The sequence below is a fragment of the Pantoea sp. X-Soil-TKNS-1280 genome (genome assembly GCF_059730475.1).
In genome coordinates this window covers 171,685-229,355 of record NZ_AP035966.1, presented here as the reverse complement: position 1 = coordinate 229,355, position 57,671 = coordinate 171,685, and the positions used below count along the sequence as shown (strand labels likewise).

52 protein-coding genes and 2 pseudogenes (2 of these 54 only partly in view) are annotated in these 57,671 nt (G+C 48.3%); 42 read left to right on the top strand and 12 right to left on the bottom strand.

The features are described from left to right. Positions 1-1,048 carry the 5' portion of a maltoporin gene (locus AC6I8X_RS28290; RefSeq protein WP_299456379.1) on the bottom strand. 218 nt of this gene lie to the left of the window's left edge, so only the first 1,048 of its 1,266 coding nucleotides appear in the window; its start codon is at positions 1,046-1,048; its stop codon lies off the left edge, out of view. A gap of 267 nt (positions 1,049-1,315) precedes the next feature. On the opposite strand from AC6I8X_RS28290, the gene AC6I8X_RS28285 reads away from it, so the two are divergent. Then, positions 1,316-2,389, top strand: a complete 1,074-nt coding sequence (locus AC6I8X_RS28285; RefSeq protein WP_299456377.1) for a LacI family DNA-binding transcriptional regulator — start codon at positions 1,316-1,318, stop codon at positions 2,387-2,389. Between the two features lie 112 nt (positions 2,390-2,501). Here AC6I8X_RS28285 and AC6I8X_RS28280 read toward each other — a convergent pair whose 3' ends face one another. Further along, positions 2,502-3,413: an Rpn family recombination-promoting nuclease/putative transposase gene (locus tag AC6I8X_RS28280; RefSeq protein WP_497842008.1), complete on the bottom strand. Its 912-nt coding sequence runs from the start codon at positions 3,411-3,413 to the stop codon at positions 2,502-2,504. 110 nt (positions 3,414-3,523) lie between these two features. Beyond that, positions 3,524-4,294, bottom strand: a complete 771-nt coding sequence (locus tag AC6I8X_RS28275; protein ID WP_299456375.1) for a GntR family transcriptional regulator — start codon at positions 4,292-4,294, stop codon at positions 3,524-3,526. Positions 4,295-4,373: 79 nt separating this feature from the next. Here AC6I8X_RS28275 and AC6I8X_RS28270 point away from each other — a divergent pair, with 79 nt between their 5' ends. Genes AC6I8X_RS28270 through AC6I8X_RS28240 form a run of 7 tightly spaced genes read left to right on the top strand, consistent with a single transcriptional unit; the run spans position 4,374 to position 13,041 of the window. Beyond that, positions 4,374-5,657: a M20 family metallopeptidase gene (locus AC6I8X_RS28270; RefSeq protein WP_497842007.1), complete on the top strand. Its 1,284-nt coding sequence runs from the start codon at positions 4,374-4,376 to the stop codon at positions 5,655-5,657. Positions 5,658-5,675: 18 nt separating this feature from the next. Continuing rightward, the gene (locus AC6I8X_RS28265; RefSeq protein WP_497842006.1) at positions 5,676-7,274 is read left to right on the top strand and encodes an ABC transporter substrate-binding protein; all 1,599 of its coding nucleotides are present in this window, start codon (positions 5,676-5,678) and stop codon (positions 7,272-7,274) included. Positions 7,275-7,283: 9 nt separating this feature from the next. Next, positions 7,284-8,231 carry an ABC transporter permease gene (locus tag AC6I8X_RS28260; RefSeq protein ID WP_299456370.1) on the top strand — a complete coding sequence of 316 codons (948 nt, stop codon included), beginning with the start codon at positions 7,284-7,286 and terminating at the stop codon, positions 8,229-8,231. Beyond that, on the top strand, positions 8,224-9,051 hold the full coding sequence (locus AC6I8X_RS28255; RefSeq protein ID WP_084878719.1) for an ABC transporter permease: 828 nt from the start codon (positions 8,224-8,226) through the stop codon (positions 9,049-9,051). Before AC6I8X_RS28260 ends, AC6I8X_RS28255 begins: the two co-directional genes overlap by 8 nt. After that, complete coding sequence (locus AC6I8X_RS28250; protein ID WP_313681712.1) at positions 9,051-10,691, top strand: dipeptide ABC transporter ATP-binding protein; 1,641 nt, start codon at positions 9,051-9,053, stop codon at positions 10,689-10,691. The genes AC6I8X_RS28255 and AC6I8X_RS28250 overlap by 1 nt, the downstream gene beginning before the upstream one ends. Before the next feature lie 11 nt (positions 10,692-10,702). Continuing rightward, a complete protein-coding gene (locus tag AC6I8X_RS28245; protein ID WP_497842005.1) occupies positions 10,703-11,926 on the top strand; it encodes a M20 family metallopeptidase in 1,224 nt (407 codons plus the stop codon). Between the two features lie 2 nt (positions 11,927-11,928). After that, positions 11,929-13,041 (top strand): M24 family metallopeptidase, encoded by a 1,113-nt coding sequence (locus AC6I8X_RS28240; protein ID WP_497842004.1) that lies wholly within the window; start codon positions 11,929-11,931, stop codon positions 13,039-13,041. Positions 13,042-13,043: 2 nt separating this feature from the next. On the opposite strand, the gene AC6I8X_RS28235 is transcribed toward AC6I8X_RS28240, so the two are convergent. Further along, on the bottom strand, positions 13,044-14,453 hold the full coding sequence (locus tag AC6I8X_RS28235; protein ID WP_497842003.1) for a hypothetical protein: 1,410 nt from the start codon (positions 14,451-14,453) through the stop codon (positions 13,044-13,046). A 12-nt stretch (positions 14,454-14,465) separates the two neighbouring features. Then, positions 14,466-16,121, bottom strand: a complete 1,656-nt coding sequence (locus tag AC6I8X_RS28230) for a hypothetical protein (protein WP_497842002.1) — start codon at positions 16,119-16,121, stop codon at positions 14,466-14,468. A gap of 223 nt (positions 16,122-16,344) precedes the next feature. Here AC6I8X_RS28230 and AC6I8X_RS28225 point away from each other — a divergent pair, with 223 nt between their 5' ends. The 22 genes and pseudogenes from AC6I8X_RS28225 to AC6I8X_RS28120 all read left to right on the top strand — a co-directional run bounded on the left by AC6I8X_RS28225 (position 16,345) and on the right by AC6I8X_RS28120 (position 42,870). After that, positions 16,345-16,758 (top strand): DoxX family protein, encoded by a 414-nt coding sequence (locus AC6I8X_RS28225; RefSeq protein WP_299456361.1) that lies wholly within the window; start codon positions 16,345-16,347, stop codon positions 16,756-16,758. A gap of 678 nt (positions 16,759-17,436) precedes the next feature. Then, entirely contained in the window at positions 17,437-18,069 is a 633-nt protein-coding gene (locus tag AC6I8X_RS28220) for a YbhB/YbcL family Raf kinase inhibitor-like protein (RefSeq protein WP_497842001.1), read from the top strand. Positions 18,070-18,092: 23 nt separating this feature from the next. Further along, positions 18,093-18,950 (top strand): AraC family transcriptional regulator, encoded by an 858-nt coding sequence (locus tag AC6I8X_RS28215; RefSeq protein ID WP_299456357.1) that lies wholly within the window; start codon positions 18,093-18,095, stop codon positions 18,948-18,950. A 181-nt stretch (positions 18,951-19,131) separates the two neighbouring features. Beyond that, positions 19,132-20,141 (top strand): annotated as a pseudogene (locus AC6I8X_RS28210) (hypothetical protein). A 793-nt stretch (positions 20,142-20,934) separates the two neighbouring features. Next, entirely contained in the window at positions 20,935-21,942 is a 1,008-nt protein-coding gene (locus AC6I8X_RS28205) for an alpha/beta hydrolase (RefSeq protein WP_497842000.1), read from the top strand. 812 nt (positions 21,943-22,754) lie between these two features. Then, the gene (locus AC6I8X_RS28200; protein WP_299456353.1) at positions 22,755-23,453 is read left to right on the top strand and encodes an EAL domain-containing protein; all 699 of its coding nucleotides are present in this window, start codon (positions 22,755-22,757) and stop codon (positions 23,451-23,453) included. A gap of 238 nt (positions 23,454-23,691) precedes the next feature. Further along, positions 23,692-23,943 (top strand): exopolysaccharide production protein YjbE, encoded by a 252-nt coding sequence (yjbE, locus tag AC6I8X_RS28195; protein WP_497841999.1) that lies wholly within the window; start codon positions 23,692-23,694, stop codon positions 23,941-23,943. Between the two features lie 40 nt (positions 23,944-23,983). Continuing rightward, a complete protein-coding gene (locus tag AC6I8X_RS28190) occupies positions 23,984-24,478 on the top strand; it encodes a LuxR C-terminal-related transcriptional regulator (protein WP_208718180.1) in 495 nt (164 codons plus the stop codon). Between the two features lie 98 nt (positions 24,479-24,576). Next, positions 24,577-25,713, top strand: a complete 1,137-nt coding sequence (locus AC6I8X_RS28185) for a polysaccharide export protein (protein ID WP_497842026.1) — start codon at positions 24,577-24,579, stop codon at positions 25,711-25,713. A gap of 5 nt (positions 25,714-25,718) precedes the next feature. Continuing rightward, positions 25,719-26,150 carry an arsenate reductase/protein-tyrosine-phosphatase family protein gene (locus AC6I8X_RS28180; RefSeq protein ID WP_497842025.1) on the top strand — a complete coding sequence of 144 codons (432 nt, stop codon included), beginning with the start codon at positions 25,719-25,721 and terminating at the stop codon, positions 26,148-26,150. A 21-nt stretch (positions 26,151-26,171) separates the two neighbouring features. Beyond that, a complete protein-coding gene (locus AC6I8X_RS28175; RefSeq protein WP_497841998.1) occupies positions 26,172-28,352 on the top strand; it encodes a polysaccharide biosynthesis tyrosine autokinase in 2,181 nt (726 codons plus the stop codon). Positions 28,353-28,427: 75 nt separating this feature from the next. Further along, positions 28,428-29,585 (top strand): glycosyltransferase, encoded by a 1,158-nt coding sequence (locus tag AC6I8X_RS28170; protein ID WP_497841997.1) that lies wholly within the window; start codon positions 28,428-28,430, stop codon positions 29,583-29,585. Positions 29,586-29,613: 28 nt separating this feature from the next. Continuing rightward, positions 29,614-30,603, top strand: coding sequence for a glycosyltransferase family 4 protein (locus AC6I8X_RS28165; protein WP_497841996.1), 990 nt, complete (start codon positions 29,614-29,616; stop codon positions 30,601-30,603). 248 nt (positions 30,604-30,851) lie between these two features. Further along, positions 30,852-31,907, top strand: a complete 1,056-nt coding sequence (locus tag AC6I8X_RS28160; protein WP_497841995.1) for a hypothetical protein — start codon at positions 30,852-30,854, stop codon at positions 31,905-31,907. 14 nt (positions 31,908-31,921) lie between these two features. Beyond that, the gene (locus tag AC6I8X_RS28155; protein WP_497841994.1) at positions 31,922-33,619 is read left to right on the top strand and encodes a putative phage tail protein; all 1,698 of its coding nucleotides are present in this window, start codon (positions 31,922-31,924) and stop codon (positions 33,617-33,619) included. A 283-nt stretch (positions 33,620-33,902) separates the two neighbouring features. After that, positions 33,903-35,324, top strand: a complete 1,422-nt coding sequence (locus AC6I8X_RS28150; protein ID WP_497841993.1) for a mannose-1-phosphate guanylyltransferase/mannose-6-phosphate isomerase — start codon at positions 33,903-33,905, stop codon at positions 35,322-35,324. A gap of 13 nt (positions 35,325-35,337) precedes the next feature. Continuing rightward, the gene (gene cpsG / locus AC6I8X_RS28145; RefSeq protein ID WP_497841992.1) at positions 35,338-36,714 is read left to right on the top strand and encodes a phosphomannomutase CpsG; all 1,377 of its coding nucleotides are present in this window, start codon (positions 35,338-35,340) and stop codon (positions 36,712-36,714) included. Positions 36,715-37,007: 293 nt separating this feature from the next. Continuing rightward, complete coding sequence (locus AC6I8X_RS28140) at positions 37,008-38,165, top strand: glycosyltransferase family 4 protein (RefSeq protein ID WP_497841991.1); 1,158 nt, start codon at positions 37,008-37,010, stop codon at positions 38,163-38,165. A 98-nt stretch (positions 38,166-38,263) separates the two neighbouring features. Further along, the gene (locus tag AC6I8X_RS28135) at positions 38,264-38,980 is read left to right on the top strand and encodes a hypothetical protein (protein WP_497841990.1); all 717 of its coding nucleotides are present in this window, start codon (positions 38,264-38,266) and stop codon (positions 38,978-38,980) included. Between the two features lie 334 nt (positions 38,981-39,314). Continuing rightward, positions 39,315-40,760: a lipopolysaccharide biosynthesis protein gene (locus AC6I8X_RS28130; protein ID WP_497841989.1), complete on the top strand. Its 1,446-nt coding sequence runs from the start codon at positions 39,315-39,317 to the stop codon at positions 40,758-40,760. Positions 40,761-40,858: 98 nt separating this feature from the next. Then, entirely contained in the window at positions 40,859-42,316 is a 1,458-nt protein-coding gene (wbaP, locus tag AC6I8X_RS28125; RefSeq protein WP_497841988.1) for an undecaprenyl-phosphate galactose phosphotransferase WbaP, read from the top strand. Positions 42,317-42,345: 29 nt separating this feature from the next. Continuing rightward, positions 42,346-42,870 carry a hypothetical protein gene (locus AC6I8X_RS28120; RefSeq protein WP_497841987.1) on the top strand — a complete coding sequence of 175 codons (525 nt, stop codon included), beginning with the start codon at positions 42,346-42,348 and terminating at the stop codon, positions 42,868-42,870. A 491-nt stretch (positions 42,871-43,361) separates the two neighbouring features. On the opposite strand, the gene AC6I8X_RS28115 is transcribed toward AC6I8X_RS28120, so the two are convergent. Continuing rightward, on the bottom strand, positions 43,362-43,550 hold the full coding sequence (locus AC6I8X_RS28115; protein ID WP_497841986.1) for a YjfB family protein: 189 nt from the start codon (positions 43,548-43,550) through the stop codon (positions 43,362-43,364). Positions 43,551-43,668: 118 nt separating this feature from the next. Between AC6I8X_RS28115 and AC6I8X_RS28110 the strand changes: the two genes are divergently transcribed. From AC6I8X_RS28110 to AC6I8X_RS28100, 3 genes and pseudogenes are all read left to right on the top strand, one after another. Then, positions 43,669-43,797, top strand: a complete 129-nt coding sequence (locus AC6I8X_RS28110) for a hypothetical protein (protein WP_497842027.1) — start codon at positions 43,669-43,671, stop codon at positions 43,795-43,797. Next, a pseudogene (locus AC6I8X_RS28105) lies at positions 43,772-43,927 on the top strand (Lrp/AsnC ligand binding domain-containing protein); the annotation flags it as partial. The gene AC6I8X_RS28110 and the pseudogene AC6I8X_RS28105, both read left to right, overlap by 26 nt. Before the next feature lie 118 nt (positions 43,928-44,045). Next, a complete protein-coding gene (locus tag AC6I8X_RS28100; protein ID WP_416414091.1) occupies positions 44,046-44,534 on the top strand; it encodes a DinB family protein in 489 nt (162 codons plus the stop codon). A gap of 67 nt (positions 44,535-44,601) precedes the next feature. Here AC6I8X_RS28100 and AC6I8X_RS28095 read toward each other — a convergent pair whose 3' ends face one another. Continuing rightward, positions 44,602-45,396, bottom strand: coding sequence for an MBL fold metallo-hydrolase (locus AC6I8X_RS28095; protein ID WP_416414090.1), 795 nt, complete (start codon positions 45,394-45,396; stop codon positions 44,602-44,604). A gap of 342 nt (positions 45,397-45,738) precedes the next feature. Between AC6I8X_RS28095 and AC6I8X_RS28090 the strand changes: the two genes are divergently transcribed. Both AC6I8X_RS28090 and AC6I8X_RS28085 read left to right on the top strand, forming a co-directional pair. Further along, positions 45,739-46,653 (top strand): Rpn family recombination-promoting nuclease/putative transposase, encoded by a 915-nt coding sequence (locus AC6I8X_RS28090; RefSeq protein WP_416414158.1) that lies wholly within the window; start codon positions 45,739-45,741, stop codon positions 46,651-46,653. Positions 46,654-46,738: 85 nt separating this feature from the next. Beyond that, positions 46,739-46,888, top strand: a complete 150-nt coding sequence (locus AC6I8X_RS28085) for an Rpn/YhgA-type helix-turn-helix domain-containing protein (RefSeq protein ID WP_497841985.1) — start codon at positions 46,739-46,741, stop codon at positions 46,886-46,888. Positions 46,889-46,938: 50 nt separating this feature from the next. On the opposite strand, the gene fos is transcribed toward AC6I8X_RS28085, so the two are convergent. Then, positions 46,939-47,337 carry a fosfomycin resistance glutathione transferase gene (gene fos, locus AC6I8X_RS28080; protein ID WP_299456717.1) on the bottom strand — a complete coding sequence of 133 codons (399 nt, stop codon included), beginning with the start codon at positions 47,335-47,337 and terminating at the stop codon, positions 46,939-46,941. 171 nt (positions 47,338-47,508) lie between these two features. Here fos and AC6I8X_RS28075 point away from each other — a divergent pair, with 171 nt between their 5' ends. Further along, a complete protein-coding gene (locus tag AC6I8X_RS28075) occupies positions 47,509-48,600 on the top strand; it encodes an endonuclease domain-containing protein (RefSeq protein ID WP_497841984.1) in 1,092 nt (363 codons plus the stop codon). Between the two features lie 81 nt (positions 48,601-48,681). Here AC6I8X_RS28075 and AC6I8X_RS28070 read toward each other — a convergent pair whose 3' ends face one another. Both AC6I8X_RS28070 and AC6I8X_RS28065 read right to left on the bottom strand, forming a co-directional pair. Continuing rightward, positions 48,682-48,897: a YdgH/BhsA/McbA-like domain containing protein gene (locus AC6I8X_RS28070; protein WP_084872098.1), complete on the bottom strand. Its 216-nt coding sequence runs from the start codon at positions 48,895-48,897 to the stop codon at positions 48,682-48,684. 189 nt (positions 48,898-49,086) lie between these two features. Further along, a complete protein-coding gene (locus AC6I8X_RS28065) occupies positions 49,087-50,013 on the bottom strand; it encodes a LysR family transcriptional regulator (RefSeq protein WP_313683239.1) in 927 nt (308 codons plus the stop codon). A 182-nt stretch (positions 50,014-50,195) separates the two neighbouring features. Here AC6I8X_RS28065 and AC6I8X_RS28060 point away from each other — a divergent pair, with 182 nt between their 5' ends. The 6 genes from AC6I8X_RS28060 (at position 50,196) to AC6I8X_RS28035 (ending at position 55,923) form a co-directional block, all read left to right on the top strand. After that, on the top strand, positions 50,196-51,359 hold the full coding sequence (locus AC6I8X_RS28060; protein ID WP_497841983.1) for a mandelate racemase/muconate lactonizing enzyme family protein: 1,164 nt from the start codon (positions 50,196-50,198) through the stop codon (positions 51,357-51,359). Between the two features lie 169 nt (positions 51,360-51,528). Further along, positions 51,529-52,857: an MFS transporter gene (locus AC6I8X_RS28055; protein ID WP_416414085.1), complete on the top strand. Its 1,329-nt coding sequence runs from the start codon at positions 51,529-51,531 to the stop codon at positions 52,855-52,857. A 172-nt stretch (positions 52,858-53,029) separates the two neighbouring features. Then, positions 53,030-53,341 carry a cupin domain-containing protein gene (locus AC6I8X_RS28050; protein WP_299456708.1) on the top strand — a complete coding sequence of 104 codons (312 nt, stop codon included), beginning with the start codon at positions 53,030-53,032 and terminating at the stop codon, positions 53,339-53,341. A gap of 216 nt (positions 53,342-53,557) precedes the next feature. After that, positions 53,558-54,487, top strand: coding sequence for an alpha/beta fold hydrolase (locus AC6I8X_RS28045; protein ID WP_313683242.1), 930 nt, complete (start codon positions 53,558-53,560; stop codon positions 54,485-54,487). Between the two features lie 41 nt (positions 54,488-54,528). Beyond that, positions 54,529-55,383: an NAD(P)-dependent oxidoreductase gene (locus AC6I8X_RS28040; protein ID WP_299456704.1), complete on the top strand. Its 855-nt coding sequence runs from the start codon at positions 54,529-54,531 to the stop codon at positions 55,381-55,383. A gap of 111 nt (positions 55,384-55,494) precedes the next feature. Next, positions 55,495-55,923: a MarR family winged helix-turn-helix transcriptional regulator gene (locus tag AC6I8X_RS28035; RefSeq protein ID WP_313683244.1), complete on the top strand. Its 429-nt coding sequence runs from the start codon at positions 55,495-55,497 to the stop codon at positions 55,921-55,923. Here AC6I8X_RS28035 and AC6I8X_RS28030 read toward each other — a convergent pair. Continuing rightward, positions 55,920-56,342 (bottom strand): ester cyclase, encoded by a 423-nt coding sequence (locus tag AC6I8X_RS28030; protein WP_416414081.1) that lies wholly within the window; start codon positions 56,340-56,342, stop codon positions 55,920-55,922. The genes AC6I8X_RS28035 and AC6I8X_RS28030 overlap by 4 nt on opposite strands. Positions 56,343-56,410: 68 nt before the next feature. After that, positions 56,411-57,671, bottom strand: the 3' portion of a protein-coding gene (locus tag AC6I8X_RS28025) for an MFS transporter (RefSeq protein WP_497841982.1). Its footprint extends 5 nt past the window's final position; only the last 1,261 of its 1,266 coding nucleotides appear in the window; the start codon falls outside the window, past its right edge — the gene reads right to left on this strand; its stop codon occupies positions 56,411-56,413.

Here is a 57,671-nt window from a genome sequence, read left to right as displayed (position 1 = left end):
AGAAACCACCGACTTCGCCGATCAGGCGCACATAATTGGTGAGCTGATACTGCCCACGGCCCACCAGTGAAATCAGACGGGTTTTGTCGGTATATTCTGTAATGTCATTGGCAGAACCGTAGGTCAGCACATGGTTAATCGAGAACTTTTCGGTAATTGGAATCAACCCGGTGTTGATCACGCGGTACCCGCTGGCGTCGTTCACATAGTTCCACATGTCGTACCAGCCACCGCCCTGCGACACCATGTTCTGTGCCAGCCCTTTGTTAGCGTATTGCAACACCAGTTTGTTGTAGCCGCCAAACATGTCCTGGCTGATTTCGCTGGTCAGCATCACGCCGTTGTCTGCGTCGTATAATCCGCCGTACTCTTTCTGTTTATTGGTCGGATTTGGCATGGCGTAGTCAATGCCGAACTCGGTCCATGAACCTGACCACGGCTTCCAGCCCGCATAGCGAACGTCGATATAGTTGATGTTGACGTCATTGTCATTATCGACGCGGTAATCAACGTCATTGGCGTCACCACGGATCCAGGCCACCGAGACCGCGCCTGGCCCAAAAGTGTAGTTTTCAATCCCGGCGCCGGAACCTGAGATGTTCCAGTATTTCGTATCGATGATGTGCAGATCGTGGCGCTGGTAGTAACGTTTACCGCCCCAGATCACCGCATTGGGATCGTTGGGGATCAGCCCTTTGATTTGCAGGTTCAACTGGCGCAAACCGAACTGTGCGTCGTCACCAAGGGTGGTTTCATTGTCGTTAGAACCGTCGGAAACCATGCTGACCATGCTGTCGAGATAAAAACTCACCTCGTCTTTTTTATACACTTCTGAGCCCAGTTCCAGTTCACCGTAGGTATCGGATTCGTTACCCAGGCGCCCCAGCTTGTTTTTTTGCCACTCAACCTGACCACCATCGCCGGAGACACCTACACCACCGCGCAGGTAGCCGTGAAAGTCGATAGGTACAGAGGTTTCAGCCAGCAGTGAAGGTGAAGTCAGCGCAACGGCTAACGCAAGGGTTAGTGTGCGTAGCGTAGTGTTCATATTATTCCTCTTATTGTTTTGTATTACGTTCACATAAGCCATGTCATAAAATGCCTAAATGTAAAAACAGGCAAACTAACGATTGCGAATGTGTGATTAACTGCAAAGAAATCAGCAATATTTGTTACCACTGGCGAATTTCCTCACAATGTCAGGTATTGTGATCGTCATACTTATTCTGGGAGAATGAAGCGGAATAATGGGTGGTGAGCTTTTTTTCGGTAGCCCCTGTTACACTTGGCGCATAACAACATAAGGAACCGGACCATGAAGTCTAAAAGTGCAACGCTGGAAGACGTAGCCCGTCATGCGGGCGTCTCCTACCAGACCGTGTCCAGGGTACTCAACAAATCTGCCAATGTATCCGAAACCACGCGTTTAAAAGTGGAGAAATCCATAGAGTTATTGCGTTATGTGCCGAACCGGCTGGCGCAGCAGTTGGTGGGTAAGCAAAGCCAGACCATCGGTCTGGTGACGACATCTCTGGCGCTACATGCGCCTTCACAGGTGGCGGCGGCAGTGAAACGCTACGCCAGCCTTGAGGGTTACCAGGTGCTGATTTCCATGATTGATGAGAACGTCAATCAAGATATTCAATCCGCCATCAACGAACTGAAGTCGCAACTGGTGGAAAAAGTGATCATCAACGTGCCGCTGGAAACCGAAGAGGCGCAGCGTATCGCTTCTGACAACGATGGCATCGTCTGCTTGTTCCTTGATGTTGATCCCTACAGTTCCGTGTTTAACGTTTCGTTTAACCCGGCAGACGGGACCCGTGCCAGCGTCAAACATCTCTATGAACTGGGCCACCGGGAGATTGCGCTGCTGGCCGGGCCGGAATCGTCGGTGTCGGCAAATCTGCGGCTGAAAAGCTGGATCGACACGCTCAACAGTTATGGACTGAAACCGGTGACGGTCTTTCATGGCACCTGGGATGCGCAGAGCGGTTACGCTGGTGCGTTACAGATGTTACGTGAAACGCCGAATTTCTCCGCCGTTCTGGTGGGTAATGACCAGATGGCACTCGGCGTGTTGAGCGCATTCCATCAACACCAGATCGCTATTCCGGGCGAGAAATCGGTAGTGGGCTACGACGGCACCTATGAAAGTTCGTTCTTCCATCCGGCGCTGACCACCGTTTCGCTGGATCTTGATTTGCAGGGGAAAGAAGCAGTGCGCCGCCTGCTCGACAGCGGTCACGGCGATGCGGCGCGCAGTTCGTCAGTGTTACCGGCAAATCTTATCGTCCGTCACTCCACCGGAGGGGTGCAGGAACAGGGGATCAACCTGCAGGATATCGCCCAGCAATTGCAGGTCATTGCACATAAGTTGTGGAAATAAATGGCAGAGTTGTCTGCGGGACGGGGCCACTGAGGCGAGATGACACGCTTTAGTGGCTGAACTGGCGACTCATCACAAATGGCAGCGATTACTGCGGATGACACATCATGCGTTAGTTAGCTTGATGTTCGATTTCTTTGAGATCTTCTTCAGTTAATGTCGTCATTTTCATGACAGAGGCCCCGTCAAATCCCATTTCCAGCAGATTTCTGGCGACATCAAGACGAGCCAGGCGGTCACCCTCCGCAAGCCCTTCCTGACGACCAATCTTTTGCAGTTGTTGTGCGATTGTCATTAGTTCATCCTCATGTTGTGGCACTCGCCCGGCTAAGCTGTGAATAAATTTCCTGGCATCGGGTGTCTCACCAGCCTGCAAAATGTAGTTTACCAGTGCCCGTAATTGTTGTCTGGTCATAAATTCATCCATGATCAGGGTGCTCAGTTGGTCAATAAGGTCCGTTAAATCACGCTGGCGAATGTGTTTTTGCAGCAGGGTCAGCGCCGCCATGCTGCGATGCTGCATAATTTCCTCGTCGGGAATAACCGTAACATCCACCAACGGAAAATCAGCATTGTAAAGCTCCGCAGCCAGGTCAGACTCACTGAACAATCTCAGCCAGTTTAATGGATAAGGGTAGGGGCTGCGTTTTCCCTGGTAAAACAGGACGGGGATAACCAGCGGTAATTTTTTATGTCCGGCATCCAGATGTCGTTGCATGGCGGCGATGGCGTAACGCATAAGACGAAAAGCCATAAACTTATCGGGACTGCTTTGATGCTCAATCAATACGTGGATGTAGCCATCGCCACGACCAGTCCGGAGGGAATAAAGCACATCGCTATAGTAGGGCCTCAGATCATCCTCGACAAAGCTACCGGACTCAAGTTTAAGCGTGGTCAAATCACATATTTTCAACAGGGGTGGCGGCAAATGCAGCGACATAAAATCCCGTGCAGTTTGCGGATGTGAAAGGAAAGTCCTGAATACAGCATCATGAGGGGTTGAGGTGTTTTTTTTCTTCATTCGGTATCCTTCCGATAAAAGCGTTTGAGCAGAACGCCATGCTTTTATCGGAAATCACGCGACGATAAAACCAGCAACTTCCTTAAATCCCATGAGAGTCACAGGCATTCTCACCGGATTTCATTCACATACATAAAATGCTCGGTGTTAAAGCGATGATGTGCAAGGATCACCGGCACGGCGCTTTGGTCGTAAGACACCTCATCAATCACCATCACCGCATGGGGCATCGCGACCTCAAGCAGGTGGGCATCTTCCTCCGTTGCCAGGCTGGCGGTGATCTGTTCGCGCACCGCTGCCACGCGGATGTCATAGCGTTCAAATAAGTAGCGATACAGCAGGGCAGGGAACGCCTCCGGTCCGGGGAAATCAGGCAGGCGTGCGGCCGGCAAAATCAACGTCTCATGCATTGCAGCGCATCCATTAATCCGACGCAGGCGCTTCAGCCGGTAAACCTCATCTCCTGCGGCGATCTGTAACTTTCTGGCCTCGGTCTCATTTGCCACATCGCGCTGGTAATCCAGCAACGACGTCTGGGATTGCAACAATCCACCCTGTTTATCGTGCAGACGAAAATACTGGAAAAAGTGGCTCAGGTTATGGAGCGGCGCCCAGCCGGTCACTACCGTGCCGGTTTTACGTCGCCGCATCAGCATCCCTTCGCTGGTCAGTGCTGCCAGTGCCTTACGGATGGTACCGACCGAGACACCAAAGTCAGCTGCCAGGCTGTTTTCACTGGGTAAAACTGTACCCGGTATTAACTCGCCCTGCAGGATCGACTCACTGATATGGCGTTTCACCACTTCATACAGGGGAGCGCCTTCGCCATCACTCAGACGACCGAAACTGCGCACATCCTGTTCGTCATTCTTTTTTTGCATAGTTCGGATTTCCGGTTGACCGCCACGCGATATTTGCATTATCTATAAACTATATAGAAATACAAGATAAGCGGCAAAAATGACCAAACCGACACCACTACAGACGGCGTTAGCGGCCATCGCCAGTGACGATGCTTCCATGCTTGATGACCTGCAACGGATGCTGGCGGTAGATACCTGTTTCCCGCCAGGCAACGGCTATCCTGCGTTTGCCGACCTGATGACCCGGCTGCTGACGCCGCTAGACTTCCACTTTGAGCGTGTGACGGTACCGGAGTCGCTCTGGCAGGCCCCGGATGGTAGCGCGCAGGGTGAGCGGGTGAATCTGATCGCCTCCCTTGAGGCCGGGGCTGCGGAGAATTGCAATCTCTACTTCCACGTCGATACCGTTCCTGCCGGTGATGGCTGGCGCTTTCCGCCACTGGCCCTGACCGAAGCGGAGGGTAAATTGTTTGGCCGTGGTGCCGCTGATATGAAAGGTACCATTGTCGCGGCGCTGGCCGCGGTGCGGGCGGCACGCAGGGCCAATCTGCCGCTGCGCTTCAACCCGGTATTCCTGCTGTGCACCGACGAGGAAGGAGGGTTGTACCCTGGCATCCGCTATCTGGCGGAGCAGCAATGTTTTGCTGGTCACATGCTGAGTTTTAACGGCGGCGCGGTGCCGCGCATCTGGGCGGGATGTTTTGGCAGCGTTGATCTGAAAATCATCGTCACCGGCCGTTCTGCTCATTCAGGCGATCCGGTGGGTGGCATCAATGCGATTGAAACGGCGCTGCCGCTGATGAACGCGTTCAGCCAGCTGAAACAGCAGGTGGAAATTCGTGAATCTGCCATGCCATCCCCGCCGCATTTTGCCGGTAAACCGCTCACCTCACGCCTGACGCTGGCCGCTGCTCACGGTGGCAGCAAAGGCTCCACCATTCCGGAACGTTTTGAACTGCTGGTTAACCGTCGTTATGCCCCTGAAGAGGCGTTTGCTGACGTATGGCAGGAGCTGGTGGATTGCGTGGAACAGGCAATGGCGCAGTCTCCCGCACGCGACGTCAGCATCCAGCTGATTGGCCATCTGGCCCCGGTGTCTGACCCCGGTGGCCCGCACTGGCCGCGCTGGCAGGCGGCGCTGTGTCAGGGCTTTGGTTTTGAGGCAAATGATTTCGCCGCCTGGGGATCGTCAACCAGCTCCGATATGGGTTGGGTGCAGCAGGCCGGGATTCAGGAAATTTTGCTGGGTGGCCTGGCCCGCCCGGATAACCGCATTCACGCCGCCGATGAATACACAACGATGGCGGATTTAGTCGCACTTTCGCAGTCCATTCTGGCCTATCTGGCCGATGATTTTTTGCCACCCCAGGGTCCCCAATAAACCAGTGAGGAAGACAAGATGTGTGCAATGAAAGGGTTAAACCGCCGGCAGTTTCTCGCCAGTTCCACCGTCATGACCGGCGCGGCGCTGCTGCCCTGGTCCTTTTCCACGCAGGCGGCAGCGGTTGCCAGCAGCACGGCGAGCGGTACGCCGCGTAAGGGTGGGGTACTGCGTATCAGCGTCGATCAGGCCGTGACCATGCTGAATCCGCAGCAGGCGCGGGTTAATCCGGAATATCTGGTGGCCGAGCTGTTATACAGCGGCCTGACGCGTCTGACTCAGGACATGAAGGCCGAGGCCGATCTCGCCCAGTCCTGGCAGCCGAGTGCCGACCTGAAGCAATGGACCTTCACCCTGCGCCCAAACCTGCGTTTCAGCGATGGCACGCCCCTGACGTCCGCCGATGTGGTCGCCAGTTTACAGGCGATCCTCGACCCGAAAAATGCCTCGCCAGGGCAGCACAATATTGGTCCGATCAAAACCGTCAGCGCCAGCGATGCCAGCACGGTGGTGATTGAAACGGACGCACCCTATGCAGACTTGCCGGTGATGCTGGCTTACCCCGACGCCAAAATCATTCCGGCCAGCATTGCCAGTGGCGATCTGACCCGACTGAATAAAGAAGCCGTGGGTGCCGGTCCCTTTAAGCTGGTGTCGTACGATCCGGAACGAAAAATTGTGGTCGCCCGTAACCCGCATTATTACGACCCGCAGCGTCCTTACATCGATGGCGTTGAAGTTATGGTGTATCCGGATGGCATCGCCGAAAGTTCAGCGCTGATTGCCGGTGATACCGATCTGATGATGTCGGCCCAGGCGAGTGAATTTAGCCGCCTGTCAAAATCGGCGGGGATCCAGCCGCTGCGCGTGGCGTCCGGTCAGTTCCTTAATATCAACATGGGCTGCGATCAGAAACCTTTTAACGATCCGCGCGTACGTCAGGCGCTGGCATTGTGTGTGGATCGTCAGGCAACGGTGGATTTTGTCGCCAACAGCCTGGGGACCGCGGGCGAAGATAACCCGGTCAACAGCGCTTATCCTTACTATGCCCAGCTGGCGAAAAAGGCGGTGGATTACACTAAAGCCAAAGCGCTGCTGGCCGAGGCCGGTTACCCGAACGGGCTGGATTTGAAACTGATTGCCTCGGACAAGCCCTCCACCCGTACCCAGCTGGGGATCGCACTGCGCGAAATGGCGAAACCGGGCGGTTTCCGCATTGACGTGCAGACCATGGCGCACAGCACCTATCTCGACCAGGTGTGGAAGAAGGGCAATTTTTATGTCGGTTTCTACAATATGCAACCGACGCCGGATGCGGTGTTTTCTTTGCTCTACACCTCAACCGCTGCGTGGAACGAAACGCGCTGGAACAATGCCGACTTCGATGCGGCCGTCAGTGCCGCGCGCGAAACGGCGGATGCGGCGCAACGCACCAGTCTGTACGGCAAAGCGCAGCAGCTGATGTATGACGAAGTGCCGTCGCTGATCCCCACCTTCTTTGATCTGCTGGCTGCCAGCCGTGACTACGTCGGCGGTTACCATCTGCATCCGCGCGGCGCGGTGTTCCGGCTGGACCACGTCTGGCTGACGGACAAAGCACCGAAGCGTGCGGTGTAAGGAGCGCCCGTGACCGCAAGTTATCTGCTGAAACGCTTTCTCCTGATGATCTACACCCTGCTGGTGGTGTCGCTGCTGGTTTTTGGTATCACGCAGCTGCTCCCGGCTGATGCTGCCGTCACGTTGCTGGGGCAAAACGCGACGCCGGAGGCACTGGCGGCGGTCCGTGCCCGGCTCGGGCTGGATGCGCCGGCCTGGCTGCAATACTGGCACTGGCTGACTCACGCAGTGCACGGCGACTTTGGCGTCTCGATGCGCAACGGGCTGGCCGTCGGACCGACGTTGCTTACCGCGTTGTCGCGTTCCCTGCTGCTGGCGGTATGTGCGCTGGTGCTGATGTTAATCATCGCCATTCCGCTGGGTATCTGGGCGGCAGTGCGTCGCGGTAAAACCGCCGATGTGTTGGTCAGCGTGCTCTCCTATGTGGGCATCTCGTTCCCCGAGTTTGTCACCGCCACCCTGGTGTTGCTGCTGTTTGCCGATGTCTGGCAGGTGCTGCCCGCCACCGGTTATGTACCGCTCTCGGAGAATTTTATCAGTGGACTGCAGCATCTGATCCTGCCTTCGGTCACGGTGGCGTTAATCCTCGTGGCGCATGTGTCGCGGATGGTGCGTTCCGAAATGGTTGATGTGCTGCATACCGATTACATCCGCGCCGCCTGGCTGAAAGGGTTATCGCGTCGTCGCATTCTGTGGCGGCATGCATTGCGCAATGGCCTGCTGCCCACTATCACCATTGTGGCACTGGATGTGGGGTATCTGCTGGGGGGCATCGTGGTGGTGGAGGAGATCTTCGCCATTCCGGGGATTGGTCGTGAGCTGATTGTTGCGGTGCAGGCGCGTGATCTGCCAACCATTCAGGCCGGGGTGATGATCCTCGCCGCGACCTATTCGGTGGTGAACTTCCTCGCGGATGTTGCCTACGTCATGCTTGATAAACGGATTACCTATGCCTGATATCCTGAAACGCCTGATCCGTTCGCCACAGGGCGCGGCGGGATTACTGATTCTGCTGGTGGCATTGCTGATGGTGATTGGTGGGGCGCACGTCGCACCCTTTGATCCGGAAGCTATCTCCATCCTCAGCCGCTATAAACCACCGGGTGCAGAACATTGGTTCGGCACCGACCAGATGGGACGCGATATTTTCAGCCGTGTGCTGGTGGGGGCACGCGCCACCATTCTGCTTTCCTTGCTGGCGACCGCGCTGGCGATGGTGATCGGTGCCGTGCTGGGCACCGCCAGTGCCTACCTGGGCGGCAAAATTGATGAATTCACCATGCGTACCATGGACGCGGTGATGGCCATCCCCAGCCTGCTGTTTGCGCTGCTGATTGTCAGCACCCTCGGGCAAAGCAGCCTGAATGCGGTGCTGGCGATCACCATCGCCTTTGTGCCCGGCATGGTGCGTATCGCGCGCAGTGTGGCGCTGGCCGCACGTCAGCAGGACTATATCAATGCCGCTATCGCGCGTGGCGAAGCGGGGCACTACATCATTCTGCGCGAGATGCTGCCAAATATTCTTGCACCGATCATCGTCGAAGCCACCATCCGCGTGGCGTTCGCCATCATGCTATTCGCCACCCTGAGTTTTCTCGGTTTAGGCGCGCAACCCCCGGAGCCAGAGTGGGGGCTGATGGTGTCCGAAGCCCGTGATTACTTCTTTAATGCACCGTGGATGATGCTGATCCCGGGCCTGGCGATCGCGCTGGTCGCCATCGGTTTTAACCTGCTGGGCGATGGCCTGCGCGATGTACTCAATCCGAGGAACCATTAATGAACCCGCAGAACAACGCGCCGGTGCTGGCGGTGGATAATTACAGCCTCGATTATGCCCTGCAGGGGGGAGATACCCTGCCGGTACTGCGGGAGATCAGCTTCCAGGTGATGCCGGGTGAAGTGCTGGGGCTGGTGGGCGAGTCCGGTTCCGGTAAAACCACGCTGGGATGGGCGATTATGCGCTGGCTCGCCAGCAACGCGCTTGAACGTAACGGCGATATCCGTTTACAGGGGCAAAGCCTGCTCAGCCTGCCTGTGCCACAGCTGGCGGCGCTGCGCGGCGCAAAACTGGGCATGATTTTTCAGGATCCCAGCGCTTCGCTAAACCCGACGCTGACGCTGGGGGAACAGGTCACGGAAGTGCTGCGGCGTCATCGCGGTCTGTCGGCGCGTGAAGCGCAGGAGCTGGGGGAGTCGCTGCTCAGGGATGTGGAGCTGAAGCACCCGGTGCAGATGATGAAGCGTTACCCGCATCAGGTGTCTGGTGGTGAGAAACAGCGCATTCTGATCGCCACGGCGTTTGCCTGCCAGCCCGATTGCCTGATTTTTGATGAGCCAACCACGGCGCTGGATGTGATCAGCTCGGCGCAGATCCTCGATCTGTATGAACGCCTGCGCGAAGAGACCGGGGTGGCTTCTTTATATATCTCCCACGATCTGGCATTGGTGGCGAAAGTCGCCGACCGGGTTTGCGTGCTGGAGCGGGGCCGTATCATCGAAGAGGCTGACAGCCGCACCCTGTTCAGTGCGCCGCAACACGCGTACACCCGCAGGCTGATTGAGGCGGTTCCCAATCCGCAGCAGCGTCTGCTGCATGATGCGCCCGGCAGCCAGCCGCTGCTGTGCCTGAATGATCTCACCATCGATTATGGTCGTCATGGGCTGCTTGATCGTCTGCTGAAGCGGCAAGCCAATGTCACACGCGCCGCCAATGCAGTATCGCTGACCGTGCATCAGGGGGAGATCCTCGGCGTAGTCGGGGAATCGGGTTCGGGTAAGTCTTCACTGGCGCGCGCCATCAGTGGCCTGGTGCCGTTTCAGGGGGCAATCGACTTCTGCGGCTATGACATCTATGGTCGCGCACAGATGGATAAAGATTATCGCCGCCGGGTACAGATGATTTTTCAGCACCCGGATGCGTCGCTCAATCCACGCATGACGATTGGCGAGATCATTGCCCGCCCGCTGCGTTTATATGGACTACCGGAGGGGGAAACCGAGGCGCAGGCGGTGGCGCGCTTGCTGGAGGAAGTCCGCTTGCCAGCCGATTTTGCCTCGCGTTACCCGCACGCCTTATCCGGCGGCCAGAAGCAACGCGTTGCTATTGCGCGAGCCTTTGCCTGCCCGCCAGATCTGGTGATCTGCGATGAAATCACTGCGGCCCTCGATGTCTCGGTGCAGGCCACCATTATCGAACTGCTGCTGGAACTGCGCCGTCGCTATGGCACCGCTTACCTGTTTATTACCCACGATCTCAACCTGATCCGCCAGATAGCCCACCGCGTTGCGGTGATGTATCGCGGTGATGTGGTGGATGTGGTGCCGGGCGACGCCATGTTGCAGCAGGCACAGCATCCGTATACCCGTGCACTGCTTGAGGCGGTTCACGTTCCTGAATCCTCTAAATCTGTGGCCTGAAGAGACTCTGAATGAAACCTGAAGATTTGATCCATCATATTGATCGTGAATATTGCCTGAGTTTCCTGGCGAAAATGGTGCAGCACAAAAGTTATAGCGCTACAGACGGTGAACGTGAGTTAGCCCGTTATATGGCAGCGCAGATGAGCGAACTGGGGCTGGAGTCTGAACTGCAAAAAGTGCCAGGCGATCGCTTCAACGCTATTGGTCGTCTGCCCGGTAGCGGCGGGGGTCACAGCCTGCTGTTTAACGGTCACCTCGACACCAACCCGGTGACCGAAGGCTGGACCGTGGACCCCTGGGCAGGAAAAATTGACGAGCAGTTTATTTACGGCATCGGTGTTTCCAACATGAAAGCCGGGGATGCCGCCTATTTCTGCGCCCTGAAAACCCTGATTGATGCGGGTGTAAAGCTGAAAGGTGACGTGATCCTTACCTACGTGGTGGGCGAGTTGCAGGGCGGTATTGGTACCCTGGCAGCGATAGAGCAGGGAGTACGCGCCGATTACTTTATTAACGCTGAGCCGACCGATTTACAGGCGCTAACCATGCATGCCGGATCGCTGATGTTCACCATCGAACTGACCGGTGACACCCGTCATCTTTCCAAACGTGAAGAAGCGGTGGATGCCATTGCGGCGGCGGTGGATTTGATCCCTCAAATCAATAACATGACGTTCAGCGGTGCCAGAAGCGAAGAACATCTGAAGGTCAACCGGGGTCATATTGGCACGATGCATGGTGCACTGGGCCGCGAGCTGGAAGAGTGGCGACCGCCACAGGTGGCGGACTTTGTGCGGCTGAAAGGTTCTGCACGTTTTGCGCCGGGACAAACGGTGCAGGGGGTACTGGCCGACCTTCAGGCATTGCTGGATCAACTCTGCGCCCGCTATCCGGGACTGAAAGCTGAGCTGTATGACGATGGTGCGCGGGATAAACCGACCATGCTGCCGTTTGAAGTCTCGCCGGAATCCGCGATTGTCAAAGCCGTGAATCATGGCTGGCAGCGTGTGCGGGGTACACAGCAACCCACCGGCGTCATCACCCCACCGGCATTTTTTGGTACCGATGCCGCGCATTTTTATCAGCATGCCGGGATGGAAGGCATTGTCTGTGGCCCTGGCGGCAAGTACAACACCATGCCGGACGAACGCGTAGAGATCAGCGACTTCCTCGATATGGTGCGGATCTACCTGCTGGCGATCATCGAAATCTGCCAACCGGTTGAGGCCTGACCATGCGACAGAACGCATTGACCCGCCTGCGCGCCGCCATGCAGCAAGCTGACGCTGAAGTGATGCTGATTGACCACGGCGAAATGCTGGCGTGGCTGACCGGTTACACGGTATCGGAAACGCTGTATCGCGCCTGTCTGGTCCCGCTCTCCGGCGAACCCTGGATGGTGCTGCGGCAGCTGGATGAGGTGCCCTGTCGCACACAATCACCAGGGTTAGCAGTGGTCAGCTATCCTGACTGGGCCGACCCCTGGCAAACCGTGGCAGACAGCCTGACACAGCGCGGTTTTGCCACGGCCAAAGTCGGCGCTGATTTTTACTCCTATGGCATGACGGTGCACAGCTGGCAGCAGCTGTCCCGCCATTTGCCGGGTGTGGTGTGGCGGGATCTGACCGGTATCAGCGATCGGCTACGAAGTGTCAAAAGTGCCTCAGAGTTGAATACTCTGCGCCACGCCGCCGCCATTGCCGACTTTACTCTGCAGCAGATAGGCAGCGCAGTGACCGCTGGCTGGCGCGTGCGTGACGTTGCCGCGCTGGCGGCCCGTCATTTTCTTGAGCAGGGCGCGGATAGCGGGGAAACCGGACCGATTGTTATTGCCAGCGGTGACAGCGGTTTTCTGCATGCCAGCAGCCACGAGCAACGTCTGCAACGTGGCGATATTTTGCATGTGGAGCTGATCCCGAAAGTGAATCATTACAGCGCACGCGTGATGCGGCCGTTTGTGGTGGGGAAGGTCAGCGACGCACAGCAGGTGCTGGCGCAGCAATTACTGGCGATTCAGGACCGGCAAATCGCGGCGATGAAACCGGGGATGTTGGCAAATGAGGTGGATGCACTGGCGCGGGTGGCGTTGCTCAGCAGTGGATTACGCTCCGCCTTCACCAATGTCACCGGTTATACGCTGGGGCTGTACACCCGCACACCACGCCCGAGTGATTTCTCTGGCGCGTTTCATCCCGGGGCATGCTGGCAGCTGGAAGCCGATATGGTGTTCCATATGTACTTGTCTGCCCAGGGCATGGCGTTCAGTGAAACGGTGCGGGTGACGGCTGCGGGTGGAGAACGGCTGACCCGGGTGGCGCGTCAGCCCGGAGAACTGGCAGCCAGCTGATTTTATGGGGAGCCCGTGTTCGGATTGCCATAAGCGGCACTCAGGGCGTGGAAACTGATGTCCTCACCGATTTCCCACAGCAGCCGCAGCAGTCTGGCCGCCGTCATTCCCTTCGGACATCCCTGCTGGCGCAGCAATTGCAACTGCTGTTCCTGAGGCACATCCAGAATGGATAAGGGCGGCCAGACTCGCTGGATCCAGTTGAGTTCGTCTGTTAACAGGATTGATTTGTAGGCAGACAGGCACAATCCCCTTAACTCAGGATCTGCCGCAGGAAGACCCGCTATCTTCAGGGCGGACAACGCCTGGGCGGGTCTGATAGTGGAGTTTTTCAGGCTGAAAAGCAGCATGCCGAGTTGTTTCAGTTGTGTCATGTTGCCGACTGTGCAAACCATGCGCCAGTGAGTCTGCACCATCTCAACCAGATGAACGGAAAACTTCAGTGCATTGCGCACCAGAGATATGCTCATACTCGCTCCGGCATTAAACAGCAGACGCCAAAGTTCAGCCACGGCTATTTCTGGTGCGCACTCCTGGCATAGCAGACTTATCAACTTTTCCTGTTTTATCCCTTCGGTGACGTTGGCCCAGTTACGGTCAAACCATTGCTGTTGTTCCTGCGTCGGTTTTGCTTTAAAGGCCGACTGCGACAGCTTCACCAGTGGCAGGCTCACTCTCTCTCCCGCCAGCTCCAGCGCAACATAAAACTTCATTGCCGTCATCTCACGGTAATCGGGTTGACACTGTAGTGCTACCAGCAGGTCCATCTGGTTACTGTATTGCCAGCGGAGGTCTTCGAGGCTTTTCTTTAACCACTCCACCTCTTCTTCTTTGATATCAGTATGTAACGCGACGGAGGCCTGGCTCAATATGGTGACATCCGGGATATCATCTGTGCCAAGCAGAGCACGACGAAACTGTGCCGGGCGAAGTGCCAGATGACTCAATTCCCGTTGCAGACGCATGGCTAATGAATACTTGTCGATTTTATCGTTCTGACAATGCAGCTTTTCCCAGGTTGATTTGATCAGCGCCTGATGTTCTCTGGAAACATGAGACCTGAGGACCGTCAGCGCGCTTTCCACGGTGGGCAATCCCACGTTTATCTTACTTTGCAGAAACTGCCAGGCCCCCTTTGCGCTCAGCTGATGAACCTGTTTAGCGCTGAGCTTGAGTAACAGCTGCTCCACCTGATTAATATGACTGCCGGTGGCAGAAATCTCTTTCCAGTGTGTTTTATATTGCGTTTTCAGTGCGTGTAGCGCTGTGGTTCCTCGTTTCTGGCCGAAGTCATGATGACTTTGTTTAACGCTGGCGATGCTGGCTGTGAATTGACCCGGCCTGATGGTGGCCGGGTCTGCTGCTGGTGGGGTAGCGGTAAACGACGGTGATATTGTGGTTAAACTAAACATGAGAATTCCGTGTCAGAACCTCCTTTTCTTCAATGTCGCAAAGGGAGGCAGGGGGGCTTTGTTGTTCAGCACCGGTGCGATTTCCGGGGCCGGTAGCGCAGGAGGATTGGGGAGGAAGTAAGCGCCGGAAACGTCTTCATCAGTATCCATGGCGTCCGGCAACGCTTTGTTTCGGGCGGGCAATTGCCGGAAAAAGGCGCTATGTGTATCACCCCTGGACTGGAGTTTGATATTTTTCAACGCCGCCATGATCATACCGGGAGTGACATCCTCATCAATTTCCCACAGTAAGCGTAGCAGTTTTGACAGCGTTACATTCTCCGGGCATTGCTCATGTTTCAGTATGGCTTGAAGCTGCCTTAACTGCTCTCTTCGTTTGGCTTTCAGGTTGATTCCAGGCCGGAGACTCTTTATCCATGCCAGCTCGGCAGATGATATATCAGCATTGAGCGCCGCCTGGACGTACTCCAGCATGACATTGGTGATGGTATAGTGCGGATCGTTGAGAGCGTCCTGAATCAGCTGCGGAGAGAGCGTTGATCCTTCGGGGTCGCGTAAAAGTTTACCCAGCCGTTTTAACCGGCTCATTCTGGTTTGCGGGTCAATCTTATGCCACAGTTGCTTAACTGTCTGTTTTTGCTCTGATGTTGGCTGCACTCCGGTAGCAGCAATAAGCGATTTATAGGCGACAGAGTAACTGATACTCATCTTTGCATCATGGAAAAGACGCCACAACTGCGAGGTGGTTATCTCGGGGCGTCCTTGCCGTTTCAGCAGCATATCCACTTTCTTTCGCATGGATATTTTGCGAACAGCGAGAGCTGGCCAGTTTTTTTTGAACCATTCCTGCTGCTTAACGGTGTTCCGGGTCCTGAATAACGTTGTGGCTTGTGCCACTGTCTGGACCTTCACCGACAGGCCGGCAGTGACTAACGCACAATGCAATCTCCCCGAACCGCGTTCCTGATAATCTGGCTGTCGCTGGATATCAACCAGCCAGGCTATCACATTTTTCCCGGGAGGATTGTGCTTAAGCATTCTCCTGGCCCATGCCACTTCCTCAGGGCTGGCATTGGATTCTGAGGTCCAGATGGCCTGCTTCAGGGTGGTGATATCGACATTAATCGGGTTATCTGGCATTTCCAGCAAGGCGCGTCGAATCTGGTTCCGCGAAAGGTTCAGGCGCAACAACGGCCTCAGTCGTACAATCCTGTCAGGTTCATTTTTGTTCTGGTCCCAGAGCGTTTTAACCTTCAGGCGATCTTCGTGTGAAATAAAGGCATTGGCGGTCTTCAGCGCGTTCTCTACGGTGGTGGCGCTCACCGCTATTTTCTTATCCTTAAAAATATTATGTAAATCATTGGGTTTTATTCTCTTTATATCTTCGGGCTTAAACTGCCACAGCAGCATCTCAAGACGGCTGCCGAGACTGGCTTTGTCAGACACCTTTTGCCACCAGGTATCAAAATCGTTTCTGAGAGCGTTTAAGCAGGGATTTTCTGTGGGATCAGGTTTACTTTTTTTGTTACGCCGGGAAGAACTCAGATTCTGCGGATTTTGTTGCACGCTATGGATGTCTGAGGCCAGATGCCAGGTCCGGGCAGGGGCGGATGATGCTGTCTGGAGCAGGAGACGTAGCGGTGTTGAAGAAACGGAAGCTGTTTGCATAGGAATTCCCTTTCATGTTGTGGCGTTAAACAAAGATTACAGAGTGGTTATTGTCAACTAAACCGATAAACTTAAATGCAAAAATGTGAATTGTGCAATGGATTGGTTTACGAGTAATCTTGCTTTATCAAATGCAGCCCACGTTATAAAGCTTATTACCGGCGTCTGTTTTGTATCTAAACTAAAAACTGATTTTATTTTAATTTTTTCAAGGAAAACTGATATGCGTTACATTTCACTGGATAACTATCGTGACACCATCATTCTGATTGCGCGTGTTGCTCTGATGGTGCTGTTCATTATTTTTGGCTGGCAGAAACTGACCGCTTTCGGTTATACCGCTGGTTATATGCAAAGTCTGGGACTGCCGCTTCCTTCTGTCGCCGCAGCGGTAGCAGTGATTGCTGAGTTTGGTTTTGGTGTGCTGATTGCGCTGGGCTTTTTTACTCGTCCGCTGGCGCTGCTGATGGCCGTGTACACGCTGGTCACCTCCTTTATCGGTCACCCGTACTGGCACATGACGGGTATGGATCAGTATGCCAACATGATCAACTTCTATAAAAATATCAGCATTATTGGTGGTCTGCTGTTGCTGGCGCTGATCGGTCCGGGCCGCTTCTCACTCGATCGTCGATAAGCTACATTTATCCCGCATAAAAAGAACCATCACCCCAGGGTGATGGTTCTTTTGCTTTCTGTCAGGCGCAATCATTTGTTATCCGCGCGGAGGGTGGCAAAGGCAGGCAGCGGCTGGCTTGTACCTGCAGGGGGGAGGCCTCCATATCTAACACCATCTCCAGCAACGCATTATTACCGTCCCCGGCAGAATGAGAAGAGGCTCTGGCGATCCCGGATCGCCCGACTCAGAGTTGAGACCCTTCGTCCTGCTTCACATGCCACATAAAGCGCATAAAAGTGGAGGGACCTTTTATTCTGGGGCAATCGGGCTGGCGCAGCAGGCTTATCAGCCGCAGATTTTTAGCCGGATAAGAGGTATGCCGGACTCTTTCCCAGACCCGCTGTAACTGGCTGGAGAAGCAGACCCAGCCACATCATGGGCGATTTATTGTTCCTGACGGGGGCATTCGCCAGTATATGCTCCTACCGCAACAAAAAGCGCTGTATGGCGCGTAGCTGCGATAAATGTATCGTTCCGGTTGCCGTGGTTATGGCCCTCGTATGCGCAATCCGGTCAAAATGATGGTTATGGTAGTAAATCTGACTGGATAAGGACGTTCTCAATGGACGAAGCCGCCTATAATCAGGCTGGCGTTTTTTATTTATCGTTCAATCCGCACACAGATGAGAGAAGAGAATGAAATTATTCAGCCACAGCTTCAACGACGGAGAAGTCATTCCCGGTAAGAACAGCTTTGCGGTGTATGACGCAGCCAGCCATGTTCGGTTATCTGACAACCTGAACCCGCATTTCGGTTGGTCAGATTTGCCTGCGGGTACGCAGTCACTGGTTCTGATCTGCCATGACTACGATGTGCCAACCAGCGGGGAAAACGTGAACCAGGAAGGTAAAGTGGTCCCGGCTTCGCTGCCGCGTACGGATTTCTATCACTGGTCACTGTTTGATATTCCGGCGACACAGCAGGAAATTGCCGAAGGTTCACAATCGAACGGCATCACAGCCAAAGGGAAACCTGGCCCGGATGCGCCAGCAGGTCTGAAGCATGGCATCAATGATTACACCGCGTGGTTTGCCGGTGACGAGGCCATGGGCGGGACTTATTATGGCTACGATGGCCCTTGCCCGCCGTGGAATGACGAGATTGTTCACCATTATGTATTTACCTTATACGCCCTGTCCGAGCCGTCATTAGCAGTGGAAGGGGAACTGAGCGGTGCTAATATCCGTCGCGCAGTTGAGAACAGTAATGTTCTGGCGAAAGCGAGCCTGACCGGGCTGTATACCCTTAACCCCGACGTTAAAATTTGATCTGATCTGAGCGGCAGAAAACCATGACCAGAGAAAGTGCATTGTTGGCGGCAGAGGAGCATTTCTTCTGGTCTGGACTGTCCGGCCACAGCCTCAGCCGGGATAACCTGATTTCGGTTGCCTGGCCGAGGCTGAAGATTGAACAGAAGGCGAGTTCGTTTGTCTTTTTTGAACCCACCCTGCTGGTGGTTTTATCAGGCAGGATTGACATAACCTGTGCCGGAAGGCGTCATACGCTCCACTCGCCAGCAATGCTCGGATTTATCGACCAGGGTGTGGATATCGATTATATAAAGTATCCCGCTGACCGACATACGCCATTTCGCTCGCTGTTTATTAATATCAGCCCGGATGTGCTGGAAAACTTTTACCAGCATTTTCAGGAACCGCTTTCCGCAGTTAAAAAAAATCCCCAGCTCAGCACAGTTGAAATTAACGCGAGCCTCGATGATTCATTGCATCATCTGCTGGTGGCCCTTGAGGATCCCCGGGTCAGTGATGATCGCATACGGCTGAAAATCTTTGACCTGCTGCTGGTGTTAGCAGAACAGCAGCTGCGCTTTGCGCTACCACAGCGGCAGGGAATTTTTCCCCGCCTGAGCAACCTGTTACGTGACGCGCCGGAACGAAACTGGACCGCCCGCCTGGCAGGTGACGCACTGGCGATGAGTGAGTCCACACTACGCCGTCGGCTCCGGCAGGAAGGCGTCAGGTTCGAGCAGCTGCTGCTGGATATCCGTATGCACCATGCACTGATGCTGATCCAGACCACGCACTGGAATCTCACCCAGGTGGCCGATGCCTGCGGCTACCGATCTGTCTCCCGCTTTGCCGAGCGTTTCAAGCACCGGTTTGGATCATCTCCAGCGCAGTTGCGTTGATGGGGATGGTTCGGTGAGGAAGGGAGCAATGTTTAAGCTGCGTGTCTACGTGACGACTCGCGATGGACGACAACACTTTTTGCGAAACGCAGGAGAATTTTTTACTATTAATTAGAAATTTTGGAGCATGGGAGCAACTGCGGTACTGCCTTACAGACTACAACCGACGGAGAATGGATGCATGGCACGTAATATTGCCCCCGGATATTGTATAGTTGAGCGTCCTGGCGGACTTGATTATCAGGCAAGGGAACTGTTCAAAGATACCCGCACTCCAGCAGCTCAGACGTTTATGAAAATGAATGCTGACACACCTTGGCTGAAGCCTGGACAGATATTGATTGTCGCCGATCCTGATACGCCAGCACCAATGACTATGCAGGTACTGTCAGTACTACGGCAAGCTAAGATAAAAACAAACCTGGCCCTGAACGGAGTCAGCACAGAAGAAGCCGGTTTCATGCAGAAGTATTACGGGATGATAGCTGGCACAACAGGTGCAGGGGACAAGATTTTCGGTACTGTAGGAGATGCAGGCGAAAAATACTATTCCTCTATAGAACAGACCCTGAAGAAAATCGAGAGCAGTTACCAAAATCAATTCCGACACAAGGCACCCTTATAAGTCAGCAATTTTTTGTGGAGCGTAATCAGCTATTGAACCAACTGAAAGAACTGGTAAATAAACCCCTTCTCAAGTCTCTAAACCGTTATGCTCTTAAACTTCGGCCTTGCGAAGATATGCGTAGAGTACTAAACCTTTCAAGCCGCTCGATCGTTCATGAGTGGTCAACTGTTGGTATCGGTGGAATACCGGGATACTCGAATTTTGTTGGTAATGCTGCAAAAGCAGCACGTTTCCTGAAATACGGCGGATTCATTGGGATTGGCTTTTCTTTTGCTAACACAACAAATGAAGTGGTCAATAGCTGCACAACAGGCCGTGAGAATGAATGCGAAAGAGTGGCATTCAAAAAATACACTTCGTTTATTGCTTCAACAGCCGGTGGCGTTGGCGGTGGTGTCCTGGGTTCTATTGCTGGTATAGGAATATGTACCGGAATCGGTATTGCAACAGCCGGTGTCGGTGGTGTCGCCTGTGCCGCAGTTGGTTCTGTTGCGGGAGGTTTAGCTGGAGGTTCCGCAGCTGACTTGTTTATGGATTCAATATACAAATACCTGGACATCTGACAGCAAATGAAAATTTTTGTAATCGGCATTATCATTGTTGCCAGTCTGACTTTTATCGCCTCAATCATCTGGTATGCAATTAACAGACCCAGGTACTACGAATTGTTGAATCGCTTCCAAAGGAAATATACGTTTCCTGCTCCATACTCTTTTAGCAGTATGGTAGGTTTTTTTGGCGCACCACTTATGACTTACTTCTTCCTTCGACTAAAGAACAGGAAGAACATTCTGTTTGTTGAGAAAACCAGCGATGTATACACCTTCCCGGATAATGACACTATCAAATTAATGTCTTGGTTGCCGGTCTTCAAAGGTTTATTAATAATCTGTATGGTTTGCTATTCTTTCCTCATGATTTTTGCAGTTTTTCTTGAGGCAAAGGACAGATTTTTCCCATAGTTTGCTGTGTTATCGTCAGGACAAACAGCCCACTAAGTGGGGTGTGATATACTCATTCTAAAGCTGGTTGTCCATTTCCAGTCTTATATCAAGCATTGACAGACAGCCTTCCACAAAACCTTCTGCCTTCATGAGCGTTATCGCGCAACCTATCTGCGGTAACGCAAAATTTTCATCGGGCTGGTGTTGATTTTTAACAAAAAATGCGATTTCGTTACCACTAAATAGTTACTTATCAATTGGATAGGCGTTACGGTGTAAGCCCACCAAAACAAATAGATTGCTATTAGATAGTGCGCTATATACATTAAACCCCGAAGCAAACAGATGACAAATCATCGCAACCATTTAAATAGCGCACGATACAATAGCGAAAAACTTAAGGGAGTTCACCATGAAATTTAAACAGACATTTTTAGCCATCGCACTGGCCGCTGTATCCGCAGGAAGTGTAGCGGGAGAGCCGCAGCCGGAACGTCATGTACAAGCATTTCTGAACGCGCTGAACAGCAGTGGTGGAAAACCCATGGAACAACTTTCTCCGCAGGATGCCCGTCAGGTACTGATTGGCGCGCAGAAAGGTGCAGTGTTACCGCCCGCTGATGTAACGGAAAAAACCATTGAGGTAAATGGCCAGCCGCTGAAGCTGAACATCGTTAAACCAAAAGGTGCGCACGGTACGCTGCCGGTATTTATGTTCTTCCACGGTGGTGGCTGGATACTGGGAGACTTCCCGACTCATGAACGCCTGGTGCGTGACCTGGTAGTGGAATCCGGTGCGGCAGCGGTATTCGTCAACTATACACCCTCACCGGAAGCGCATTTCCCGGTAGCCATCAACCAGGCTTACGCGGCGACCCGCTGGGTGGCGGAGCATGGTCATGAAATCGGCGTTGACGGTAAACGTCTGGCGCTGGTGGGCAACAGCGTAGGGGGCAACATGGTTGCTGCCGTCGCCTTGCAGGCAAAACAGCAGCATACCCCGGAGATTCGTTATGACGTGATGCTGTGGCCAGTTACCGATGCACATTTTGATACTGCCTCATATAACCAGTTTGAAAATGGCTACTTCCTGACACGCAATATGATGAAGTGGTTCTGGGATGCTTACACCACCAGTGACAAGGATCGCAACAGCATCCTGGCTTCACCACTGCGTGCCACCCGTGAGCAGTTGCAGGGACTGCCGCCGACACTGATTCAGACGGCGGAACTGGATGTGCTGCGTGACGAGGGCGAAGCCTTTGGCCGCAAACTGGATGAAGCGGGAGTGGATGTCACGGTGACACGTTACAACGGCCTGATTCATGACTACGGTCTGCTGAATCCGCTGAGTAACGTCCCGGCAGTAAAAACCGCACTGCGCCAGGCAGCCGAAGAATTAAAAACTCATCTCAAATGATGAAGAAGGCCAGGTTAATCACCTGGCTTTTTTTTACCTGCCATTTTGTTACCCGAATCACAATCACAACGCCTGCCAGTCAATCCCTGAATAATTATGAGAGATGGAAAACGGTTCCGGGGCAGCAGATGGTATTGAATGGACAATGTGCGGAGTAGTCACAATTTGATGATGCTATTTATCCAATTGATGCTGTGACGTTCCGTGGAGAATGGCAGAGACCCCTCCGGCAACCGCCCGACTGGGTGAGTTTTTGTTGGTTAAGGTTTTCTTAATTATTAATTTTAAAAGCCATGTTGCAGAAATTTTCACCAGTATTTTTTTCCTTGTCCAACCCAGACTGGGCCTGGAACAGGGCCACTTACCGGTGTTTTTAACGAAGCGGCAAAAAGTTTAATGATTTCACAATGTTACTAATGTGTTTGTTTTCGACAGCTAATCAGTCATTTAGGCAGCAATTCAAGCCATGTTTGACCTGAAAAATAAACAATTCGTTAACATCTCACTCTTCCGGCGCCATCCAGGTTAAGGTATCGATATCGAACCATTAACATCCAGTTGTATTTCATAAAAAATTTCCCGTCACATAATTTATCCATCTGATACATAAGCAAATATCCAATCATTCATCTGATTTCTCCTAATAAGCTGGAGTAATCCTCTATTTATTCATTTTAAGAAAGGATTGATCGATCAACGGCTGTTTTTTGATAGGTAAAAACATAGATAAAACCGATCTTAAACTGTTTATTGATTGGTAATAGTGATCATAGAATGAGAATCATCTGATGTGTGTTAAGGAAAACATTCTCATGAATCTCAGCGAAGTCTTAACAGGTAAAGTTATCAGTGGTATTGAAGCGGAACCGATAGTAGACAGAGAAGGGAATGTTCTGGCAGTTAAGGTACGCACAGAGAGCGCCTCACCAGGGTGGCTTTCATGGCAGGGTGGGAAGGCGAGCAAAGCACAGAAAAAGAAACTGCTGAAGGAGCAGCTGACGCTCATCGATCAAAAAACAGCATATTTTCAAAATAATAATATTTTATGCTCCATCGACATTGATTTTGAAAAGGCAGCGATCCTCATACAGGATGAGGAAATCGCCGAGTTAGCCAGATCAAAACACTTTTTACGTTTAGAGATTTCAGAAGGCTTTCCTAATCTTTCAGATGGAAGAAGCAACCGGGTACTGCAGGAGTTAGCGGAGAATTACCGATTGTGGCTGGGCGATTTAGGATCAGGCGAGGCAAGCCTGAGAGCGTTACAGGAGAATCTCTATGACGCAGTTAAAATCGATAGTGACTTTCTAAAGCTATACAGTCATTCAAGAATATGGCCGGTCATTATCAAAAACATCATGCGTTACTGTCAGTTTATTATTGTCGAAGGCCTGGAAAGCTCAGAGCAATGCCAGACAATCGCAAAGGACATAAAAGCTATACAAGGTGGATGTTTTAAAAGCGTACTTCTTGAGAATATCGAAAGTCTAAATAAGAAATTCATATTATAACCCTACTTATTTTTTTATTTTCTTTTCACAGCAAAGCGGCGGGAGTTCTCTGCCCATATTATTTTTGTGCCAGATTCGCGCAGGCGAAGCTGCGCCCGTTGCGTTGATTATTTAATTTTCAGGACATTGGCGCCAGTAAGCTAAGGGCGGTAGCGTGTCTGAAAGCAAGCGAATGAGCTTGAATAGAAGTTGGATGAAAAGCCAATAATCTTCCCTCAACAATAAAGAAGGTATAAATATGAAAATCACAGCAATAAGTACATTGTTAATAGCCGGCATGCTGAGCCTTAGTGCGAATGCAGCCGATACGACAACGACACAAAACACCGGTGCTGCTGCTGGTGACACGGCGACAAGCTTTGCACAAGGCAACAGCGTGGTTATCGGTGTGTCCGCTGTTGGGCTGCTGGCGGGCATAGCTCTGGCATCAAGCAACAATGGAGGCAGCAACACCAGCACCACCACGACCACCACCACTACCGGAAGATAGTCATTTACATTGGGGGGCATCGCGTAGGTGTTAAAGAGATATGAGGATAATTTCCGATGATTACTACCTTAGGCTGGGGTTAAGAGAAGCTTTAAGAGTCCATGAAAAGGGACTGCAGGATATAACTATAGCGATAAGCTCAGACCTGAAAACCATCAGGCTGTATAAAGATATAAGCATCTATTCTAATGAGAAATTTTTTGTCGGAAATTGTCTGACAACATTTGTTTTGAGCTATCAGCTCAGTCATGGACTAACACCGCTGCATCACAATCTCTATAAGTTAATCGCCGAAAGAAAGACTATGTACTTAACCCCCCGGGAAATTGACGTACTCAGCGAATTATTGAAAGGAGAGAACATACTCGGCATATCCCGGATGTCCGGGCTTAGCCCGAAGACAATCAGTGCGCAAAAGAACTCAGCCCTGAGAAAACTTAAGGTTAATAATTTACATATGCTGCATAGAGACATTTCATCATTCAGAAATCTCTTTTATGGAAAAGAACGTAACCAATCAGGGATGGATTACTAAGGGCGAGTTAATGACATTCCCATTTTATATGCCTCTTTAGTCTCTTTATGAAGAGGCTTTATTTTCGTGTTTTTAATAGGATGATAGTTCAGCTCATGATGATGACAATGCCTTTCAGATTATCCGCTATCGCGGTATCTGTTTTTTTACTTTCCGCGTGCACCATTGTTCCCGGACAATATTTATCCACCAGTAACAAGGATGTGGTAGAGCAGACAGACTCTAATACGGATATCGACAAGTTCGTTACGGTGTACCCGCTAACACCGAAGCTGATTGAATCTCTGCAACCGAAGACAGTGATGTCCAGCGCAAACCCACAGCTGGAAGAACAAATTAAGAACTACCAATACCGCATCGGCATTGGTGATGTCCTGATGGTGACAGTGTGGGATCACCCTGAGTTGACCACCCCTGCGGGTCAGTACCGCAGCGCCAGTGATACCGGCAACTGGGTGAACACCGATGGCACCATCTTCTATCCCTATATTGGCAAGGTGAAGGTTGCCGGACGTACTATCGATGAAGTGCGCTCTGACATTACGGATCGACTGAAAACCTATATTGAGAGCCCACAGGTTGATATCAGCATCGCTGCGTTCCGCTCGCAAAAAGCCTATGTCACCGGAGAGGTGATGAGATCTGGTCAGCAGGCCATTAGCAATATCCCACTGACCATTATGGATGCTATCAACGCGGCGGGTGGTTTAGCCCCGGATGCAGACTGGCGCAACGTGGTATTAACCCACAATGGCAAAGATAGCCTGATCTCCCTGCAGGCATTAATGCAGCAGGGAGATTTACGACAGAACCGGTTACTTACTCCTGGCGATATTTTGTTTGTTCCGCGTAATGACGACCTGAAAGTGTTTGTCATGGGTGAAGTTAACAAGCAATCCACCCTCAAGATGGATCGCAGTGGTATGACGCTTGCTGAAGCACTGGGCAATGCAGAAGGGGTCTCGCAGGAAATGGCAGATGCATCCGGCATTTTTGTGATACGTCCGCTGAGCAGAAGCACTGGAAACGGCAAGCTTGCCAATATTTATCAGCTGAATGCAAAAGATGCAGCAGCAATGGTGATGAGTACCGCATTCCAGCTGCAACCTTATGACATCGTCTATGTCACAACGGCACCGGTAGTGCGCTGGAACCGTGTTATCTCCCAGCTCGTTCCAACCATTGGCGGCGTGCATGACATGATCGAGGCCACACGTTATATCAAAGATTGGTGATGATTATGTTTGATTCAATACTTGTGATTTGTACCGGGAATATTTGTCGTTCTCCCACTGCAGAAAGGCTGTTACGGAAGTTAATCCCAGGGAAGCAAATAGACTCTGCTGGTCTAGCCGCTTTAGTTGATCATGAAGCAGATGCTTCAGCAGTTGCTGTTGCAGAAGAACATGGGGTGTCTCTTGCCGGGCATAAAGGAACACAATTCAGGTCCGCATTAGGTAAGAAGTATGACCTTATTTTAGTGATGGAAAAATCTCATATTGAATCAATTAGTCAGGTATCTCCAGAGGCGAGAGGAAAGGTACTGCTTTTGGGGCATTGGTTGGGGCAAAAAGAAATACCTGACCCATACCAAAAGAGCCATGAAGCATTTGAATACGTGTACCAGCTAATTAATCAATGCTGCCAGCAGTGGGTTAAGAAATTAAATTGATAACTTTCAGGAAAACATTGCATGACCTCGGCACTCATAAATAAACCTTCAGTACCTGACTCAGATGAAATTGCACTGGGTCGAATTATAGGTGAGCTGTTAGATCACAAAAAGATGATAGCTATCATTACTGGCCTTTTTGTGGTGGTGGCTATTCTATATGTTCTTTTTTCAACTCCCATATATCAGGCCGATGCTCTTGTTCAAGTTGAGCAGAAGCAGGGGAATGCTATATTGGAAAACTTAAGTCAGGTTTTACCTGACGTGCAACCACAGTCAGAGCCTGAAATAGCATTAATTCAATCCAGAATGGTATTAGGTAAAACGGTTGATGACCTGAACCTGCAAGCTGGAGTTGAGCAAGACTATTTCCCGATTTTTGGAAAAGGATGGGCGCGATTGACAGGTGCTGAGCAAGGAAGCCTGAAAGTAAGTAATTTATATATCCCACAGATTGGAAGTAACAAACAGGAAGTAACACTGAAAGTTATTGATAAATCAACTTACCAAGTAAGTGGGAAATCTTTTGAATACACTGGTGTCGTTGGGGAACTGTTGCAGAAGCCAGAAGTCACTATCCTCGTCGATGCAATAAATGCGAGTCCGGGAATAAGTTTTACTATTAACTATCAAAGTCAATACTTGGCGATAAATGATTTACTAAAAAGACTGGTTGTAGCCGATGAAGGCAAAGATACTGGGATGCTAACACTAACTTTGACAGGAGAAGATCCTGTCAAAATCTCAGAAATACTAAATAGCATTATACAAAACTATCTTGACCAAAATATTGAAAGAGAAGCAGCACAGGACGCAAAAAGCCTGGATTTCTTACAAACACAACTTCCGAAAGTACGTTCCGATCTTGATGACGCGGAAGATAAATTGAATGCCTATCGTAAACAAAAGGATTCAATTGACCTGCCTCTGGAAGCTAAATCTGTACTTGACCAGATAGTTAACGTTGACAATCAGCTAAATCAGTTAACCTTTCGTGAGGCTGAGATATCAAAGCTTTATACACCAGACCATCCGACATACAAAGCTTTGTTGGAGAAGAGAGGAACTCTTGAAAAAGAGAGAGATGCTTTAAATAAAAAAGTATCATCAATGCCTTCAACACAACAGGAGGTTATTCGACTCAGCAGAAATGTTGATTCCGGGAAAGCTGTTTATATGCAGCTTCTAACCAGACAACAAGAATTAGAAATTGCCAAGTCGAGTGCGATAGGCAATGTCAGAATTATTGACCATTCAGTCACTGCACCAATACCAGTCAAGCCGAAAAAAATAATCGTCATAGCAGTGAGCTTAATACTTGGTGGTTTTGTTTCTATTGCCGTAGTATTGTTTAAATCATTCTTTCATAGAGGTGTCGAATCCCCGGAGCAACTTGAAAGTCTCGGGATTAGTGTGTACGCAAGTATCCCAATTTCAGATTGGCTGATGAAGACTAATAACACGAATTACGTTAGAAGGTCTAAAGGTAAAAGCGAAGGGAATCTAAGCTTTTTAGCTGTAGACAACCCAGCCGATATATCGATAGAAGCATTACGAAGTTTGAGAACTAGCATTTATTTCACATTGCAGGACTCATCAAACAACGTACTAATGATTTCAGGACCAAGTCCTAATGCAGGTAAGTCGTTCGTCAGTGGGAACTTATCTGCAGTCATAGCACAGGCTAACAAAAAAGTATTGCTCATTGATGGAGATATGCGTAAGGGCATCGCGCATAAAATGTTAAAGGTAAATAATGAACGTGGCCTTTCAGAACTTATTTCCTCAGACTCTAGTTTTGAAAGCAGCATTAAAAGAATTGCAAGCGCAAAATTCGACTTTATCCCTCGTGGGAAAGTCACTCCGAATCCGGCGGAGCTCTTAATGCATCCTAAATTTTCAGCGTTATTAAGTTGGGCATCTGAAAACTATGACTTGGTAATTATTGACACCCCACCTATTTTGGCAGTAACTGATGCTGCAATTATTGGACGACTTGCCGGTACATCACTTTTGGTTGCGAGATTTGAGCAAAATACAGTTAAAGAAATTGAGGTTAGCTTAAGACGTTTTCAGCAGAGTGGTGTGCTTGTTAATGGCTGTATTCTCAACGGAATAGTTAAAAAGGCAAGTAGTTATTATGGTTATGGATATAATCATTATGGCTACGATTACTCTGATAAAAAACAGTCAGAAGCATAATAAAATTCGTGGGTCTGTGCACGTTATTTTACATAGGTCAGGCCCACATATTTTAATGAGAGGTGGTGGTTGTTAATGAAGAAAATATTAATCGCGTGCAGAGCGTATTTTCCAGACATTGCCGGTGGAGGAGAGATATCCACCAAAACACTATCTGAAACTCTGGTTAAATTAGGTTTTGATGTGACCATCCTGGCTATAAGCAATGGGGAAAGGAAAGAAGAAATAGATGGTGTGGTGGTGCACAGAGTAAAGCATAAAAATGTCTATTGGTCATTCCAAAACAAAGAAGTAGGTTCGGTAAAAAAGATTGCATGGCACTTGGTTGATTCTAATAACATTTTTATAGAAGGTGAGCTAAAGAGAATTCTCTCGGAAGTTAATCCAGATATATTAATAACAAGCACAATAGAAGATGTTTCATCGATTATATGGAAAATTTCAAAGAAAATGAGAATTAGAAATATCCATATTTTGAGAAGTTATTCTTTGCTTTGTCCAAATGCTAATATGTTTAAGGAAGATAATTGTAAAACCAGATGTGCTCTTTGTAAGACAATAACGTTACCTAAGAGAGCTAATTCGAGTTACGTTGATGACGTTGTAGGAATTAGCCATTTTGTAGCTGATGAACACTTAAGGTATGGTTATTTTTCTAATGCTAAAAAGCATGTTATCTACAACATTTGCCTCGGTCCTGTTCTTGAGAAAAGGGTATATAATGGGTTCGAAAAAGATATCGTCAGGATTGGATATTTGGGGCGGATTCATAAAACTAAAGGTATTGATATCATTTTTAGTGCCTTGGGAAAAATAGATCGGAATATTAGGAGTAAGGTTGAAGTTGAAATTGCAGGTACAGGGGATGAAAAATATATAGATGAATTAAAGGCTATAGCGTTATCATTTGGTGTAAAGTGTAGTTTCCTCGGAAACACAAATGCCAATGATTTTCTAGATAGATTGGATATGTTGATTGTCCCATCGAAATGGAATGAGCCATTTGGTCGAGTTTTGATTGAAAGTATGGGTAGGAATGTACCTGTTGCAGGTAAGAAGGTTGGCGGTATACCAGAATTACTTTCCGATAATAATGACTTTTTATTTGATGATGAATTGGAACTTGTTGAAATAATAAATAAATATGTTAATGGAGAGATTAAGTTCAACTTTAATTTGAAAGAATTCAGAACTGAAAATATTATCAACCAATGGTCTGACTTGTTGATGTAACTTATACCAAAGGTACTTGGGAGGGTGAGTGAAGAAAATTATTTACGATTTGCGTTGGCAAGGTAATCACGGAATTGGGCGATTCTCTACGGAAATTACTAAAAGAATTAAATTTGATAGATATTTTAACGCAAAACTTAAGCCTACCAGTGTTTTTGATGTGTTTGTAACAGGTTGGACGCTTATGTTTACCAGACATATTTTTTTTACGCCTGGGTTTAATGCGCAATTTATTGCTGCAAATAGATCTATTATAACAATACATGATCTAAATCACATTGATACTCCAGGGAATTCAAGTTTACTAAAAAGGATGTATTATAATTTAATACTTAAACGAGGTTGCAAAAAAGCCTTAGTTATACTTACTGTTTCTGAGTTTTCGAAAAATAGGATTGTCGACTGGTCTGGAGTTGATAAGTCGAAGGTTATAGTAGTAGGAAATGGTGTTTCGAATGATTTTACACCAGAGGTGAAACCTTATGAACCTGGCTATGAATACCTCTTTTGTGTGAGCAATAGAAAGGCTCATAAGAATGAGTTTCGCCTGATTGAGGCCTTCGCAAGGGTCGATACGGATACGAATATTAAACTATTGCTATCGGGAAACTCTACTCCTGAATTGATTGATCATATCAATAAATTAAATCTGCAAGACCGTGTCATATTCTCAGGTTTTATCAAAGATAGTGAATTACCGTCTTATTATCGCGGCGCAGTTGGTTTGATTATGCCATCTCTTTATGAGGGGTTCGGGCTTCCAGTCATTGAAGCAATGGCTTGCGGAGTGCCAACAATAGCATCTAGTACAACTTCGTTGGGAGAGATTGCTGCTAATGCATCTTTATTAATTGACCCCATGAAAGTGGAGGATATTGCGTATTCTATAAATAAACTGTTTTCTGACTTAGAGTTGAGGCGAGAGCTTTCATTGAGAGGGCTAGATCATGTTAAGTTATATACGTGGGATAAAACTGTTGAAAAAATAGAAAGTGTGATTTCAAAAATCAATGTCTAATGTACTAAGTGGCTAGTGTGAAATTTGCTAATCTCTTTCTACCCTAAAATTCATCACTAGAGAAGATTATGATAAGGTTGGTGCTTTTCTATCTTTTGACTGCGTTTTATTATAATTCGTATAGATATATATTTAAAATAAACAATGCAAGGACTTCTCCGACTTACTCCGATACGCCAATTTGGTTATCAAGTGGGAAATATCTAATCATACTAGCAATTTTTGGGCTGATGGTGTTTTGGGTTACAATGCAGAAACACAAAATCAAACCAGCTGGGATTTCAGTTCAATACGGAGGAGGGGGCAATGCAGGATTCATTATATTGTCGTTGCTGTTTTGTTTATACGGAGTTGCAATAACAATTCTGTCTCATGACCCATATGCTTTCGAGTCAATATTCTTTTTCCCCATTTTTGTATTTATTATACTTGGTCGTTTTGATCGCAATGAGTTTTTTATTAAAGTTTTTAAGGTGATCAAGGTATCAACATGGATCTTTCTGATAGTAGATATCATTCAATATTTGCTGTTTTATATTTTTGATAGACTTCCAGCGCTTGCGTATGAAGGTTCTGTATCAGTCAGATTTGGTTCATTACAAGATGATCCTAATGGATATGCATTTTTATTGTCGGCATTATTCTTTATTGGAATGTCATATGCCGGGTATAAAAAAGTTGCTTTTTATGCATTGTATTTTATTAACTTGCTGTTGACGATTAGTTTTACAGGTATGGCTGCGGTTATTTTATCCATATTTGTTGTTATTATAATTAGTACCCCGATTAGTTTTTATAAGTTGATTGCAGCTTGGTTTTCTTTAGCTTTAGGTATGGCAGGTGTTATATTTATATCTCAGTTGCCAATAGTTCAGCGCGTAATTTCAACGAAGCAAGGTTCAATTGATCAGCATGCAAATTTATTTAGTGCATTAAGTAATATAGGTGTGTTGGATGTATTAGGATACAACCCTCCGGGATGGATAGCAGAAAGTGCTTATGTCAATATTTTACTTAATTTCGGTTTTTTTGTTGCGTTAGTCATATATTTTATGATTATCATTATTCTTTTTGGGTTTATTAAACACCTACTGAAAAATAAAAAATATTATAAATATCTTAAAAAAGAACCTGCTTATATATTGGGGCTTTGCTCATTTTCGTTCTGCTTATCGATCTTTTTTGGTGGGATAAACTTGCCTCTTGAGGTGGTGTTCCCTGTTAATTCTTTGTTCCCTTTCTTTCTGGCGATATTATGCTTGATATCCAGGCATGACTACTTTTCAACCAGGCGTAATTCTTGATGGAAGGATGTAATATGTTGGCGAAAATGAGTAGAAGGAGAATAATTAAATTAACTGCATGTTATCCGTTTTTGATAAAGGCTAGTCAGGTATTTGGTCAGGGAATTGAGAGTCATGTTGATTTAAGATGTTCGGATGTATCATCTTTACGCAATCTTAATTCTTTAAAGCATGGTCAAGTGATTTTGTTAGCAGAATATTATAAAGGAACAAGCAAGGGAGGAGGATTACTGAAAGTTGATCTTAACGATCAGACGTCTTCAGATGATGGAGGTTATTGTTTTATAAATAGCAGTGGTCAGCGCTTAAAAAGAGTGCTCTTGGATAATAAAATATTAGCCAGTGATTACGGCATGGTTGGAATATCAGACGATGACACCATTGCATTTAAAAAATTCGCTAACTGTCACCTTGATAAAGTTATTGATGTTGATATCTTCACAAAAGGTATGGCTCAACTAGCTGACAACACGAAATTGATTGGTTCAAGTAAGTTTATTATCTCAGCAATGGCTGATGTTAACACTGACCCAGAGCGTAGCAAGAATAACCAGGGTCAACTTTTAGAGATTGGAAATGGCTGTTATATTGAAGGTGTTGTGATAAATGGTGGAGGACATAAAAACAATGGTTTTCTTGTAGAGAAAAAGAATAACGTTACTATAAAAAATAGTAAGGTTTACAATGGAAGAGGTCAGGCAATATTAGATTATATGAGTCATGGGTGTGTTTATGATGGAAATAAATTATCTTCATCATATCATGGGGTGCAACTATGGCTTTCTAAAGATACGCTAGTCAAAAATAATATAATATCTAAAGTTGAAGGTGGGATTTGGAGTGCTTGTGCTCAAAATGTGCTTGCAACTGGAAACACAATAAGTGATTGCTCTGATGTAGGTCTTGATTGGGAAGGTGGGAATAATTGTGTGTCAGATGGAAATGTGATTAGGTTTTGTGCAAATGGAGAATTGGCAATTTTTGCCACCGGTGAACAGTTGAAGGCACTCAACATACCAATGGGTAATTTAATCCATAAAAATAATAAAGTTGAAAGATCTGGGGGGTATTTTAGTCGTACAGGCATTAAAATGTTTAATCGACTTAACGATGCTGGTGCTTGCATGATCTATGGCAACCTCGATAAGCATCTAATTGGACCGATTGTATTTGAAAATAATAGTGTTGTATTAGATGCATCGGAAGGTAAATCTATCAGATGCTTCTCTTCCCGAAAAAGTCTGAATAGTGATGCAATCATAATAGTAAGGAATAATAAATTTGAGTCCTTTTCTAATGATATGGGAAGGTTAAAAGGTTTAGCTAGTGTTCTATTTTCCGGGAATGAAATGCTATATCATTCTCAAGAATATTTGGAGAATAGCACTTCTTTTGATAATGTCGCTAATTTAATTTTAGTTTCAAATAAAATGGAGGTGCTAAATAATAAGAATGATATGTTGCAAGTCATTACAATAAATTCTTTTTCTGAGAGTTTTAATAATATAGATGTCCAGGGTAATACATTTAATGGATTTAAATCTTATGCGTTTGTTATTAATACATTGAATGAGAATCAAAAAGTATCCATAAAGGGTAACTTATTTAATCCTGATTTAAATGGTTTTGTTGCTAAAACTAAGTCTACATTGCGACAAGAACAATCTGGCAAGTTCTTTGTGGTTACTCATAAAAATTTATCATGGGGGTGAAAGTTAATCTTGAAAACCTAAAAATAAATATTATTTTCATTTTCAGCTTGGATGGTGAAATCTCACACAGTAAACCATGTTTCTTTCGATTAGGCCTTTAAAAATAATGATGCCAATTTATAGTTGCCATTCATGATTATTTTTTTAAGACTTCTGATTTAATAATTCAACTGCTCTAGTTGCATAAATAACTAATTTCTACAAGATATAAACCTCATACGCTGAATATTCGTATTCGGTTATTTTAATATAATCAATTCTGTTTAACGCTGAGACGAAAATTATGATCCTTCCAGTAATCATGGCTGGCGGCACTGGCAGCCGTCTATGGCCGATGTCTCGTGAGCTTTATCCAAAACAATTCCTTCGTCTCTATGGCGAAAATTCAATGTTGCAGGAGACTGTTATCCGCTTAAATGGTTTGGATGTTTCTGAACCATTAGTTATCTGTAACGAACAACATCGTTTTTTGGTCGCTGAACAACTGCGCCATATCGATCAACTTTCTAACAATATTATTCTTGAACCAGTAGGGCGTAATACTGCCCCTGCAATTACATTGGCTGCACTTAGTGCTGCGTCAAAGGGTGAGGATCCATTACTGCTGGTACTTGCTGCCGACCATGTTATTGGTGACCGCGCGGCATTTCACCAGGCAGTCAAGGATGCTATCCCATTTGCTGAGCAGGGTAAGCTGGTGACATTTGGTATTGTCGCGGCTGAGCCTGAAACTGGCTATGGCTACATTCAACGTGGCGGCATGATGGGCAGCCCCCAGGCTCCAGTGTTTCGTGTGCAGCGTTTTGTCGAAAAACCGGATCTGCCGACAGCAATTCAGTATCTGGAAAGCGGTGAGTATTACTGGAACAGCGGTATGTTCCTGTTCCGCGCCAGCCGTTTCCTTGAAGAGATTGCCCAGTTCCGTCCAGACATCCTTGAAGCTTGCCAGAAATCTATTGCTACCTCTGAGACTGACGCCCAACAAGATTTCATCCGCGTCGATAAGAAAGCGTTTATCGCCTGCCCGGATGAGTCAGTTGACTATGCAGTGATGGAGAAAACCAATGATGCGATTGTTGTTCCACTGGATGCAGGCTGGAATGACGTTGGTTCATGGTCAGCATTGTGGGATGTAAATAATAAAGATACACAGGGCAATGCACTGACGGGGGATGTATTCACTCATCATGCGAGCAATTGTTATATCAATACTGATGAGAAACTGGTTGCAGCGGTCGGCGTTGAGAATCTGGTTATCATCAATACCAAAGACGCGGTATTGGTCATCGATAAGTCTCAGGTACAAGACGTTAAGAAGGTTGTCGAGTTCCTGAAGAAAAGCGAGCGTGGTGAACATCGCGTCCATCGTGAGTCTTATCGTCCCTGGGGGAAAAACGACAAAGTCGTCAGTATGCCGCGTTATCACGTTAACCGCGTGACGGTAAAACCTGGCGGAATGTTCTCTCTGCAAATGCATCACCATCGTGCTGAGCACTGGGTGGTTCTTTCTGGCACGGCAAAAGTCACCATTGACGATAGCACTTATTTACTGACAGAAAATCAATCGACGTTTATCCCGATTGGTGCCCAGCATATGTTGGAAAACCCTGGGAAAATCCCTCTCGAATTATTGGAAATACAGTCCGGCTCCTATTTGGGAGAGGACGATATCATTCGAACAAAAGATCATTATGGCCGTTGCTAATTAGGGGTGAAATATGTCTGGTAAATTGTCTTGTTTTAAAGCTTATGACATTAGAGGGAAGTTAGGCGAAGAATTAAATGAAGATATCGCCTATCGCATCGGACGTGCCTATGGAGAATATTTAAAACCAAAAAAAATGGTCGTAGGCGGTGATGTACGATTGACCAGTGAAGGATTAAAACTCGCTTTAGCCAAAGGTCTTCAGGATGCGGGTACAGACGTCATTGACATTGGTTTGTCTGGCACTGAAGAGATCTATTTTGCGACATCCTATTTGAATGTTGATGGTGGTATTGAAGTCACCGCCAGCCATAACCCATTAGATTATAATGGCATGAAACTGGTGCGCGAAGGTTCAAGACCTATCAGTGGTGATACCGGGTTACGGGATATTCAACGCCTGGCGGAAGATAATGACTTCCCACCGGTAGATCTGGAAAAAACAGGTTCCTATACCACCATTTCGGTACTGGATGCCTATGTTGATAAGCTATTCAGCTACATTAATCTGGATAACTTTACTAAGCCGATGAAGTTAGTGGTCAACTCCGGCAACGGTGCTGCAGGGCATGTTGTAGATGCCATAGAGGCACGTTTCAAACACGCTGGTATCGCCATTGAGTTTATTAAAGTTCATCACCAGCCAGATGGTAATTTCCCCAATGGTATTCCCAACCCCCTGTTACCGGAGTGCCGTCAGGATACTACCGATGCTGTAGTCGCTTCTCAGGCTGATATGGGCATCGCGTTTGATGGTGATTTTGACCGCTGCTTCCTGTTTGATAGCGAAGGGAACTTCATTGAAGGGTACTACATTGTTGGCCTGTTGGCTGAAGCCTTCCTTGAAAAGGATCCTGGTGCCCGCATCATCCATGACCCGCGTCTGAGCTGGAACACCATTGATGTTGTCAGCCGTGCTGGCGGTGTCCCGGTTATGTCTAAAACGGGTCATGCTTTTATCAAAGAACGCATGCGTCAGGAAGATGCGGTGTACGGTGGTGAAATGAGTGCACACCATTATTTTCGAGATTTTGCCTACTGTGATAGCGGCATGATTCCATGGCTGTTGGTGGCTGAGTTGCTTCAGGTTAAAGGGCAATCGCTGCGTCAGCTGGTGAATGATCGCATGGAAGCTTACCCGGCATCTGGCGAAATCAACAGCGTACTGGAACAACCGCAGCAGGCAATCGAGCGTGTTCTGCAGCACTATGAAGAAGGTGCTTTAACTCTGGACCGTACTGATGGTATCAGCCTGGAATTTTCAGAGTGGCGTTTTAATTTGCGCAGTTCCAATACGGAACCAGTCGTTCGCTTGAATGTGGAATCGCGAGCTGATGTCGCATTGATGCAACAACATACAGAAAACATTCTTTCTATTCTCCGTAGCTAATAACAATAATATCGCTTTCTAATTTATAAAGTGAGTCAATATTCAAACCATAATCATGAGTGATGTTTTCTCACTTTTCTAATCCGTAGAAATCGGATGTTTCGCCAGCCCTTTCAAGCATGGCTGTATTATTAGCGGTGCCAGGGAGCTTTTTTGTTATTCAGTAGAGTGTCTGAATAAGATAACTTGGTTTTAATTCATTGTCCCTCATGCGGGGCAATAGAGTAATAACGACGGAGACGCCGCAGTTTTAGGGTTCTTTCGTCTCGTGCAGGGCTAGAGAGGGTTTAATAATGTCACGAAATTTAAGTGTAGGAATTGTTGCCGACTGGTTAGTGGGATTCGCCGGGGCAGAGAGAGTGATCGCTGAATTTATTGAACTGTTCCCTGCATCGGAAATTTATTCGGTAGTGGATTTTTTATCCGATGACTCCCGTCATCTTTTTCATGATAAGAAAGCCACAACCTCATTTATCCAGCGCCTGCCGGGAGCTAAAAAGAAATATCAAACCTATTTACCTTTAATGCCGCTTGCTATTGAGCAGCTGGATGTAACCAAGCACGATATTGTGTTATCCAGCAGCCATGCGGTGGCAAAAGGGGTGTTAACTGGCCCGGATCAGCTGCATATCAGCTATGTTCACTCTCCCATTCGTTATGCATGGGATTTCCAGCATCAATACTTGCGTGAGTCCGGGATGGATAAAGGCCTGAAGGGTAAGCTGGCACGCTGGATGTTGCATAACATTCGCATGTGGGATTATCGCACCGCTAATGGTGTTGATTACTTTATTGCTAACTCCCACTTTATTGCCCGTCGTATCAAAAAGGTGTACGGCAGAGAAGCTGATGTCATCTATCCACCCGTAGATGTTGACCGCTTCACCTTGCGTGAGCAGAAGGAAGATTTCTATTTCACTGCCTCACGTATGGTGCCGTACAAGCGCATCGATCTGATTGTGGAAGCCTTCAGCCGTATGCCAGATAAGAAACTGGTGGTGATCGGGGATGGTTCAGAAATGGCAAAAATCAAATCGAAGGCGACGCCGAATGTAGAAATCCTCGGCTATCAACCTAATGATGTGATGCAAGACCATATGCAACGTGCCAAAGCATTTGTCTTTGCGGCTGAAGAAGATTTTGGCATTACTCCTGTTGAGGCACAGGCATGCGGCACCCCGGTGATTGCCTTCGGCAAGGGAGGTGCGCTGGAAACCATTCGTCCTTATGGTGAAGAACGTCCGAGTGGCTTGTTTTTCTATGAGCAATCAGCTGAATCCATTGTCGATGCCGTAGAGAAATTTGATCTGGTGCGTGATGAGATACTCCCCGTCGACTGCCGTGCTAATGCTATGCGCTTCTCCGCAGAACGTTTCCACAGTGAGTTGGATTGCTATATCGAAAGCAAATGGAAGGCATTTAAGCTGAGTAAAGAAGTAAGCTACTCCTGATCGTAAAACTATAACTGCTCTGTACCAAACTTTGGAAGGGTAGAACATTTCCTGATTTTTTAATCTCAATGCTTAAAGGCTCACATATGTGCAAAACAATGTTAGTTGTGGTTTTGTATGATAAAACCTATAAAGACTCGCTAACACTAAACTGCCTGATGAACAAAGAATACACTGAGACGGATTTGCTGATTATTAATGTCGGTCCTAAGTCTTTGGCGTTCGACAAGGAATTTATTCATACGCTGGGTTTTTTTGTTAGTGATATTTATATCAAGGAAGTTTTAGATGGTGCTCCATTAGGTGGTGTTTACAATAGCATTGTTAAGGAAAGTAATGATTATGAACGTTTTATCATTCTGGACGATGATTGTAAGCTGAGTAAGGACTATCTGAAAAAATTGGATATGTATCATACTAATGATATTGATTTGCAAATACCGCATATCAGTGACAGAAATCATGGTGAAATTCACTACCCTGTGATAAATGAATCTGTTTCGATGAGTAATGACGGTCTGATAGTCAACCAATACGATCGGGTGAAATCTATTGGCGTTGGGCTGGTTATTTATCGTTCGTTAATAACCAAATTTCGGTCTCTTGAAATGGATGTATTTAGCAGTGATTTCAAACTTCACGATGTTGATTCTGATTTCTTCGATAGACTGAATTTTTTAAAAAATAAAAAAATCGTTGCTGGCATACAAATTGCGGGGACTATGGGTTGCCTTTCATCACAGAAAAACGACACATACAATAAACTATCTTCAGTAAAACGACTTTATAACAGAATGCTTGGGGTTAGAAATTAATTATCAATGAGGCAATGTTATGCTTGTTTCTGCCTTATTGTACTTCCCTGGGTTTTTAAAATAGACGTACACCGTCAATGCAGACTGATAGTTGTGCTGAGGGAGTTATACAGACCTGAGGGTTAAATAATGCTAGTATTAATTTCTTTTTCCTGTGCCGTATGGAGATAACGATTTTTTCTATTTATTAATGGTGTCTGTGTTACTGTGTTAGCAACACTGATACAGTGTTATAAGTTTTTAATGAGTCATGCTTATTTTATGAAAATAATAATATTTCATTATTTCACAAATCATCATCAATTAATGTGTCGCTAAACAGGGTGATATCTCGATGAGTCTGTTGTCTAATCTAAAGTGGAACGCCTTATCTCAATTTTTTAAAATATTCGTTCAGGCAGTAAATCTTATTTATCTTGCTAAGATAATCCCACCTGCACAGTATGGTTTAATGGCCATGGCTGTAGTAGTGATCAACCTTGGCATTTTACTGCGTGATTTGGGAACAGCGGCTGCAATTATTCAGAAGAAGAAGTTGAGCAACGATTTGATCAATTCCATTTTCTGGCTAAATGTTGCCATGGGGGTGTCCCTATGTTGCGTCATCGCAATCCTCGCAAAACCATTATCGTTACTATATGGGCACCCTGAACTTCAGTTAGTATTAATGTTACTTGGTTTGTCTTTCCCTCTATCAAGCTGCGCTGCCACACATTTGGCTTTACTTGAGCGTGAATCCAGATTTAAAACAACCTCAAAAATTGAAGTCACATCTGCAATAACATCAGTCATTGTCGCAGTAGTTATGGCACACCTTGGTTTTGGGGTATATAGCCTTGTTGCGCAAGCTATTACGTTAAACTTGATGTCTGCGATCCAGTTTTGGGTTGTATCTGACTGGAGACCATCTTTAAGTAAGTTTATTCGTTGGAGTGATATCAAAGAGATTTTTTCATTCAGCACTAATCTTTCATTATTCAACTTAATAAACTATTTTTCACGCAATGCAGATAGTTTTATTGTTGGGAAGTACATGTCGGCAACCATTTTAGGGCAATATAATCTAGCTTACCGTATTATGTTATTCCCTTTATTATGTCTGACATTTGTCGCAACACGTTCCCTTTATCCTATTTTAAGCCAACATCAGGATGATAACGAAAAAGTTGAGAAAACATATCTAAATACTGTGTTCATTATTCTGGTGATTACCGCTCCTATGATGACCATTATTGGATATTATAGTTTCCCGTTAATACGAGTCGTTTTTGGTGATCAGTGGTTAAAAACTGCCGAGATATTAAAATGGTTAGCACCAACTGCAATCTTGCAATCTGTTCTGAGTACATCTGGAGCAGTGTTTATGTCCAAAGGAAGGACTGATCTTCTACTCAGGTTAGGAATACTTGCAGCGATTTTGCAGGGGACTGCTTTTATACTTGGTGTTAGATATGATATTACTACTTTCGCTATGTTTTATCTAATTGCAAACATCATTAACTTCTTCCCTTTGATGTACTATATGTTGAAGATTATGGGTGGTAGTTTTGTAAACCTTTTTTTAAAGATATACCCCATATTTATTGCTGTTGGTGCGATGTTTATTTTCATGAGATTCATTAGTCATACTTACTCTGAATCTAGTATTAATGGGATTGTGAGTCTATCATGGGTGTTTATTTGTAACTTCTCATTTTATTTCTTATGCCTTATTGCAATGTCGAAAACTTCTCGCCGATTTATTTTTAGCAAGCTGAGGCTGAAGTCAGAAAAAGTGTGAATCACAAGCGCACCAGAATTGTTTTAGATTATTACTTTATTACAAAACTTATCATACTTAGTTAAACATTAACGGTTTTTCTGATCGGGTCTATTCATATGAATACACTACAGCAACGCATACACATCACCTCAGACTTTACCTATAAAAATCTTCTTACGAAGATTTCTCTGGCTTTTTCGGACTTGATTTTTTTCAATGCCGCACTATTTGTTGCGCTGGCGCTGATTGAATCACTTTCACACTCACCGCTTGCCGATATTTCTGCCAAAGATCTCAATTTGAAAATCATTACACATATTTGTCTTTCGGTAATTTGTGTCGGTTGGTTCTGGGTTCGCCTGCGTCATTTTACCTATCGCAAACCTTTCTGGTTCGAACTTAAGGAAATTATCCGAACTGTTCTTATTTTCTCTGTTATCGACCTGGCTATTACTGCGTTGTCACAGTGGCAGATGTCGCGTTTTGTCTGGGCTCTTACCTGGTTGCTGGCTTTAATCGTGATTCCTATTGGGCGAGCCATTGCACGTCGCTTGCTGAACCATTTTGGCATGTGGAAAAAACAGACTGTTATCATTGGCAGCAGTAAGAACGCCCAGGAAGCCTGGAAGGCTCTGCAAAGCGAAGAAGTGATGGGATATGATGTTGTTGCTTATTATGATGTTGACGGTAAATGCCCGCAAGCAAGCATCGCCGGTATTCCAGTATTACGTAATGAACAAGACCTTTGGTTACTGACCAATCCTGAAACTCAGTTTATTGTCGCAGTTGAGTCTGAACAAAGTCAGTATCGTGATAATTGGCTCAAAACCTTGGCACGACATAATTGCCGCTCGGTTTCTGTCATTCCTACATTGCGTGGTGTGCCACTCTATGGCACCGATATGGCCTATATTTTCAGCCATGAAGTGATGATTTTACGCGTTAACAACAATCTTGCGAAACGTACCTCGCGCTTCCTGAAGCGTGCGTTTGATATTGTTGGCGCGCTTAGCATTATCATCGCGCTGTCCCCAGCTCTATTGATTCTTGGCTATCTTGTCAGCCGTGATGGTGGCAACCCGATTTACGGCCATGAACGCGTTGGTCTCAATGGCCGTAAGTTTAAATGTCTCAAATTCCGCTCAATGGTGATTAACTCCAAAGAAGTACTGGAAGAGGTACTGCGTACTGATCCTGTGGCACGAGCTGAGTGGGACAAAGATTTCAAATTGAAAAACGACCCTCGCATTACCAAAGTTGGTCACTTTATCCGCAAAACCAGCCTGGATGAGTTGCCACAGTTGTGGAATGTGGTTCGTGGCGATATGAGCCTGGTTGGGCCGCGCCCTGTCATCGAAGATGAACTGAGTCGCTACGCTGGTGATGTCGATTATTACCTGATGGCGAAACCTGGCATGACGGGACTGTGGCAGGTTAGCGGTCGTAACGATGTTGATTATGAAACCCGTGTTTACTTCGATTCCTGGTATGTCAAAAACTGGTCTTTGTGGAATGACATTGCGATTTTATTCAAAACGGTTGGCGTAGTGCTGAAACGCGACGGCGCTTATTAATTTCCTCTAACTTATTCTATGGAGCTAATGTGATAAAAAGCGACAGACTTATCACGCAGTTGCAAAATAAATTCATCGAATATGCGATAGAGAATTTATCTCTTCAAATGCCGTACAATAAGATGAACTATTTTGTATATGATATTCATCATTTCTTATTGGCGTTGAGCCGAGGCGAAATTAACTCCCGATCGAGGAATATCGTATTGCTTTTTAACAATGAACTGGAGGTTTTTATTCTCCAGTCGATTTGCGATGTTTCCTTTGTTGCTCTTGATGTACGAAGTCTTGATGTTTTTGACTTCTTCAACGGGGAAAAGGTTTTTAAGAAAGTAAAGCCGTTCAAAGAAAAAGATGATAGTGCCAGAATGCGAGTTTTTCTGTTGATTCTTCGTGGGTGGGATGATGAGAAAATTTGTCACTCTCTATTCATTACCATGAAAAAGTTGAAAGAATATAAATCACAACTCACATATACATTTTTTGAAAAGAGAAGAAATCTCTTTTACTTGACGTTAAATGGCTTTTTACAAAGAGATGTCTTAGCTGCCTAAGTTTGGAGTGGGTAATTAATCAACCTGTCATCTTGAAAATGGGATGGCAGGTTAAATTATTTAAACTTTGAATATGTCATTTAAATGCACTCAAAATCACCACCAGACGCAGTAACTTTCATCACTGAAATCTCATCTTTACCATTACCTAATATGTCTGAATTAATTCTAAGGCAATCCTCAGCCTCACCAGACTGATCACCTGTCTCGATTCTTTTCTGTTATCCCTCCCGATTACCTCCCCAACGTCTTTTTGATACAAACGGTCATCTCTTTCAGGGCGAACAGACAACTTCTACACCTGAGAAAGCACTATAAGCGGAATGTGAAACTACGCGTTATCTCGTAAGCAGTTCTCTTCTCTTTGAAACCATAAAATTACCATCCACCATTCCATCACCGCAAAGCGGGGAGATTCTCACTCCCCGTTACAAGAGCCGGCTATGACATCCGCGAGTAAACCAGCATATCAATCCCGGTCAGGCAGCTGCTCAAGCGGTGGTATTGATATTCCGTCCGATTGCCGGGTTGGATGGCAGTTGTGGAATGGATGCGAGAATACTGGCTGCAGAGGACTGTTGGTTATCTAACGCTTTCTTCAGTACGAGGGTGTTCACCTGGCTTTTAAGATCCAGATTATCAAGACCGGAAGCCAGTGAAGTAATTTGCGAAACATCCATGGTGTGCTCCTGTTCGATACAAAGAAAAAGGAAACTCATCTCGGCCTGAAACCAAGCCGTGCAAGGTTATCGGCATTTCGGCGAAAAATGTTAGGGATTAATGGAGTCAGTATTAGACATGGCTCATCATCAGGCGTACAGCAAAGCCGATAAGAATGACGCTGAAAAAGAGTTGCTGAATGCGTTGAAAGCGGATGTTTCTAGCAAGAAAACGGCCATATTTTCTATTACATGTGGTAGTGCCTGATTTGAAAGCCTACGAGATTTTCCACACCACGGTGTTACTGCCGTTACCGGGTGTACGTGACATCCGAAGTACCTTTGCCATTCAGGTTATCAAAGAACCTTCGCCACTCCCTCCTGGGCATATAGTGTAAGTCAGATTTATCGTGCGGCACTCATACCACAAGGTATTTGTTAACGGAGTGTAATTCAACGTACCAATTCTGCATGCTATTGATATGATGACACAATGTAAAATGCCAGGGACAGACCATGAGCACGCCAACGATCGTTACATTGCTTAAATATAAGCGCTGGATTGACCTCGAAACTTTAAAGGCAATTAAAGAAGTAGACACCTCTGCGAAAGCAGAAAAACGACACCTGACGCTCCGGCTGATGAACCATATTTATGTCGTAGACATGATTTTCAGGGCCAACCTGACAGGGCAGCAACATGGGTACACTGCGCTGAATACGCCGGATACTCCTTCTGCTGATGAGCTGCTCGATAAAATGGCCGCATGCACGGATTGGTATATCGAGGCGGTTAACGCCATGACTGCCGAGGATCTCGCCACTACGATAAAATTCCAGTTCGTAGACGGCGGGGAGGGTGAAATGAAGGCTGAGGATATGCTTAATCATGTTTTGTTCCACGGGACATATCATCGCGGTGCGGTGGGCTGGTTACTATCAGAGTGTGGAGTAACGCCTCCCAAAGACGTTTTGACGGTTTTCCTCAGAGACCATAACCACTAATCCGCGAGCCTGATTTCCCGCGTAGTGATAAGCACTGGGTAGCTTTTAAGCTACCCAGATGTCCGCATTACATCCTCATACAGGCGATATATTTTTCACCTGAACGGCGTACGATCTCCCCCGCATTTTCCGTGATATTCCTTCCTTCAAACGCACCATATAGTTTCGCAAACTTCACGGTACTCAGGCGCTGCGTAATATCCCGGACCGTCGCTGCCGGTAACGGTAGCATGTTGGGATAGCTCCACAGAAAGGAGACGGCATTCGCGCCAGGTGTGACCTGAACAGTGTCCCCGCCAAGCAGTATCCCTTCATCCTGTTCCCAGTGCAGCACGCAGCTGCCTGCGAAGTGCCCACCAAGATGCATAACAGTAACGCCAGCAGTTAGTTTAATCGCCTCGCCTTCCCAAAGCCTGATATAGGGGCTGTCGCGCATGATCCACTGACGATCGCTGGCGTGCAGGTAAACCGGGGCATCAAATTCAGCTGCCCATTCCTGCATGGTGGTATAGAAATGCGGATGTGATATGGCGATGGCTTTGAGCCCACCCAGTGCGGAAATTAACGTTTTCGTGGCGTTGTCGAGAGTGGCGATGCAATCCCACAGAATATTCCCTTCCGCTGTTCTTAGCAGGAACGCGCGTTGACCAATCGCGAAATCAGGCACGGTGGTGATGCTAAAGAGACTGGCTTCATGTTGTTGCCACTTATTTGTATGTGAGGCAAGTAGGGTGGGTAAATCGACCCATTGCTGCCCGGTTGCAGGCACAAACTGCCGTGCATCTTCGCAGATTTTACACTGTCTCGGGGGAGTGCCGGTGAACGCATAGGATGTGCCGCAGGCTTTGCATAAGGTGATCATTACGTCGTCCTCTCTGTCTCATCAGTATCCAGTCAACATGGCATATCAACGCACCAGGGTGTGCCGGTTAGTGCTGATTTTTTGTCCGATGTTCGTTATCTACCTGACCAGAAAACCGACTTTATAAGGCAAACGAAACGCTGAGGTGGGCAATAGATGAGGGTATTGATATCGGATCTCGGGGCCGAAGTACCGAGATTGCGCACAGACTGCTGTATGGATAGCCAGTAATCTATCAAAATTCTGCGATTCAATGTCATTTATTGAAACTCCCATCAGATCAGATGTATAGCAGAGTTTTGTTAATAGCAGGTGAGCAGCATCCCAATCAAGGAGAAGGACATGTCGTACAGGAAAGCCAGGAGAGGGAAAAAAGCCACCCCAACCCCGCATGACCTTGTATTTAAGCAGTTTCTGACGCATCCCGAGACCGCCCGGGATTTTATGCAGCTTCACCTTCCGGCCGGGCTGCAGGCGGTTTGCGACTTCAAAACCCTTAAACTGGAGTCAGGAAGTTTTGTTGAGGAAAACCTGCGTCCCTACTTTAGTGACGTCGTTTACAGCCTGAAGACCACAACCGGTAATGATGGTTATGTGCATGTGCTTATCGAGCATCAGTCTTCCCCGGACAAACATATGGCCTTCAGGCTTCTTCGCTATGCTGTGGCAGCCATGCAACGCCACCTGGACGCCGGGCATAAAAAGCTTCCGCTGGTGATACCGGTATTGTTTTACACCGGTAAGCGCAGCCCTTATCCGTATTCAACCCGCTGGCTGGATGAATTTAGTGACCCGGTGCTTGCAGAGAACCTCTACAACAAGGGTTTCCCGCTGGTTGATGTCACCGTCATTCCTGATGCTGAAATCATGGGACACCGCAGTATGGCGGCCCTGACTTTGATACAGAAACACATTCACCGGCGCGATCTGGCCGAGCTGCTGGATAATCTGGCTACGCTTTTGCAGACGGAACCCATGACAGGACAGCAGTTTGTTTCGGTGATAAACTACATTGCGCAGGCAGGCGAAACTTCAAACGCAGAAGCCTTTGTACGTAAATTGGCACGGCGAGTGCCTAAACACGAGGACGAACTGATGACTATCGCGGAACAGCTTAAACAGAAGGGCATTCAGCTCGGTGAACAACGCGGAATCGAGAAAGTTGCCCGTAATATGTTGCTGGACGGTATGGACCGCAGCACCGTCATGAGAATGACTGGTCTGACCGAAGAACAGCTGTCGCAGATTAAGCACTAATCCATATCCTGCCTCACTATCGGAAGTATTCATGGAATATACAGGCGAACGGACACGGCCAGTGCCGAAACACAAGGACTAACTGATGACTATCGCGGAACAGCTTGAACAGAAGGGCATCGAGAAGGGCAAACTTGAAGTTGCCCGTAATTTATTGCTGAACGGTATGGACCGCAGCACCGTCAAGAGAATGACCGGTCTGACCGAAGAACAGCTGTCACAGCTTGACCACTGATCTTCCCCTGTTAGCCATTATGTTTTTGTTGTTACGCCCAGCCCGTCAGACTAGAAAAATTCCATTCCCTCATACGGATGAGCCGTGCAGGCGCTGAGTCGGCTATCCAAATCCCCGTCATGAACTTCCAGCTTGTGTCCATCCGGATCCAAAAAATAGATCGATTTCCCTTCGCTTTTATTTGTTTTCCACTCCCTGACACCCGATGATTTCAGATGCTGCGCAAACTCATCGAAATCTCCACTCCGGATACTGAATGCGTAGTGAGTGTAATCCTCTCTGAGCGCGACGGTATCAGCAGAAAGGCACAGCCACAGATCCCCCAGAGAAAGATAGGCTCCTCTGGCCCATTTCGCCTTCGGCGTAAAACCGAGGGTGTTGACGTAAAAATTAAAGCTTCTTGCAACATCACTCACGGCGATAGTTATGTGATTCAGTCCGGTAAGCACGTGTAACCTCGTAAGCAGGGTGGGGGATGTTATTGAGCCATAAAACTCTCCATGTTCAAACGGTTGTCTGTGATAATGCCAGCGGGAATATTATTGAAGTGTCAAAATGCCCATTGCAGAGGCATAAAAATCAGCAACGATAAATGTATTTACGACAACAGGGGTGTAGTTGTGCAGGATAATAAAAATAAGACCATCTGGCGTCGCATCGGGATTATTGCGGTGCTGTTGCCCGTCTGCTTCTTCTTTCCATTTATGCTGCTGGTCATTGGCTGGCTGATATGGACTATCTATCAAGATCTGCAGGCTCCCTCGATCATTAGCGTTCCCCCTGCGCCGACCTGGCGTGATGTGAAAGCGGGCGATGAGGACTGGCTCAGTAAATTCTGCGCAGGCTGTGAGTCACCCGCTGAAGAGCAGTTCCTTCGTGCGATGGTCACCGCGTTTAATCTCACACCGGATAACGGAAAATTAATATCCCCCACACTAACGCTGGAAATGCAGGTAAGCGTAGGGAACTACCGCTTTGATTTTGTGGCGAATGGTCGTCAGGTGATTGAGATTGATGGTGCTGCATGGCACTCGTCCCCGGAACAGAAGGGGCGTGACCGCATCCGGGATGCATTTTCCGTTGGCGAGGGCTACAGGGTGTTGCGCATTCCGGCAAAAGTGGTTTTCAACACTCCCGACCAGGCCATCAGCCAGGTCAAGGCTGTCATGGTGGAGACGCCACACTATACCCGACCAGCCAGACCGCAGTCAGCAGCACCCCGCAAAAGCCTCTCCCAGCACCTCAGTGCAATTGCCGACGGAGTGAACGCGCTGGACCGTTTCGTTGACGTTGCCAGTACGAAGCAGAAGGCACTGGCTGGCTTTAAGTCTGCCATCAGCACTGAGCAGATGTTACTCGAAGCATTGGTATCGGAAACGGAGCGTGACATTCGTCGTGATGCCATGCCGCCGTTAGCCCGTAAGAATTACGAAAATCTTATGGCGAAACTTGAAGCGCAAAACGATGGTCCGGTAAAAGCGTCGCGTGCAGAGATTTACCGGTGGAAAGCAATCACCAAACCTTCACCCAACGAGGATCTGGAAATACAGGGGCAGATCGAAAGGGTGTATCAGGATGAAATGGCCCAGCGGAACCTGCGGATGATGCAGCTCAAACAACGCTGCGCCAATGACCCGGAGTTTGCGCGGCGTTTTCGCCTGAAAGTTGAAGAGACACATTTCCCTGAAGCAGACGTTATTTTTGGCGTGTGAACAGCATTAAAACGGCTTCAGATGCGAAAAAGGCCGCCCCGTGGGGCGACCTCTTCCGGCACTTCCTTTTGCGACCATCTGTTATTTGTACAGTTCTGCGGTCATATGCACACGGTTATTGGTGTTGGCTTCGGTAATTTTATACTGATCGCCATGCTGTGCGGCCTGAGCGGCAACCTGAGCTTCGGCACCGTCCAGAGTATCGGCGGTAACAGAGATGCTCTGGGCGAAGCTTGCTGCTGACATCAGAGAAAGAGCGGCTGCGGCGGCGATGGTCATTGCTTTGATAGTTTTCATGGTCTTATTCCTTAGTTTGTATGGTTGAAAGCATGATTGCTTTCGATGGAATAATGATAACCATAGTAACCATTAGCATATTAACAATAAATGCTGGTATTGTGATCGTGCTAACTATCACGCTGATAGGGCATACCTATAGGGGCGGTGTGCATTAAAGGAACATGCCCCGGCACACCCTCGCTCAGGCTAAACCTGACCATCTACAAAAATTTCCCACAGCTCCTCAACAGCCCTGGACATTCTCGCTGCTGGCCGAAAAAGCCTGATATCTATTGGCACCCACAGTGCGCTTTCTTTGCCCGCAGCAGCGGCAATCGTCCCGGCTTCGACATCCGGACCAGCGAGTGTTCCCGGCAGCCATGCGATACCGTCCCCGGCTCTGACCATTGCCAGCAATGTGGCCGCCAGATCGGCGGTGAAGGCGATATCCATCCCGCGCCTGGCTCGGTTTACCTGTGAGATATTCGCAAGGATTCTGCCCAGGCCAGATTCCGCAGAATAGGAGAGGAAAGGGAATTTTTTCCCGCCGGAGGCATGCCAGAGCGGCTGTCGGGTTGCCGGATCGCATTTTGCGTAAGGCAATAATGTTTCACGTCCGAGCCGGACGCTGAGGTATTTCGCGTCATCGAGGTTAATGTGCATGTGAGGGTGGTGGTAGCAAAGCAGAAACTGAGCGTCACCTTTTGCAATCATCCGTTCACAGGCACTCAGCGTGTCAGATAACAGGCGGAAGGATCCAAAACGAGCAATTTTTTCGTTGTTACGCATCAGCGCCGGGAAAAAAGAAAACGACAGGGAATGCGTAGCGGAAAAAATAACGTCTGGTCGGGTTTCTCCTGCCGCTTCGATGGCTTCGCTTCTCAGGGTGTAGAGCGCGCGGATAAGTTCCGGGATCTGCGTGACGAAAACTTCTCCCGCACGCGTCAGACTGACGCCGCGACGGTTCCGCTCAAAAAGCGGCGTCCCCAGCCACTCTTCAAGCGAAACAATCCTGCGGCTGAATGCAGGCTGCGTCACATATCGTGAAGCTGCTGCCCGGGAGAAATTCAGTGACTGCGCCAGTGCAACGCAGTCCTCAAGCCATGTTAACTCCAGATGATGCCGATTTTGCATTACAGCCTGCCTCTTTGGCATTAGAACAGAATTCCCTGACTGCTTAGGATTGCATCAGACAGGACTCCGACGTCCTCGAATACTACGTTGGTGCATTATGCCGATAATTATCTGGCATAACATAACCCCTTTCACAGGCACTTAAGTTTGATGGCCATTAACTGAGAACCGCAGGAGAGAACATGCGTATCCTGGATGTTGTAGAAATTACCCAACCCATTGCTTCCCCTATCCGTAATGCGTACATCGATTTCAGCAAAATGACGACGAGCCTGGTTGCCGTTGTGACTGATGTTGAGGTGGGTGGACGCCGTGTAGTGGGGTATGGATTTAACTCCAATGGCCGTTACGGTCAGGGCGGTTTAATCCGTGAACGCTTCCGCAATCGTATTCTGGAAGCCGAACCGGGCAACCTGCTGAATACCAAAGGCGACAACCTGGATCCGCATAAAATCTGGGACGTGATGATGAGCAATGAAAAGCCCGGCGGCCACGGGGAACGCTCAGTGGCAGTCGGTACGCTGGACATGGCTATATGGGATGCCACCGCGAAAATCGCGGACAAGCCGCTGTTCCACCTGCTGGCGGAAATGAAGGGCGTAAAGGCTAATCCGCGCGTTTTTGTCTATGCGGCGGGTGGTTACTATTATCCGGGCAAAGACCTGAGCGCACTCCGTCAGGAAATGCGTGGTTATCTGAACCGTGGTTATAACGTGGTGAAAATGAAAATCGGTGGTGCGTCGCTGGAAGAGGACCGCCGTCGTATTGAGGCTGTTCTGGACGAAATTGGTAGCGAAGCGCGCCTCGCGGTAGACGCCAATGGCCGTTTCGATCTGGAAACCGGTATTGCTTACGCCAAAATGCTGCGTGAATATCCGCTGTTCTGGTACGAAGAGGTTGGCGATCCGCTGGATTTCTCCCTGCAGGCGGCGTTGTCAGAATTCTATCCGGGTCCGATGGCGACCGGTGAAAACCTTTTCTCTCACCAGGATGCACGCAATTTGCTGCGTTATGGTGGCATGCGTCCGGATCGTGACTATCTGCAATTTGACTGCGCGCTCTCGTACGGTCTGGTGGAGTACCTGCGTACTCTGGATGTGCTGGAACAGTTCGGCTGGTCACCGTCACGCTGCATTCCTCACGGTGGTCACCAGATGTCCCTCAACATCGCAGCGGGTCTCGGCCTGGGAGGTAACGAAAGCTATCCGGATCTGTTCCAGCCCTATGGTGGTTTCCCGGATTCGGTGAAGGTCGAAGATGGCCACATCATTATGCCAGAGCTGCCGGGTATCGGTTTTGAAGGCAAATCTGACCTTATTAAAGAAATGCGTTCGCTGGCGGAATAAGTCCTGCCGGTTATATCGCCTTGCTTCGCCTCTTTGTGTTGTCGGGGGGCGTTGTGGAAATAATTATGTTGTCCTGGTTTCTAAATAATAAATAAAAAATATATGACTGATATTTAAAAGGATCTGAATTCAGCTTCCCCCTACATCTGCTCCAAACGAGGAAATTATCATGAGAGGAAATACTCTTAAAGGTAATGCACTTATCGGAACAAAACGCTGGACAATAATATTACCTGCAGTCTTTATTATGTATACCATCTCTTTTTTCGACCGGGTCAATATCGGCATGGCGCTGCCCCATATTACCGCCGAAATGGGGCTTGACCCGGTTGCAGCTGGCTGGCTCGGCGGTGCATTTGCCTGGGGCTATGTCGCTACGCAGTTCACCGCAGGCTGGCTGGCACTGCGCTTTGGTTCCAGAAGAATCATTGGCGTCAGCCTGTTTCTGTTTGGTGCCTGCGCCATGCTGACCGGCCTGACGCGTAGCTTCAGCGAACTGGTCGCCATCCGCTTCTTTCTCGGGCTGGCGGAAGGTCCGATTCAGGCCGCAACGGCGATGTTTCTGGCTCAGTGGTTTATGAAGCCGGAGCGCGGACGTGCTTTCGGCATCTGGAATCTCAGCCTCGGTGCGGGCGCGTTTCTTGCCGGTCCGATCTCTGGCTGGATCCTTGCGCACCATAACTGGCGCATGATGATGATCATTGAAGGCGCGCCAGCGTGGCTGTTCTGCATCATCTGGTTTTATCTGGTGCCCAAAAGCATTCAGGCGGCAAGCTGGCTCAGCGCTGAAGACCGGGACCATATACAGAAAGATCTGGCAGCGGAGCAGTCGGGCTATGTCAAAGATAAATCTGACCCATGGTGGACCATCCTGAAAATACCCGCGCTCTGGCTGATGCTAATCGGTTATTCGCTGCACAGCATGCTGGCGTATGGCTTTACGCTCTGGCTGCCGACGGCCCTCAAAGGTTACGGCACGCTCAGTGAATTTATGGTTGGCCTGATAAGCGGCATTCCCTTCCTGATGACCATGATCGGTATCTGGTATATCACCCGGCGTTCCGATAAGTACAACCAGGAACGGCGGCTGCATGCGGCCATCCCTACCGTTTTTTGCGGAATGGCTCTGTCGGCCGCAGCCTTTGTTCCGCTTGCTTACTACTGGGTGCAGATTGCCCTGTTCATGTTTGTCGGCCTGACCATGAAGATGCTGGTGCCGCTGGTCTATGTCCGGCTGACGGAAATCCTGCCGACGAAAAAAGCGGTGCCGGCGGTGGCATTCGTGGGGGCGTGCAGCAATTTCATCGGGCAGTTTGGCGGTCCGCTGGTGGCCGGATATCTGAAGCATCTGGGTGGCGGTACCGATATGACGCTGGCATGGAGCGTGCTCGGCCTGTTCTCTATCGTGGGCGGGGTGTTGTTTGCGCTTGCGGTGGGCCAGAAGGAGAGTGTCTGGGACATCAGGCAGGCGTTCCGGCCTCTTCCCGCCAGGGAATGACCCAGCACAGCCTGCTCCCCGACACGGGGGCAGGCTGGACGTTGACGCAGAGGCGGGATGCGGACGTAACGGTGACAGATCCGGACAAGAGAGGTTGAAGGTGTTGAATCAGACGATCCCGTCTGGTACTTCTGCATGAACGGAGCTAATCCATTTTTATGTCGGGGAAAAAATGAAGTTTTATTGCAGCAAAGAATTTACTGGCTCTCAGGCCTGGGAATCGTTACCTGTTGCCAGTTTTGATAACACCAGCGTGAAGCTTCACTGGACCGATCAACCGTACAAGTGGCACATCAACGATGGACAGGAAGTTTTTGCTGTTATGGATGGTTGCGTCGAGATGCTCTACAAAGAAAATGGCGAGGTTAAAAGTAAGACGCTGCATACCGGTGATATTTTCTATGCCAGTGAGGGGACGGAGCATGTAGCCCATCCACAAGGAGCCGCCCGCGTCCTGGTGATCGAAAAAGAAGGTTCTGTTTAACCCCACTTCTGTTCACTAACCCGGGACGTGCTAAGCGCATTTTCGGGTTAAGACCGCAAATTCCCCCGGCCTCAATCCTTCTCATTAACATACTAAACGATACATATGTGTTGACGGGGTTGCTTTGGCGTTATTAATATACCAATCGATACATATGTTATCAGGTCTGTTCGCACCCCTATTTCTGTCCAATTTACCTTTTAAGGATGTTTGTCGATGCAGTCTTCTCCTTTGTTAAACGCACCTGTCTCAAGCGAAGCCGCTGCAACTGAAGAGTTTCCGGTACCCGTTGGTTTTACCAGCGGGTACCGGACGATCAATGGCGTTAAATTGCACTACGTTAAGGGTGGGTCCGGCCCGCTGGTCTATCTGGTGCATGGTTTTGGTCAGAGTTGGTATGAGTGGAACCAACTGATGCCTGAGCTGGCAAAACGGTTTACGGTCGTGGCCCCCGATCTGCCGGGACTGGGACAGTCCGGCGTCCCGCATTCATATCGCGCCACCGACATCGCGCCCCTGCTATACAAACTGGCTGAGCAGTTCAGTGCGGGGCAAAAGTTCGATCTGGTGGCCCACGATATCGGAATCTGGAACACATATCCGATGCTGGTCCAGCATCAGGACCGTATCCGTCGGGTTGTTTACATGGAAGCCCCGATCCCTGATGAGAGTATCTATTCGTTCCCTGCTTTCACTCCGCAGGGAGAATCGCTGGTCTGGCATTTCAGCTTCTTCGCTGCCAGTCAGCAACTTGCCGAGACTCTGATCAGTGGAAATGAGCGCGTGTTCTTTGAGCATTTCATCAAAGAGCATGCGAGCAACAAAGATGCCTTTACGCCTGAACGGCTTGATCTGTATGCGAAGTCTTATGCCAAACCGCATTCGCTGAATGCCGCGTTCGAATACTACCGCGTCCTTAATCAGGGAGTGGCTGATAATAAAGAACTGTCAAAGAGCAAGATAAGCATCCCCGCGCTCGCCATCGGTGGCGGCGGGCAGGGTGGAATGGGGCAATATCAAATTGACATGATGCGGCGCTTTGCAACCGATGTAACCGGAATGGTATTGCCGGACGGCGGTCACTGGTTACCGGAAGAATGTCCGGTTGCGCTCAACCAGGCGGTGACAGAGTTTCTAAGCTGTTAACTTCACGACTTTTCATCTCATTCAGATAGAAGGATTATGACATGGAGATAGGAATTATTGGTCTGGGGGCGATGGCGCGCGCAATGGCCATCAACCTGGTCGCGGCAGGCAATCAGGTCAAATGCTGGAACCGCTCCGGCGGAGATGTGCCGGGAGTACAGATGGTGGATTCTCCCGCCGAAGCTTTTCAGGCTGACGCTGTGCTGACGATGTTATCGGATGATGCGGCGATACGCAGCGTGCTCCTCGAAGGAAACATACTCGCACAGGCGAAACCGGGCGTTGTGCATGTCGTGAGTTCGACCATCTCGGTGGCATTTTCACAGGAGCTGGCCGAACACCATCGCCAGGCAGGGATCGCCTATGTAGCTGCTCCGGTTCTGGGCCGACCCGATGTGGCAGCAAAAGGCGAGCTGAATATCCTGGCGGCAGGCGATCCGGCGGCATTACAACGTGTGCAGCCGCTGCTGGACGCAATCGGCAAGCGCACCTGGCAGCTCGGAGATAACCCACCGGGTGCGCATGCCGCCAAAATCGCCTGTAACATGATGATTGCGATGGCAATTGAATCGATGGCCGAAGCTGTTGCATTGACGGATGCCAATAACGTTCCACGCAGTGACTTCTTTGAACTGATGCTGGGCACACTGTTTGGTAGCCGTTCGTATCAGGTCTATTCGGCGATTATCACTGAAGGAAAATACCAACCGGGCTTTAGAGCTGAGTTGGGACTCAAAGATCTGCGTCTGGCGTGCGAGGCGGCACAGAATTTGGCGGCACCGTTACCTGCTCTGGCGGCCGTGCATGGACAGATGCGCAAAGCCGTCGAGGCGGGAGGCGCAGACCGTGACTGGTCGATCATGGCTGATTACACACTACGAGAATCGCGTGGATGAAGTAGAAATGATGATAGCGTTGCCGGACAGCGGTGATTTGATTCTCAATGGCGTCATCGCTTTGAAAAACGTCCGGCCTTGCTTTACCGTATATCCCCTGGAATAAATCACATGCAGGAAAATCTGTTGGGCACACCACTTACTCTCGCTGAAGAACTGCGCCAGGTGGTCAGCACCTTTGTGCGTCTGGTTCGCGTTGCCACCGATACGGTGCGTAATTCCCAGCATGAAACCCTGGAACTTCTGGAAACCCACGGCCCGCTGTCAATTGCTGACCTGGCGCGTTTGCGCGGCGTTAAGCACCAGAGTATGCGTCTGGTCATTAATGAACTGGAACAACAGGGCAATGTGCTGCGGCAAAAAAATGTGCTGGATTCACGAGCGTTGCTCATGGTGCTCAGCGAAGCGGGTAGCCAGCAACTGATGGCTGCACGCGCAAGGCGTGCCAGCTGGATTGCTAATGAAATCACGTCAAAGCTGGATGAGCAGGCACAGCAAGACCTGAAAAAAGGCCTTGAGGCGCTACGTAAACTGCTTTAAGACGGGATTTGTGTTTGCTGGAGTTGAGCAATAACGTTGCTCAATGTGTTCATTCCCCAATGCTCAACGTACTGACCGTTTTCCAGGCGAACCATATCAATCACCTCTATGGTCACGGTTAATCCGGTGGGCGCGATGCCCATTAATGTGCCGCTGTGCATGCCAGTGATACGTTTTCGGGTGGTCACCCAATCACGTTCAGCCACCTGTTCTTCAATAGTGACAGTGAGTCCGGAAAATGCCGGACGGAGCAGTCGATCAAACGTCCGCCACAGACTTTCACGATCGTCGGGAGCCCCCGGAGCGGCAGACCGATTGATAAAGTTTGCGGCGACAAGCTGATCAAATGCCTCACGGTCCCCGGCCTCAATCACCTCATGGTTAAAGCGACATACTGCAAGTTTGTTGGTTTGTGTCATACGCCCTCCTGATATATACAGTCTAACTGTATATATCAGGGGCGGCTTCGGCAAGTCTTAAGTGCTGGTCAGGCGGCGCTGTTATACCCGGTAGCCGGGAGCAGTGTTTTACTCCCTTTCAGGGTAAAGAGGGACATCGCGGTAAAACACAGCGTGATACTGCCCAGAATCAGGTATGCCTGGTGGAAACCAACGGTGTCATACATCCGTCCTACCCACGCCGACAGCACCACCCCCGAAAGCTGTTTCGATAAATTAAAACCAATCAGGAATAACGTAGCCGAGAGTTTCGGGTTAAATGCCGAAGAGATGTATTTAAAGGTACCAACCAACAGGAACGGCACTTCAAACATATGCAGCATTTTTAAAATCACCACTTCCACCGCCGACGTAGCAAACGACGATCCTAAAATACGCACGGACATAATTATCCCGGCGGTTAACAGGGCGTTTTTCGCACCGATTCGGTTAACGATAGCGGGCGCACAAAACATAATCAGTGCATTGAGTAATTCCCCGCCCGTGGTGACAAAACCAAAAACTTCGGTCCCGCGTTGTGGGCTGGAGAAAAAGCCTTTAAAGAAGTTGGCAAACTGCTGGTCAAAAACGTCATAGACACTGGCGACGCCCACGACGTAAATAATAAAGCCCCAGAAGCGTGGCATCCGCAGCAGTTCAGTGGCGGTACGCATCGAAAAAGCCTGGCGGTTAGCGCCCAGCGCGTCGATAACCTGCTCGCTGTGACTGCTTTCTGGTCGGGACAACCACAACAATGCGCCAAGGACCAGTGCAAAACCGGAGGCAATCCAGAAGGTTATGTTGGGGTCGATACCGAACAATATCCCGGTGATTGAAGCGCACAATGCCCAGCCAATACAGCCAGAAACGCGAACTCTACCGTATTCGAAACGGTTGGCGCGGCTGACGCGCTCAATATAAGCTTCTACCGCCCCGGATCCGCTGGAGAAGACAATTCCCAGATAGATCCCGCCCGCCAGCGAGCCGATAATAATATTCATCTGGAGCAAAGGGGACAGGACAAAAATAAAGAAGGGGGCAAACAGGATCAGTAAGACCGTAATGGTCCACAGCAGGTGTTTGCGTAATCCCAGCTTATCGGAAATCAGACCAAACACCGGCTGGAATATAATCGCGAATAGCGAAATAGAGGAGAAAACAATCCCCGTTTCTGTTTTGGTTAAGTGGTTAACTTCCGCCAGCCAGACCGGGAAAAAGGGATAATAGGCCGACATAATGAAGTAGTAGAAGAAAAAGAACAGCATAAAGTAGATAAAATTATGCCGTTCTCTTGGTGTGAGTTCAGAGAGT

Coding starts and splice junctions, on each gene's coding strand:
- AC6I8X_RS28285 (WP_299456377.1), top strand. CDS start 1,316: ATGAAGTCTAAAAGTGCAACGCTGGAAGACGTAGCCCGTCATGCGGGC.
- AC6I8X_RS28280 (WP_497842008.1), bottom strand. CDS start 3,413: ATGAAGAAAAAAAACACCTCAACCCCTCATGATGCTGTATTCAGGACT.
- AC6I8X_RS28275 (WP_299456375.1), bottom strand. CDS start 4,294: ATGCAAAAAAAGAATGACGAACAGGATGTGCGCAGTTTCGGTCGTCTG.
- AC6I8X_RS28270 (WP_497842007.1), top strand. CDS start 4,374: ATGACCAAACCGACACCACTACAGACGGCGTTAGCGGCCATCGCCAGT.
- AC6I8X_RS28265 (WP_497842006.1), top strand. CDS start 5,676: ATGTGTGCAATGAAAGGGTTAAACCGCCGGCAGTTTCTCGCCAGTTCC.
- AC6I8X_RS28255 (WP_084878719.1), top strand. CDS start 8,224: ATGCCTGATATCCTGAAACGCCTGATCCGTTCGCCACAGGGCGCGGCG.
- AC6I8X_RS28250 (WP_313681712.1), top strand. CDS start 9,051: ATGAACCCGCAGAACAACGCGCCGGTGCTGGCGGTGGATAATTACAGC.
- AC6I8X_RS28245 (WP_497842005.1), top strand. CDS start 10,703: ATGAAACCTGAAGATTTGATCCATCATATTGATCGTGAATATTGCCTG.
- AC6I8X_RS28240 (WP_497842004.1), top strand. CDS start 11,929: ATGCGACAGAACGCATTGACCCGCCTGCGCGCCGCCATGCAGCAAGCT.
- AC6I8X_RS28235 (WP_497842003.1), bottom strand. CDS start 14,453: ATGTTTAGTTTAACCACAATATCACCGTCGTTTACCGCTACCCCACCA.
- AC6I8X_RS28230 (WP_497842002.1), bottom strand. CDS start 16,121: ATGCAAACAGCTTCCGTTTCTTCAACACCGCTACGTCTCCTGCTCCAG.
- AC6I8X_RS28225 (WP_299456361.1), top strand. CDS start 16,345: ATGCGTTACATTTCACTGGATAACTATCGTGACACCATCATTCTGATT.
- AC6I8X_RS28220 (WP_497842001.1), top strand. CDS start 17,437: ATGAAATTATTCAGCCACAGCTTCAACGACGGAGAAGTCATTCCCGGT.
- AC6I8X_RS28215 (WP_299456357.1), top strand. CDS start 18,093: ATGACCAGAGAAAGTGCATTGTTGGCGGCAGAGGAGCATTTCTTCTGG.
- AC6I8X_RS28205 (WP_497842000.1), top strand. CDS start 20,935: ATGAAATTTAAACAGACATTTTTAGCCATCGCACTGGCCGCTGTATCC.
- AC6I8X_RS28200 (WP_299456353.1), top strand. CDS start 22,755: ATGAATCTCAGCGAAGTCTTAACAGGTAAAGTTATCAGTGGTATTGAA.
- yjbE (WP_497841999.1), top strand. CDS start 23,692: ATGAAAATCACAGCAATAAGTACATTGTTAATAGCCGGCATGCTGAGC.
- AC6I8X_RS28190 (WP_208718180.1), top strand. CDS start 23,984: ATGAGGATAATTTCCGATGATTACTACCTTAGGCTGGGGTTAAGAGAA.
- AC6I8X_RS28185 (WP_497842026.1), top strand. CDS start 24,577: ATGATGACAATGCCTTTCAGATTATCCGCTATCGCGGTATCTGTTTTT.
- AC6I8X_RS28180 (WP_497842025.1), top strand. CDS start 25,719: ATGTTTGATTCAATACTTGTGATTTGTACCGGGAATATTTGTCGTTCT.
- AC6I8X_RS28175 (WP_497841998.1), top strand. CDS start 26,172: ATGACCTCGGCACTCATAAATAAACCTTCAGTACCTGACTCAGATGAA.
- AC6I8X_RS28170 (WP_497841997.1), top strand. CDS start 28,428: ATGAAGAAAATATTAATCGCGTGCAGAGCGTATTTTCCAGACATTGCC.
- AC6I8X_RS28160 (WP_497841995.1), top strand. CDS start 30,852: ATGCAGAAACACAAAATCAAACCAGCTGGGATTTCAGTTCAATACGGA.
- AC6I8X_RS28155 (WP_497841994.1), top strand. CDS start 31,922: ATGTTGGCGAAAATGAGTAGAAGGAGAATAATTAAATTAACTGCATGT.
- AC6I8X_RS28150 (WP_497841993.1), top strand. CDS start 33,903: ATGATCCTTCCAGTAATCATGGCTGGCGGCACTGGCAGCCGTCTATGG.
- cpsG (WP_497841992.1), top strand. CDS start 35,338: ATGTCTGGTAAATTGTCTTGTTTTAAAGCTTATGACATTAGAGGGAAG.
- AC6I8X_RS28140 (WP_497841991.1), top strand. CDS start 37,008: ATGTCACGAAATTTAAGTGTAGGAATTGTTGCCGACTGGTTAGTGGGA.
- AC6I8X_RS28135 (WP_497841990.1), top strand. CDS start 38,264: ATGTTAGTTGTGGTTTTGTATGATAAAACCTATAAAGACTCGCTAACA.
- AC6I8X_RS28130 (WP_497841989.1), top strand. CDS start 39,315: ATGAGTCTGTTGTCTAATCTAAAGTGGAACGCCTTATCTCAATTTTTT.
- wbaP (WP_497841988.1), top strand. CDS start 40,859: ATGAATACACTACAGCAACGCATACACATCACCTCAGACTTTACCTAT.
- AC6I8X_RS28115 (WP_497841986.1), bottom strand. CDS start 43,550: ATGGATGTTTCGCAAATTACTTCACTGGCTTCCGGTCTTGATAATCTG.
- AC6I8X_RS28110 (WP_497842027.1), top strand. CDS start 43,669: ATGGCTCATCATCAGGCGTACAGCAAAGCCGATAAGAATGACGCTGAA.
- AC6I8X_RS28100 (WP_416414091.1), top strand. CDS start 44,046: ATGAGCACGCCAACGATCGTTACATTGCTTAAATATAAGCGCTGGATT.
- AC6I8X_RS28095 (WP_416414090.1), bottom strand. CDS start 45,396: ATGATCACCTTATGCAAAGCCTGCGGCACATCCTATGCGTTCACCGGC.
- AC6I8X_RS28090 (WP_416414158.1), top strand. CDS start 45,739: ATGTCGTACAGGAAAGCCAGGAGAGGGAAAAAAGCCACCCCAACCCCG.
- AC6I8X_RS28085 (WP_497841985.1), top strand. CDS start 46,739: ATGACTATCGCGGAACAGCTTGAACAGAAGGGCATCGAGAAGGGCAAA.
- AC6I8X_RS28070 (WP_084872098.1), bottom strand. CDS start 48,897: ATGAAAACTATCAAAGCAATGACCATCGCCGCCGCAGCCGCTCTTTCT.
- AC6I8X_RS28065 (WP_313683239.1), bottom strand. CDS start 50,013: ATGCAAAATCGGCATCATCTGGAGTTAACATGGCTTGAGGACTGCGTT.
- AC6I8X_RS28060 (WP_497841983.1), top strand. CDS start 50,196: ATGCGTATCCTGGATGTTGTAGAAATTACCCAACCCATTGCTTCCCCT.
- AC6I8X_RS28055 (WP_416414085.1), top strand. CDS start 51,529: ATGAGAGGAAATACTCTTAAAGGTAATGCACTTATCGGAACAAAACGC.
- AC6I8X_RS28050 (WP_299456708.1), top strand. CDS start 53,030: ATGAAGTTTTATTGCAGCAAAGAATTTACTGGCTCTCAGGCCTGGGAA.
- AC6I8X_RS28045 (WP_313683242.1), top strand. CDS start 53,558: ATGCAGTCTTCTCCTTTGTTAAACGCACCTGTCTCAAGCGAAGCCGCT.
- AC6I8X_RS28040 (WP_299456704.1), top strand. CDS start 54,529: ATGGAGATAGGAATTATTGGTCTGGGGGCGATGGCGCGCGCAATGGCC.
- AC6I8X_RS28035 (WP_313683244.1), top strand. CDS start 55,495: ATGCAGGAAAATCTGTTGGGCACACCACTTACTCTCGCTGAAGAACTG.
- AC6I8X_RS28030 (WP_416414081.1), bottom strand. CDS start 56,342: ATGACACAAACCAACAAACTTGCAGTATGTCGCTTTAACCATGAGGTG.